General features: G+C 58.1%; 51 protein-coding genes and 15 pseudogenes (1 of these 66 running past the window's edge). 18 read left to right on the plus strand and 48 right to left on the minus strand.

Annotation, left to right across the window (positions count from 1 at the left end; translation table 11 throughout):
- A partial coding sequence (locus MUBE_RS16260) for a hypothetical protein (protein WP_207801651.1) occupies nucleotides 1-449 on the plus strand: 449 nt, incomplete at its 5' end.
- Nucleotides 450-503: 54 nt separating this feature from the next.
- Here the strand turns inward: MUBE_RS16260 and rpsQ are convergent.
- The 19 genes from rpsQ to mftA all read right to left on the minus strand — a co-directional run bounded on the left by rpsQ (nucleotide 504) and on the right by mftA (nucleotide 13,894).
- A complete protein-coding gene (gene rpsQ / locus MUBE_RS04375; RefSeq protein WP_424399032.1) occupies nucleotides 504-851 on the minus strand; it encodes a 30S ribosomal protein S17 in 348 nt (115 codons plus the stop codon).
- Nucleotides 848-1,090: a 50S ribosomal protein L29 gene (rpmC, locus tag MUBE_RS04380; protein ID WP_116539632.1), complete on the minus strand. Its 243-nt coding sequence runs from the start codon at nucleotides 1,088-1,090 to the stop codon at nucleotides 848-850. Before rpmC ends, rpsQ begins: the two co-directional genes overlap by 4 nt.
- A complete protein-coding gene (rplP, locus tag MUBE_RS04385) occupies nucleotides 1,090-1,506 on the minus strand; it encodes a 50S ribosomal protein L16 (RefSeq protein WP_116539633.1) in 417 nt (138 codons plus the stop codon). Before rplP ends, rpmC begins: the two co-directional genes overlap by 1 nt.
- Before the next feature lie 3 nt (nucleotides 1,507-1,509).
- Complete coding sequence (rpsC, locus tag MUBE_RS04390) at nucleotides 1,510-2,328, minus strand: 30S ribosomal protein S3 (protein ID WP_116539634.1); 819 nt, start codon at nucleotides 2,326-2,328, stop codon at nucleotides 1,510-1,512.
- Complete coding sequence (rplV, locus tag MUBE_RS04395) at nucleotides 2,328-2,855, minus strand: 50S ribosomal protein L22 (RefSeq protein ID WP_116539635.1); 528 nt, start codon at nucleotides 2,853-2,855, stop codon at nucleotides 2,328-2,330. Before rplV ends, rpsC begins: the two co-directional genes overlap by 1 nt.
- Nucleotides 2,852-3,133 carry a 30S ribosomal protein S19 gene (rpsS, locus tag MUBE_RS04400; RefSeq protein ID WP_116539636.1) on the minus strand — a complete coding sequence of 94 codons (282 nt, stop codon included), beginning with the start codon at nucleotides 3,131-3,133 and terminating at the stop codon, nucleotides 2,852-2,854. The genes rplV and rpsS overlap by 4 nt, the downstream gene beginning before the upstream one ends.
- Before the next feature lie 18 nt (nucleotides 3,134-3,151).
- Nucleotides 3,152-3,994: a 50S ribosomal protein L2 gene (rplB, locus tag MUBE_RS04405; RefSeq protein ID WP_116539637.1), complete on the minus strand. Its 843-nt coding sequence runs from the start codon at nucleotides 3,992-3,994 to the stop codon at nucleotides 3,152-3,154.
- 31 nt (nucleotides 3,995-4,025) lie between these two features.
- Complete coding sequence (rplW, locus tag MUBE_RS04410) at nucleotides 4,026-4,328, minus strand: 50S ribosomal protein L23 (RefSeq protein ID WP_116539638.1); 303 nt, start codon at nucleotides 4,326-4,328, stop codon at nucleotides 4,026-4,028.
- Complete coding sequence (gene rplD / locus MUBE_RS04415; RefSeq protein ID WP_116539639.1) at nucleotides 4,328-5,026, minus strand: 50S ribosomal protein L4; 699 nt, start codon at nucleotides 5,024-5,026, stop codon at nucleotides 4,328-4,330. Before rplD ends, rplW begins: the two co-directional genes overlap by 1 nt.
- Nucleotides 5,026-5,688, minus strand: coding sequence for a 50S ribosomal protein L3 (gene rplC / locus MUBE_RS04420; RefSeq protein WP_116539640.1), 663 nt, complete (start codon nucleotides 5,686-5,688; stop codon nucleotides 5,026-5,028). Before rplC ends, rplD begins: the two co-directional genes overlap by 1 nt.
- A 14-nt stretch (nucleotides 5,689-5,702) precedes the next feature.
- Entirely contained in the window at nucleotides 5,703-6,008 is a 306-nt protein-coding gene (rpsJ, locus tag MUBE_RS04425; RefSeq protein ID WP_116539641.1) for a 30S ribosomal protein S10, read from the minus strand.
- A 300-nt stretch (nucleotides 6,009-6,308) separates the two neighbouring features.
- Nucleotides 6,309-6,623, minus strand: coding sequence for a hypothetical protein (locus MUBE_RS15090; protein WP_133297052.1), 315 nt, complete (start codon nucleotides 6,621-6,623; stop codon nucleotides 6,309-6,311).
- 569 nt (nucleotides 6,624-7,192) lie between these two features.
- Nucleotides 7,193-8,605: a mycofactocin dehydrogenase MftG gene (mftG, locus tag MUBE_RS04435; RefSeq protein ID WP_116539643.1), complete on the minus strand. Its 1,413-nt coding sequence runs from the start codon at nucleotides 8,603-8,605 to the stop codon at nucleotides 7,193-7,195.
- A gap of 35 nt (nucleotides 8,606-8,640) precedes the next feature.
- On the minus strand, nucleotides 8,641-10,053 hold the full coding sequence (mftF, locus tag MUBE_RS04440) for a mycofactocin biosynthesis glycosyltransferase MftF (protein ID WP_116539644.1): 1,413 nt from the start codon (nucleotides 10,051-10,053) through the stop codon (nucleotides 8,641-8,643).
- Entirely contained in the window at nucleotides 10,050-10,823 is a 774-nt protein-coding gene (gene mftE, locus MUBE_RS04445) for a mycofactocin biosynthesis peptidyl-dipeptidase MftE (RefSeq protein ID WP_116539645.1), read from the minus strand. The genes mftF and mftE overlap by 4 nt, the downstream gene beginning before the upstream one ends.
- Nucleotides 10,824-11,078: 255 nt before the next feature.
- Nucleotides 11,079-12,266, minus strand: a complete 1,188-nt coding sequence (gene mftD, locus MUBE_RS04450; protein WP_116539646.1) for a pre-mycofactocin synthase MftD — start codon at nucleotides 12,264-12,266, stop codon at nucleotides 11,079-11,081.
- On the minus strand, nucleotides 12,259-13,476 hold the full coding sequence (gene mftC / locus MUBE_RS04455; protein ID WP_424399040.1) for a mycofactocin radical SAM maturase: 1,218 nt from the start codon (nucleotides 13,474-13,476) through the stop codon (nucleotides 12,259-12,261). Before mftC ends, mftD begins: the two co-directional genes overlap by 8 nt.
- 8 nt (nucleotides 13,477-13,484) lie before the next feature.
- Nucleotides 13,485-13,802: a mycofactocin biosynthesis chaperone MftB gene (gene mftB, locus MUBE_RS04460; RefSeq protein WP_116539648.1), complete on the minus strand. Its 318-nt coding sequence runs from the start codon at nucleotides 13,800-13,802 to the stop codon at nucleotides 13,485-13,487.
- A 2-nt stretch (nucleotides 13,803-13,804) separates the two neighbouring features.
- Complete coding sequence (mftA, locus tag MUBE_RS04465; protein WP_116539649.1) at nucleotides 13,805-13,894, minus strand: mycofactocin precursor MftA; 90 nt, start codon at nucleotides 13,892-13,894, stop codon at nucleotides 13,805-13,807.
- Between the two features lie 101 nt (nucleotides 13,895-13,995).
- On the opposite strand from mftA, the pseudogene MUBE_RS17145 reads away from it, so the two are divergent.
- The 3 genes and pseudogenes from MUBE_RS17145 to MUBE_RS15510 all read left to right on the plus strand — a co-directional run bounded on the left by MUBE_RS17145 (nucleotide 13,996) and on the right by MUBE_RS15510 (nucleotide 15,219).
- A pseudogene (locus tag MUBE_RS17145) lies at nucleotides 13,996-14,588 on the plus strand (acyl-CoA-like ligand-binding transcription factor).
- 113 nt (nucleotides 14,589-14,701) lie between these two features.
- A pseudogene (locus MUBE_RS19900) lies at nucleotides 14,702-15,070 on the plus strand (DUF2332 family protein).
- The gene (locus MUBE_RS15510; protein ID WP_165849699.1) at nucleotides 15,016-15,219 is read left to right on the plus strand and encodes a hypothetical protein; all 204 of its coding nucleotides are present in this window, start codon (nucleotides 15,016-15,018) and stop codon (nucleotides 15,217-15,219) included. The pseudogene MUBE_RS19900 and the gene MUBE_RS15510 overlap by 55 nt, the downstream one beginning before the upstream one ends.
- A gap of 128 nt (nucleotides 15,220-15,347) precedes the next feature.
- Here MUBE_RS15510 and MUBE_RS04485 read toward each other — a convergent pair.
- The 8 genes and pseudogenes from MUBE_RS04485 to MUBE_RS04530 form a co-directional block, all read right to left on the minus strand.
- Nucleotides 15,348-16,438, minus strand: a pseudogene (locus MUBE_RS04485) (NAD(P)/FAD-dependent oxidoreductase).
- A gap of 15 nt (nucleotides 16,439-16,453) precedes the next feature.
- Nucleotides 16,454-17,269 (minus strand): annotated as a pseudogene (locus MUBE_RS04490) (mycofactocin-coupled SDR family oxidoreductase).
- A 119-nt stretch (nucleotides 17,270-17,388) separates the two neighbouring features.
- Nucleotides 17,389-18,148 (minus strand): annotated as a pseudogene (locus MUBE_RS04495) (SHOCT domain-containing protein).
- A gap of 126 nt (nucleotides 18,149-18,274) precedes the next feature.
- Nucleotides 18,275-19,465, minus strand: a complete 1,191-nt coding sequence (gene tuf / locus MUBE_RS04500) for an elongation factor Tu (protein WP_116539652.1) — start codon at nucleotides 19,463-19,465, stop codon at nucleotides 18,275-18,277.
- A 114-nt stretch (nucleotides 19,466-19,579) separates the two neighbouring features.
- The gene (gene fusA, locus MUBE_RS04505) at nucleotides 19,580-21,688 is read right to left on the minus strand and encodes an elongation factor G (protein ID WP_116539653.1); all 2,109 of its coding nucleotides are present in this window, start codon (nucleotides 21,686-21,688) and stop codon (nucleotides 19,580-19,582) included.
- Between the two features lie 94 nt (nucleotides 21,689-21,782).
- A complete protein-coding gene (rpsG, locus tag MUBE_RS04510; RefSeq protein ID WP_116539654.1) occupies nucleotides 21,783-22,253 on the minus strand; it encodes a 30S ribosomal protein S7 in 471 nt (156 codons plus the stop codon).
- Nucleotides 22,253-22,627 carry a 30S ribosomal protein S12 gene (gene rpsL / locus MUBE_RS04515; RefSeq protein ID WP_116539655.1) on the minus strand — a complete coding sequence of 125 codons (375 nt, stop codon included), beginning with the start codon at nucleotides 22,625-22,627 and terminating at the stop codon, nucleotides 22,253-22,255. Before rpsL ends, rpsG begins: the two co-directional genes overlap by 1 nt.
- Nucleotides 22,628-24,669: 2,042 nt before the next feature.
- A pseudogene (locus MUBE_RS04530) lies at nucleotides 24,670-25,232 on the minus strand (TetR/AcrR family transcriptional regulator).
- Between the two features lie 131 nt (nucleotides 25,233-25,363).
- On the opposite strand from MUBE_RS04530, the gene MUBE_RS04535 reads away from it, so the two are divergent.
- Complete coding sequence (locus MUBE_RS04535) at nucleotides 25,364-25,741, plus strand: DUF3060 domain-containing protein (RefSeq protein ID WP_116539658.1); 378 nt, start codon at nucleotides 25,364-25,366, stop codon at nucleotides 25,739-25,741.
- Between the two features lie 94 nt (nucleotides 25,742-25,835).
- The gene (locus MUBE_RS04540; protein WP_243632865.1) at nucleotides 25,836-26,294 is read left to right on the plus strand and encodes a DUF3060 domain-containing protein; all 459 of its coding nucleotides are present in this window, start codon (nucleotides 25,836-25,838) and stop codon (nucleotides 26,292-26,294) included.
- A gap of 14 nt (nucleotides 26,295-26,308) precedes the next feature.
- On the opposite strand, the pseudogene MUBE_RS04545 reads toward MUBE_RS04540, so the two are convergent.
- From MUBE_RS04545 to MUBE_RS04580, 8 genes and pseudogenes are all read right to left on the minus strand, one after another.
- Nucleotides 26,309-27,085 (minus strand): annotated as a pseudogene (locus MUBE_RS04545) (crotonase/enoyl-CoA hydratase family protein).
- Nucleotides 27,082-27,622, minus strand: a pseudogene (locus MUBE_RS17150) (PaaX domain-containing protein, C- domain protein). The pseudogenes MUBE_RS04545 and MUBE_RS17150 overlap by 4 nt, the downstream one beginning before the upstream one ends.
- 24 nt (nucleotides 27,623-27,646) lie before the next feature.
- Nucleotides 27,647-28,599 (minus strand): annotated as a pseudogene (locus MUBE_RS04555) (crotonase/enoyl-CoA hydratase family protein).
- A gap of 85 nt (nucleotides 28,600-28,684) precedes the next feature.
- Nucleotides 28,685-30,048 (minus strand): annotated as a pseudogene (locus MUBE_RS19905) (acyl-CoA dehydrogenase family protein).
- 127 nt (nucleotides 30,049-30,175) lie between these two features.
- Nucleotides 30,176-30,934, minus strand: a complete 759-nt coding sequence (locus MUBE_RS04565; RefSeq protein ID WP_116539660.1) for a deoxyribonuclease IV — start codon at nucleotides 30,932-30,934, stop codon at nucleotides 30,176-30,178.
- Between the two features lie 314 nt (nucleotides 30,935-31,248).
- Complete coding sequence (locus tag MUBE_RS04570) at nucleotides 31,249-35,199, minus strand: DNA-directed RNA polymerase subunit beta' (RefSeq protein ID WP_116539661.1); 3,951 nt, start codon at nucleotides 35,197-35,199, stop codon at nucleotides 31,249-31,251.
- A gap of 48 nt (nucleotides 35,200-35,247) precedes the next feature.
- Nucleotides 35,248-38,769: a DNA-directed RNA polymerase subunit beta gene (gene rpoB, locus MUBE_RS04575; RefSeq protein ID WP_116539800.1), complete on the minus strand. Its 3,522-nt coding sequence runs from the start codon at nucleotides 38,767-38,769 to the stop codon at nucleotides 35,248-35,250.
- Between the two features lie 457 nt (nucleotides 38,770-39,226).
- Complete coding sequence (locus MUBE_RS04580) at nucleotides 39,227-40,237, minus strand: ABC transporter ATP-binding protein (protein ID WP_116539662.1); 1,011 nt, start codon at nucleotides 40,235-40,237, stop codon at nucleotides 39,227-39,229.
- 209 nt (nucleotides 40,238-40,446) lie between these two features.
- On the opposite strand from MUBE_RS04580, the gene MUBE_RS19300 reads away from it, so the two are divergent.
- Entirely contained in the window at nucleotides 40,447-40,578 is a 132-nt protein-coding gene (locus MUBE_RS19300) for a hypothetical protein (protein WP_341537692.1), read from the plus strand.
- A gap of 861 nt (nucleotides 40,579-41,439) precedes the next feature.
- On the opposite strand, the gene MUBE_RS19305 is transcribed toward MUBE_RS19300, so the two are convergent.
- Both MUBE_RS19305 and MUBE_RS19310 read right to left on the minus strand, forming a co-directional pair.
- Nucleotides 41,440-41,607, minus strand: coding sequence for a hypothetical protein (locus tag MUBE_RS19305; protein ID WP_341537693.1), 168 nt, complete (start codon nucleotides 41,605-41,607; stop codon nucleotides 41,440-41,442).
- Entirely contained in the window at nucleotides 41,594-41,728 is a 135-nt protein-coding gene (locus tag MUBE_RS19310) for a hypothetical protein (protein WP_341537694.1), read from the minus strand. Before MUBE_RS19310 ends, MUBE_RS19305 begins: the two co-directional genes overlap by 14 nt.
- A 304-nt stretch (nucleotides 41,729-42,032) precedes the next feature.
- On the opposite strand from MUBE_RS19310, the gene MUBE_RS17180 reads away from it, so the two are divergent.
- Nucleotides 42,033-42,287, plus strand: a complete 255-nt coding sequence (locus tag MUBE_RS17180; RefSeq protein WP_243632823.1) for a TetR family transcriptional regulator — start codon at nucleotides 42,033-42,035, stop codon at nucleotides 42,285-42,287.
- A 447-nt stretch (nucleotides 42,288-42,734) separates the two neighbouring features.
- On the opposite strand, the gene rplL is transcribed toward MUBE_RS17180, so the two are convergent.
- From rplL to MUBE_RS19925, 11 genes and pseudogenes are all read right to left on the minus strand, one after another.
- Entirely contained in the window at nucleotides 42,735-43,124 is a 390-nt protein-coding gene (rplL, locus tag MUBE_RS04595) for a 50S ribosomal protein L7/L12 (RefSeq protein WP_116539663.1), read from the minus strand.
- A gap of 33 nt (nucleotides 43,125-43,157) precedes the next feature.
- On the minus strand, nucleotides 43,158-43,691 hold the full coding sequence (rplJ, locus tag MUBE_RS04600) for a 50S ribosomal protein L10 (RefSeq protein ID WP_116539664.1): 534 nt from the start codon (nucleotides 43,689-43,691) through the stop codon (nucleotides 43,158-43,160).
- Nucleotides 43,692-43,966: 275 nt separating this feature from the next.
- A pseudogene (locus MUBE_RS04605) lies at nucleotides 43,967-44,854 on the minus strand (ROK family protein).
- A gap of 109 nt (nucleotides 44,855-44,963) precedes the next feature.
- Nucleotides 44,964-45,143 (minus strand): hypothetical protein, encoded by a 180-nt coding sequence (locus tag MUBE_RS15515; protein WP_165849695.1) that lies wholly within the window; start codon nucleotides 45,141-45,143, stop codon nucleotides 44,964-44,966.
- A gap of 546 nt (nucleotides 45,144-45,689) precedes the next feature.
- Nucleotides 45,690-46,160: a hypothetical protein gene (locus MUBE_RS17185; protein ID WP_243632824.1), complete on the minus strand. Its 471-nt coding sequence runs from the start codon at nucleotides 46,158-46,160 to the stop codon at nucleotides 45,690-45,692.
- A 419-nt stretch (nucleotides 46,161-46,579) separates the two neighbouring features.
- The gene (locus MUBE_RS17190) at nucleotides 46,580-46,729 is read right to left on the minus strand and encodes a hypothetical protein (protein ID WP_243632825.1); all 150 of its coding nucleotides are present in this window, start codon (nucleotides 46,727-46,729) and stop codon (nucleotides 46,580-46,582) included.
- Between the two features lie 52 nt (nucleotides 46,730-46,781).
- The gene (locus MUBE_RS17195) at nucleotides 46,782-47,081 is read right to left on the minus strand and encodes a hypothetical protein (RefSeq protein WP_116539665.1); all 300 of its coding nucleotides are present in this window, start codon (nucleotides 47,079-47,081) and stop codon (nucleotides 46,782-46,784) included.
- 333 nt (nucleotides 47,082-47,414) lie between these two features.
- Complete coding sequence (locus MUBE_RS19910; protein ID WP_116539666.1) at nucleotides 47,415-47,618, minus strand: hypothetical protein; 204 nt, start codon at nucleotides 47,616-47,618, stop codon at nucleotides 47,415-47,417.
- 15 nt (nucleotides 47,619-47,633) lie between these two features.
- Nucleotides 47,634-47,777 (minus strand): hypothetical protein, encoded by a 144-nt coding sequence (locus tag MUBE_RS19915; protein WP_424399033.1) that lies wholly within the window; start codon nucleotides 47,775-47,777, stop codon nucleotides 47,634-47,636.
- A 38-nt stretch (nucleotides 47,778-47,815) separates the two neighbouring features.
- Complete coding sequence (locus MUBE_RS19920) at nucleotides 47,816-48,121, minus strand: hypothetical protein (RefSeq protein WP_424399034.1); 306 nt, start codon at nucleotides 48,119-48,121, stop codon at nucleotides 47,816-47,818.
- Nucleotides 48,122-48,667: 546 nt separating this feature from the next.
- Nucleotides 48,668-48,937 (minus strand): hypothetical protein, encoded by a 270-nt coding sequence (locus MUBE_RS19925; protein ID WP_116539668.1) that lies wholly within the window; start codon nucleotides 48,935-48,937, stop codon nucleotides 48,668-48,670.
- A 53-nt stretch (nucleotides 48,938-48,990) separates the two neighbouring features.
- On the opposite strand from MUBE_RS19925, the pseudogene MUBE_RS19930 reads away from it, so the two are divergent.
- The 10 genes and pseudogenes from MUBE_RS19930 to MUBE_RS19940 all read left to right on the plus strand — a co-directional run.
- Nucleotides 48,991-49,486: pseudogene (locus MUBE_RS19930) on the plus strand (DinB family protein); the annotation flags it as partial.
- Nucleotides 49,475-49,969: pseudogene (locus MUBE_RS19935) on the plus strand (mycothiol transferase); the annotation flags it as partial. The pseudogenes MUBE_RS19930 and MUBE_RS19935, both read left to right, overlap by 12 nt.
- A 162-nt stretch (nucleotides 49,970-50,131) precedes the next feature.
- The gene (locus tag MUBE_RS04640; protein WP_116539669.1) at nucleotides 50,132-51,478 is read left to right on the plus strand and encodes an ABC1 kinase family protein; all 1,347 of its coding nucleotides are present in this window, start codon (nucleotides 50,132-50,134) and stop codon (nucleotides 51,476-51,478) included.
- On the plus strand, nucleotides 51,478-52,383 hold the full coding sequence (locus MUBE_RS04645; RefSeq protein WP_116539670.1) for an alpha/beta fold hydrolase: 906 nt from the start codon (nucleotides 51,478-51,480) through the stop codon (nucleotides 52,381-52,383). The genes MUBE_RS04640 and MUBE_RS04645 overlap by 1 nt, the downstream gene beginning before the upstream one ends.
- 56 nt (nucleotides 52,384-52,439) lie before the next feature.
- Nucleotides 52,440-53,300 carry a mycolic acid methyltransferase MmaA1 gene (gene mmaA1 / locus MUBE_RS04650; RefSeq protein WP_116539671.1) on the plus strand — a complete coding sequence of 287 codons (861 nt, stop codon included), beginning with the start codon at nucleotides 52,440-52,442 and terminating at the stop codon, nucleotides 53,298-53,300.
- A 155-nt stretch (nucleotides 53,301-53,455) separates the two neighbouring features.
- A pseudogene (locus MUBE_RS04655) lies at nucleotides 53,456-54,322 on the plus strand (cyclopropane mycolic acid synthase family methyltransferase).
- Nucleotides 54,323-54,473: 151 nt separating this feature from the next.
- Nucleotides 54,474-55,367, plus strand: coding sequence for a methoxy mycolic acid synthase MmaA3 (gene mmaA3, locus MUBE_RS04660; protein ID WP_116539672.1), 894 nt, complete (start codon nucleotides 54,474-54,476; stop codon nucleotides 55,365-55,367).
- A gap of 33 nt (nucleotides 55,368-55,400) precedes the next feature.
- Nucleotides 55,401-56,297: a hydroxymycolate synthase MmaA4 gene (gene mmaA4, locus MUBE_RS04665; RefSeq protein ID WP_116539673.1), complete on the plus strand. Its 897-nt coding sequence runs from the start codon at nucleotides 55,401-55,403 to the stop codon at nucleotides 56,295-56,297.
- Between the two features lie 338 nt (nucleotides 56,298-56,635).
- A complete protein-coding gene (locus MUBE_RS17215) occupies nucleotides 56,636-56,842 on the plus strand; it encodes a hypothetical protein (RefSeq protein ID WP_243632826.1) in 207 nt (68 codons plus the stop codon).
- Between the two features lie 373 nt (nucleotides 56,843-57,215).
- Nucleotides 57,216-57,671 (plus strand): annotated as a pseudogene (locus MUBE_RS19940) (DUF6596 domain-containing protein) (it continues 578 nt past the right edge of the window).

Here is a 57,671-nt window from a genome sequence, read left to right on the forward strand (position 1 = left end):
TCACCTTAACCAACGCCACAACACACTTCAGCGCCGAGCCCAACAACATCTCCCGACTCGAACACACCCTCAAACGTCAGCACCAACAACTGGGGAGTCTGCGGCATCCTACCGCGTTGAAGTTGTCAACTGGTTCAGCGTTTGTGCGCGATCATATCCGTCCGGCCACGATTCGGCTTCCTCAGCGAACGCCCAGACGACGTACTCTGCTTGGAACCCGCGGACGCTCGAACTCGGCCAACAACCAATGTCGGTCGCTCTTTGGACTTCCACAACCGAATGAAGATCTCTTACATCAGCAGCTCGTCGGCGATATCAACCGCGAAGTACAACGCCATGTCGGCTCAATCTTGTCGATAACAGCTGGCGCAGATCGTCTTCGACTCGGCGAACCATCCGTGACCCGGCAAAGTGTGGGCCGAAACATGCTGTCCGACAAGTGGGCGTAACGATCACAGGATACGTTAAGCTGAATCCGCTGCTGGTGCTGGCCGGGCAGGACGTTACTTGGCCTTTTCCAGGATCGCGACGAGCCGCCACCGTTTGGTCGCTGACAGTGGCCGCGTTTCCATCAGCGAAACACGGTCACCGATGCCAGCGACGCTGTTCTCGTCATGCGCCTTGACTTTCTTGGCGGTGCGAATGATCTTGCCATATAACGGGTGGCGTATGCGGTCTTCCAGCTCAACTACTATGGTCTTTTGCATCTTGTCGCTCACCACATAACCAATGCGCATCTTGCGCCGCCCCCGCACTTTCGGATTACTCGGAGTGTGCTTGGATCCCTTGCTCTTGGGGCCGCTATCCTTCGCAGCTGCACCCTTCGCGTCGATCTTGGCTTCTGCCATCACAACTCCTCGCCATCGGCACCACCAGGCCCAGATGCTAGACCCAATTCTCGTTCACGCAGCACGGTGTAGACGCGCGCAATTTCATGACGCACCGTACGTAGCCGCCGGTTGTTGTTGAGCTGGCCAGTTGCCATCTGGAAGCGCAAATTGAACAGCTCTTCCTTGGATTCACCCAGCCGCTCAATCAACTCCTCGTCAGTGAGCTCACGCAGTTCGCCAGGCGAAAATCCCACTGCCATCAGAACTGCTCCTCTCGAGTTACAATGCGTGCTTTGATCGGCAACTTATGGATTGCGCGAGTGAGCGCGGCTCGGGCGGTCTGCTCGTTCGGGTAGCTGAGCTCAAACAACACCCGACCCGGCTTGACGTTTACCACCCACCACTCCGGCGAGCCCTTACCCGAACCCATTCGGGTCTCGGCAGGCTTCTTGGTCAGCGGGCGATCTGGGAAGATATTGACCCATACCTTGCCACCACGCTTGATGTGTCGGTTAATAGCAATACGAGCGGACTCGATCTGGCGGTTGGTGACGTAGGCATGCTCGAGAGCCTGAATGCCATAGTCACCGAAGTTCACCGTTGTGCCGCCACTAGCGATACCACGCTGGCGCGGATGATGCTGCTTACGCTGCCTGACTTTACGGGGAATCAACATGATTCAGCTCTGCGATTCCAGGGACGAAACAGAGTCGGTGGCGACGGACTCGTCGCCACCTGCCACCCGTCCAGCATCCGTGCCAGTTGCGGTGGTGCCCGCCGCGCCACTGCGGCGCGCACGCGTACTCGACGGCCGCTCGCGGCGGGCACGCTCAACGCCAACCGGGGTAACAGCTGCCAATTCACGTCTACCACCAACGATATCACCCTTGTAGATCCACACCTTCACGCCAATCCGGCCAAAGGTGGTCTTGGCCTCATACAGCCCGTAGTCAATATCAGCACGCAGGGTGTGCAACGGCACGCGGCCCTCGCGGTAAAATTCAGAACGGCTCATCTCAGCACCCCCGAGCCTGCCCGAGCACTGTACCCGGATGCCCTTGACGTTGGGCTGACGCATCGCAGACTGGATAGCCTTACGCATAGCTCGGCGGAACGCCACCCGGTTACTCAACTGCTCAGCAACCCCTTGAGCCACCAATTGCGCTTGAGACTCAGGGTTTTTGACTTCGAGGATGTTGAGTTGGACCTGCTTGCAGGTCAGCTTCTCCAGATCTGCTCGGATCCGGTCAGCCTCGGTACCGCGGCGACCAATGACGATGCCTGGACGAGCGGTGTGGATGTCCACTCGGACCCGGTCACGGGTGCGCTCAATCTCCACGTCAGCAATCCCCGCACGCTCGAGGCCGGTGGATATCAGCCGCCGGATCGCGACATCTTCTTTAACGTACTCGGCGTACTGCTTATCGACGTACCACCGCGACTTCCAGTCGGTGGTAATACCTAGTCGGAAACCATGCGGATTGATCTTCTGGCCCACTAGTCTGAGCCTCCCTTCGCTTCAGAAGTCTCAGAAGCTTTGGGAAATGCCCTCTTAGCCAGCGCTTTGGTGACTCCAGAATTTGCCACAGCTCTCTTCGTTGAGGCATTATCGACAGCTTTGCTGGCTTCGGCTCGACGGGCCCTCATCGACTTCACCAACCGCTGATCCTTGGTGGGCCGGCTTTCCACCACTACCGTAATGTGGCTGGTCCGCCTGCGGATCCGGAACGCACGCCCCTGGGCGCGCGGACGAATCCGCTTAGCGGTAGGACCCTCGTCGGCGTAGACGGTGGCCACCACCAAGGTCGGTGGGTCCAGTCCGTTGTTGTTCTGAGCGTTGGCCGCGGCACTCGCGATCACCTTGGCAACCGGTTCGCTGGCGGCCTGCGGCGCCCAGCGTAGAATGTCGAGCGCGTCTGACACCGACCTGCCGCGCACCAGGTCGATCACCCGGCGTGCTTTTCTCGGTGATACCCGCACAAACCGTGCTTTGGCGACTGCCGACGGAAATTCAGTTGTGGTCATCGCCGTTTGGCCTTCCGGTCATCCTTGATGTGTCCCTTAAAGGTGCGGGTCGGCGCGAATTCACCCAGTTTGTGACCCACCATCGCCTCAGTGACGAAAACCGGGACATGCTTACGTCCGTCATGTACCGCAAAAGTATGGCCAATGAAGTCCGGAATAATCGTCGACCGCCTCGACCAGGTCTTGATGACATGCTTGGTATTATTTGCGTTCTGCACGTCGACCTTTTTGAGCAGGTGGTCGTCGACGAACGGACCCTTCTTCAGGCTGCGTGGCATCTGTTACTCCTCGACTTCCTAGCGACCATGCTTCTTGCCGGTGCGCCGGCGTCGGACAATGAGTTTGTTACTAGCCTTGTTCGGCTTGCGGGTACGACCCTCAGGCTTGCCCCACGGGCTGACCGGGTGACGACCACCCGAAGTCTTACCCTCACCGCCACCGTGCGGGTGGTCTACCGGGTTCATGACAACACCCCGAACCGACGGACGCTTCCCCTTCCAGCGCATACGACCAGCTTTGCCCCAGTTTATGTTTGCCTGCTCGGCATTGCCTACCTCGCCGACAGTCGCACGACAGCGCACATCGACCCGACGGATTTCACCGCTAGGCATTCGCAACGACGCGTAGCTAGCTTCCTTGCCAAGCAACTGGATGCTCGACCCAGCCGATCGCGCGAGCTTGGCGCCGCCGCCCGGCCGGAGCTCCACGGCGTGAATCACAGTACCGGCCGGGATATTGCGCAACGGCAGGTTGTTGCCCGGCTTGATATCGGCGTTGGCGCCCGATTCCACCACGTCACCCTGCGACAATCCTTGCGGAGCAATAATATAGCGTTTCTCGCCATCTAAAAAGTGCAACAACGCGATGTTCGCGGTGCGGTTCGGGTCGTATTCAATGTGCGCAACTTTGGCGTTGACACCGTCTTTGTCGTTGCGGCGGAAGTCGATCACCCGGTAGGCGCGCTTATGCCCTCCTCCCTTATGGCGAGAGGTGATCCGGCCGCGAGCGTTGCGCCCACCATGACCGTGCAGTGGCCACACCAACGACTTCTCCGGCTTTGTACGAGTGATCGCGGCGAAGTCGGACACACTAGCGCCACGACGACCGGGTGTCGTCGGCTTGTACTTGCGAATTGCCATGTCTAAATCAGGTCCTTGTTCTCGCGCGCGGCTAGGCCGGTGCTCCGAACAGATCGATCGGCTTGCTGCCCGACACCAGGGTGACAATGGCCCGCTTGGTGTTCTTGCGCTTACCGAATCCTGTCCTGGTACGCTTGCGCTTGCCCTGCCGATTGGCGGTGTTAACCGATGCGACCTTGACGGAGAAGATCTTCTCAATAGCGATTTTAATCTGTGTTTTGTTCGAATCGGGGTGAACTACGAACGTGTATACGTTGTCATCCAGCAACCCGTAAGACTTCTCAGAGATGACCGGGGCCAGGATAATGTCGCGAGGGTCAGCGATGATTGCCATCAGGCCGAAACCTCCTCGGGCGTCAAAGTGCCGGCGGCCTGCTGAGCGGCAATGTAGCTGTTGAGCGCCTCAACACTGAACACCACATCATCGGCGCGCAGCACATCATAGGTATTGAGCTGATCAGGCGACAGCAGATGCACACCGGGCAGATTGCGCACACTTTTCACGCCGGTCTCGTCGCTGCGGCAGACGACAACTAATACCTGCTTACGATCTGTTAGCGTGCCCAAGAATTCCTTAGCGCGCTTGGTGGAAGGGGTCTGGCCCGTCACCAATTCAGTGACCACATGGATACGCCCGTTGCGCACCCGGTCGGACAACGCCCCGCGCAATGCCGCGGCGATCATCTTCTTAGGTGTACGTTGGCTGTAATCGCGCGGCTTAGGACCGTGCACGATACCGCCACCGGTAAACTGCGGTGCCCGCGTCGAGCCCTGGCGAGCGCGACCGGTCCCCTTCTGCCGATAGGGCTTGCGGCCACCGCCACTGACCTCGCCGCGCGTTTTGGTCGAGTGCGTACCCTGCCGAGCCGCCGCCCGCTGAGCGGTGACCACCTGGTGCATTAACACGATATTCGCGGGGGTATCAAATAGCTCGGCCGGTAGCTCAACAATGCCATCGACCTTGCCGTCCGGTGTCTTGACGTCGATCTTCCGAACGTTGAAACCCTTCGCATCCTCATCCTTGGCTGCCATCACTTACCACCTCTAACACCTCGTTTGATCGCGCTGCGGACCATGACGAGCCCACCCGTGCGGCCGGGGACGGCACCCTTAATCAGCAACACGCCGTTCTCGATATCGACTTTATGCACCACCAGGTTCTGGACCGTCACCCGGTCGTTACCCATGCGGCCAGCCATCCGGGTACCCTTGAATACTCGGGCAGGAGTGGCGCAACCACCGATGGAACCCGGGCGGCGGTGCACTGCCTGAGCACCGTGGCTAGCACTCTGTCCGCGGAAGCCATGCCGCTTCATGGTGCCTGCGAAGCCCTTGCCCTTGGAGGTCCCGGTCACGTCGACGTACTTGGCTTCGGCGAAAATCTCCGCCGTCAGTTCTTGGCCGACCTCATACTCAGCCGCCACGTCCGGGTGGTCCAGACGCAGCTCGGCTAAGTAACGATGCGGGTTCACCCCCGCGGAGTCGTATTGGCCCATCACCGGCTTGTTGACCTTCTGCGGGCTGATTTCGCCGTAAGCCAACTGTACAGCGCTGTACCCATCGCGCTCCAACGTGCGGATGCGTGTCACCACGTTCGGTCCGGCCTTAACCACAGTCACCGGTATAACCCTGTTGTTTTCGTCGAATACCTGCGTCATGCCCAGCTTGGTACCGAGAATGCCCTTTCGCGCCATCGCTCTGCAATCTCCTACTGGATGTTGACGTCGACACTAGCCGGAAGATCGATACGCATGAGGGCGTCAACTGTCTTCGGCGTTGGATCGAGGATGTCGATCAACCGCTTGTGGGTGCGCATTTCAAAGTGCTCTCGCGAGTCCTTGTACTTGTGCGGTGAGCGGATTACACAGTACACGTTCTTCTCGGTCGGCAGCGGCACCGGACCTACGACGCTAGCACCGGTGCGTATGACGGTCTCGACGATTTTACGAGCCGAGACGTCAATCGCCTCATGGTCGTAGGCCTTGAGCCTGATACGGATCTTCTGTCCCGCCACGCTTTTCCTACCTCACTCCACTTGAAGCCCGTATCCGGACCTGGTTCCCCAGCGCGCCGATCTACCCGACCAACGTGGGCCGATCTAGTGTCGCGCCGGATACTGCGCCGCTGTTTACCTGTCGTGGTTCACCGACCCCCGCGCTCGGGCAATGTCACCCGCACGCAGCCTTGCCGCGCTCAATTTCAAGGCCGAAATTAAATCGCACGTCAAGGATGGGACCGGACGCGCCCTGTGTGGACGCTAGTCGTATGCCCAGCCAGGCGTAAACTTGGCGCAGGGCAACCTGAGCAGTATGCCTTACTTCGCGGTGTCGGCCAAATTTCGGGCCATTCCGCAGCGGTGCTGGCCACGCCGCAGAGGAACAGATAAGGAAACCCCCGCCACCCCGAAAGCTCCGTCAGCCGATACAAACCAGTCGCGCTCGGTTAGCTCAAACAGAATATCGAGGTAAAGGTAAGGTACGTAGTCGGTACGGTGGCCTGCGGTCACCACCCAGCATCCACCAATTCGGCGGGGTCGCGCCGGAACAGCAAATCCAGAATCAGGATGTCCAGCCTGGTGAGGCACTCGTTGACTGGGACTGGGTGGGTTAACTGCACCACGAGAGACCATATTGCATACGGTACAAAGTGATCGTAGCGCTCTTTGAATAGTCAAAAACGAAGGCGCTGTATGCCAGGTTGCTAAGTTGCACATTGATCACGTTTTTCAGACGAACTGATCGAACGTTAGGCTGCCGACTATCGTCCACAGCTGCTCAGATGTAACCAAGACATTCGGGGTAAACAGCTGTCACATATGTCGGGCCGGGGTTTGAGGTCCCAACGCCGCCCATGCTCAACACCAATTGCGAGGATACTGGGTCAGCCGGCGTAATTAATACGGCCATACTGCTGATGCCACCGCTGGCGATCAATGGCCGGACTTACGCGTTCCCCACCGCAGTCAATGCCTAGGTGACCTTGGCAACGGCCGCAAACACCTCGTCTTCGGGCCGTTGCTAACAAACTGGTTGTCGGGACAACAGCAGCCGCTGGGCCACGTTGAACGCCGACGCTATCGCGTTTGATCGACCCGGACCTACCCAGGACAATGGGCAATGGCATTATGCAATGAGATAAAATTAATCATTTTTATCATCAGAATTTTGACGCTTGTGCATTTTCAGCTCTGGGCTGAGTTCATTGCACAAACTCCGCAGCACGATGTGCCAGCATCACGATGGTGGCGTACGGCCCACGGCTAGTTATCGTGGGCAAAATCGAGCCGTCAATCACCCAGAGGTTCTCGATGCCGCGGACCCGACACCGATAATCGACGACGGCCTGCAAGTTGCGCTCGGTGCCCATCGGGACACTGCCACAAAGGTGTTGCGATGTCGACCACACGGCTGGACCGATATATGTTGCTGCACCGAATAATTCGCGGGCTAACTCACAGCCTTGACGCAGAGTAGCGACATCAGCCGGCTCGCTATCGTAGCGGTGTTCGATGCGAACCGGCACCTGTGGATCAGCCGAGACAAGGATGATGCGCCCGCGCGCCCGCGGCTGCATGAGTGCCACCCCGATATGCGGCCAGTCACGATGGCCGATACTACCGTCGCCGGTCATTTCGACAAAACCAACTGTGTAAGGACGTATCTCGATGCCATCAGCAGTGCTTAACACCACCTCTAATATTGGTCGACCCACAGCTACCGCCCAATTAGTGGGCATCACCCATTCAGGGTGGTCACTGCATTCCATTCCCACCGGCAGCGCCGCCACCACCCTCACACCGGCAGACCGCAGCATGGCCTCATCGCCGATACCCGAAAGCATCAACAGATGAGCCGATTGAATCGCTCCGGCGCACAATATAATTCGATCAGCAGCCAGAGAAATCGTTCCAGCTGGACCGACCGCGTCGACAGCTACCGCGGTTGCGGCGGAGAAACGCAGCCGCAATGCCCGTGTTTGGGCCAGCAACGTCAGGTTGGGTCGTCTCAGCGCAGGTATTAGATAGCTGGCACCGGAGCTGGTACGCACACCGTCAATGATATTGAGCGGAACCGCTCCCACGCCTGAAGGCATGTGAGGCCCAACATCATTGAGGTCAGCTATCCAAGGGAACCCTGCACGCTGGGTAACTGCTAGAAAAGTCTCAGTAATGCCTGTTATTTCACGAGTTCGCCGAACCGGAATGGGTCCGGTGTTACCGTGGGCAGGGCCATCGAAATCCAAGTCTGTCTCGATAGCTCGGAAGTGATCGAGAACGTCCGACCATCCCCAACCGGGTATCGCGGCACGATCGAAATCGTATGGCAATCCGCGACAGAAGTAGCCGCCGTTGACCGCGCCGGAACCACCGACCACGGCTCCGCGCACGATGGGCAATTGACGAGCCGGCTTATCGGTGAGCTTCGTCAAATAGCGCTGAACTAACGGGCTGTCAATGCCGATCGGCAATTGCAAACCGTTGGCGGTCTGAGCCAGCAATCCGGGATCGGTGAGCCCAGGACCTGCCTCGAGCACAGTCACCACACAGCCGGGATCAGCGGAAAGACGTTCAGCAACAACCGATCCAGCACTACCAGCACCGACGATTAGCATATCGCTGTGCGAGAAGTCCTTGGCCAACGCGACGGCTAGGTCCGAATTTTTGGCTTGAGCGCACCAATGTTGCGTTCGCGTACCACACCCCACCACAGTCCAATGCCATAAGCAAGATCATCGACCCGCTTGAGTACCAGATAGGTCAGTAGTCCGATCGGCTCGGCATCGTCGCCGATGGCATCCCAACGGCGCAGCCAGTCTACTACTCCGTCAACGACGGCTGCGATCAGCACGACCTGTCTACAGTGACGCGACGCGGTGGCTGCCAACAATGCCACCGGCCAGTAATGCCGACAAATAGCAGATGCTAGTTGCAGCGCCGCCGACCACAGACCGCGAGTGGCGATGGCGACAATATCGCGCAGTGATGTCTCGGCACTACGCATAGCTCTGGCAATGCGGCGACCCGCCAGTATGGCGACCACCAGCGACGCTAGCTGCGTGATGCTCCTCCCAACCGCTATAAGAATCCAAGCCGTCAGTGCCCAACCGGAGATCACCAACGGAGCGGTCTTGTCCGGGTGACGCACCGATAGCGGCGCCGCCGAACCACCATAGAATGCCTTGCGCACAATCCAATCTCGCAATTCGGTGCGATGATCGTGAGCGACCAGTGCAATGGGCTCGTAGCGCAGCCGGGCGCCCGCTTCAATCAGGCGCCAACACAGGTCGACATCTTCGCCGGACTGCAACGTCTCATCGAACCCACCGACCTCGCAAATGGCGGAGCGGCGACAGATGATAGCCGCACTGGGTACATAGGACACTGGGCTGTGGGGCAATACTGGCGCTTCCCGCTGACCGAGATCCAGTGACGAGTGCACCGCCTCATAACGAGCTACCGCATTAACACCTTGCGAGTGACCGATAATGCGTGGTGCGACCAGAGCGACGGTGGGATCGCAAAAGTGACCGAGCAAAGCTTCCAGCCAACCGCGCCTCGGCAACACATCAGAATCCATAAATGCGACGAAGTCGGTAACGCAGACAGCCAGCCCGATGTTGCGCGCCGCCGCCGGCCCTTTACTGCGCGGATTGCGCAACACTTCGACGTCGCAGTACGCACCCACGAAGTCCTCCGACCTAAGTGGGCACAACGAACCGTCGTCGACCACAACGACGCGTAATCCGCGTAGTGAGCTCACCAAACGCTGCACTCCAGCGGCATTGTCACGCACCGGAATCACCACGGTCACGTCACGGTGCGACGGGCCACCCGCGGGCCGGGGATGCGCCATCGTAGCGTCCAGTAGGGTGCGTGCCAGCTGGGCGCTAACTTCGTCCTGTACCTTCAACCGGCCATCAGACAACATCTCTTGGGCCGCCGGAGCCAACCGCAGCAGACGAGTTGGTGACCCCCCGAGTAGGGCCGAGCCATCTCCAAGTACACGCACACGGCGATCGACCTGAACGGCGAACCCGTCCGGCAATCGGGCCTGGGTCATGTCAGCATCCCGTCGGACCTAGGAAGCCAGCAGGCAATTCGACGCACACACCTGTCGACCATCTCGGCAAAGATGCGCCTGCCTTCATCTGCGGTCGCGGTGGTGGGGTCGCCCAACACCCCAACCATGCTGACCGCCGCAACTCCCCCGCTGCGCATAGATGGGAGTAATTCAGCCAACGGCGCACCATTACCAGCAAACCACCGGTCAGTCTGCACGTCAGCTGGTGAGATATGCAGCAACACCGATGTTTCGGTGTGCCCAGCATGGGCATCGCCGCCGGCGACGGTACACGGACACCATGCGACGTCACAGCCTTCGGCACGCAGTTCGCTCACTGCACGGTCCAACGCGTCGACATTGCCGCCGTGGCCGTTAATGAAGACCAAGCGCTGCGCCCAGCAGGAAGCTGACCTCCCATATTCCACCAGCAGCGCAGTCAGGACCTCGGTACCAATGGAAATCGTTCCGGAGAAACTTTGGTGCTCACCGCTGGCACCGTAGGCAAGCGCCGGTGCCACCAGCCAGTCTTGATCGACGCGTGTCATCAGACAAGCCTGAGCCCTTCGAGCGACAGCGGTCGCGATCCTGGTGTCGGTATCGAGCGGCAGATGTGGACCGTGTTGTTCGGTAGACCCCAGCGGGATCATTATTGACGGCGAGATGCCAGCTAACTGACTCGACGTCACACTCGCTAGTTCCCCCAGTACAGGCACTTGCCGATGGTAAGACGAATTCTCCTGGCATGTACCGATTGTTGAACCCTCCATAATTTTTTCCAGCTTGACGCGTATTGAGGTCGATATTCGGCTCGTCCGCCACAATTGCAACGTCCATATCGGGATTGTGACGAACGTCGCTCTCCCCGCCACTGACTCTAAGGCAACCGGGTACCTGCCAATCATCCGGGGCTACAGACATCACCCATTTACGGATAAATGGCGGCATTGCCCCAGTGCCAGGCTTGGCCTGCCATCCTGGCCAGGAAAGGCATCCAATTGAATCCAAATTCACCACAAAACGGACTAGACAGCATCGGGAGGCATGCCCATAGCCCGGTCAAATCCGGCTGGAACCAGGATGTCGTCGGGGCGAAGGTCACCAACACTGGCGTGCCCGAGACCCATCAACGCCGAGTCGATACCCGTGCGCATAATATCCAGGACGTTTTCGACGCCGGCTTGCCCGGCCACGGCGAGCCCCCACAGGTACGCGCGGCCGATCATCACCGCACGTGCGCCCAGTGCTACCGCCTTGACCACATCGCTACCGCGCCGGACGCCACCGTCTAGCAACACCTCAACTTGGTCACCAACGGCTGCCGCTACCGCAGGCAAGGCGCGGATCGCGGCAGGCGTTCCGTCCAGGTTATTGCCCCCGTGGTTCGACACCGATATCGCCGAAACACCGGCATCGACAGCCCGTTTGGCATCATCGACCCGCATCACACCCTTGAGCATAAACGGTCCACCCCACAGTTCCCGTAGCCAGGCGATATCTTCCCACGTCGGCGGCGGCGTGCTCATCCACTCCCCATAGGCAGCAAAGAACCCAGGGCCGGACTCGCCGCGTCGGGCCTGGTTCGGTACCCGGAGATCCGGCGGCCGCAGCGTCTTACTGAACTGCCATAACCAGCGCGGGCGGACAATCACCTCTGGCGCCAACCGCAGGATGGTCCGCAAGTTCATCTGCTCTCGGATCTTCGGGCTTCCCCAGTCCCGACCATGCGAAAACGTCCAGTCGGTGGTGACGATCAAGCCGACCGCGCCGGCCTGCCGCGCCCGTTCGACACGCTCTGCGATCGCGTTGCGACTACCGAGCCAATACACCTGGAAGAAGATTTTGGGGTTAGCGGAAATGACCTCCTCGATCGGCTTACTGGCGAACGAGGACAATCCCATCGCGGTTCCCCGGGCCGCTGCCGCCCGCGCGACAGCAACCTCACCGTCTGGATCGACTGCCTGGACACCGGTCGGCGAAATGATAACCGGCAGCGAAATTTCTTGTTCCATAATGACGGTCGATAATTCGCGCTTTTGAATGACTCCAATAACATGAGGTGCAAATCCGAGTTCACTGAACGCTTCAACGTTGTCGGTGACCGTGATTCCTTTTTCACTGGCCGAAATCAGGGAAAAATAAACAGATTTTGGCAAACGTCGCTTAGCACGTTGCTGGGCGATAGCAACGGTTTCAAACCATTCTTCAGCCATGGCTACACAGCGGGCTTTCGCTACACAGGCGCACTGGGAGTTGAGCCGGCGGTTTCATCGTCAGGGTCAATGGCTGTGGTTCGCGGACCTGCCTCCCGTGGGAGTGGTCACACCGAGGCCGCGGCGTGTCACGATCACGGGTTAGTGCCGAAGCACTGTGCCCTTGAACACATTCAGGATCTGGGCCATCAATCGGCAAGCCGGTGAAGAACTTGGACGCCATACACCCTCCCCGACAGCTGTCGTAATGCCCACAGCTACCGCAGGCACCTGCGGAGCGCGGCTCGCACAACTCACGAAACAGTGGAGCATTCTTCCATACGTTGGCGAAGCCAGTACCAAAGCCAGAGTCGGTAAACACGTTTCCCGCCAAAAAGCGGTCATGGACGGCAAATGGGCAAGCGTAAACGTCACCCACCGGGTCAATCAGGCACACCACCCGGCCCGCTCCGCACATATTCAGGCTCAGGCCACCCAAGGTACCCGGCTGGCCGAGTGGCGACAGATGAAAGAAGGAATCACCAGTAAGCACTCGCTCACCGTTTGCAACCAGCCAGTCATAAAGCTGTATCTGCTGGGCAGCTGTGGGGTGCAAGTCTTCCCAGACATCGACGCCCCGACCCGAGGGTCGCAGCCGAGTGATACGCAAAGTGGCGCCATACCGGCTTGCCAATGTGGCGAATGCGTCGAGCTGGTCAACGTTGTGTCGTGTGACCACCACCGAGATCTTGGCATCAGAGAATCCTTCTGCAGCAAGGTTTTCCAACGCACGCATCGCCATGGCAAATGACCCGGCACCGCGGATAGCGTCGTTGACCTCGGCAGTGGCACCGTCCAGCGAGATCTGGACATCCACATAGTCACTGGCCGCCAACCGCGCAGCGACCTCTGCCGTAATCCGGACCCCGTTGGTAGAGAATTTCACTCCGATATGGTGCGCGGTAGCGCAATCCACCAGCTCCCAAAAGTCCGGACGTATGGTGGGTTCCCCACCACCGATATTGACGTAGAACACCTGCATGCGTTCCAGCTCGTCGATGATGTCCTTGCACTGCTGGGTGGATAACTCCCGGGGATCGCGTCTACCCGAAGACGACAGGCAGTGCACACAAGCTAGATTGCACGCATACGTCAGTTCCCAAGTCAAGCAGATGGGCGCATCCAACCCCTGTTCGAACTGTTCGATTAAGAGAGGCGACCGGAACTTCATTGGCGCTGTCATTTGCCCTCCTCGGAGTCCTCTTGAGCCATCAGCATGTTGGACTTGGCCAGCACGTAAAGCGCATGAAGATAGGGGCCCTGCTCGGATTCGTCGATCCCAGCAGCGCGGCAAGCGGACCGGACATCAGGATGGTCAGCGAGCGACTGCACCACCACAAGGATAGTACGATTTTTCAGGAACGACAGTTTGCGAGTGCCGAAGTGATACAGTAACGCGCCAAAGGGCTCGGGTCGAATCGCCACCTGTGGGTGTAACCGCCAACCACGGTCAGGGTCAAAGCCGCCAGGCCCACGAGCCTGCGTGGGCACAAGCACGCTCAGTAAACCCCGCACATACCATCAATAGACACCTCTTCAACAAGAACCTCTGTGACAAGCTCGATATCCGCATTGGTCTCGTGGTCCATGTGAATTGCCTCTCGTCAAGGGAACTCGACAACAACAGATCAATATGGTCCTTATCGCTGTTAGAATATGGCATCGAACGCCGAAAAGGAAGAGCGATCTGATGCTACCGCAGTCTTGGGTGGGCCGACGGCGCTCAGCAACACCACACCACATCTCTAGCACGGCTCTCAAGTCATTTGCCACCCAGAGTTTTGGCAACGTGAGCGTCGACGATGTCGTGGAAGCAACGAGAATCGCTTGCCGCACCTTCTTCCGCTACTATGCATTTGAAAATTTCATGCTCTGAGGCTATTTCAACACTATACCTCGCACAGCTACAGAACCTGCTCGACAACATCGGTCCGACAGGTTCCATCGGACGAAGCACTATGCTCAGCGTTGTTGTCCTCCAATACCTTTGACGAGTCCGAGACCGTCCAGCACCGCCAGTGCATATGGGTCGTAGAACCGAAGTCCTATTCGAGGACGATGTACGCTGGCTGGCATGAGGTGATCACCGGGGTCGCAACCTGCCGGCTGAGTGTCCGTCAGGACAACCGACCTACTGCCCCAGACAGTCGCCTGGACGATGCGTAGGTCGCGGCACTACCGGACTACCAGCATTGACTGACTGGCGAGCCGATGCCGTTGGCCGAAGTACTCGCGAGCGTGTTCGATGTAGTTGGCATCGGACTAGCAAGACTCAATTCGTGAGCGAGCACTTGCTACACACACGGCGGTCGCAGGGTCGATGAGGTCGACCGAGCCGCCTGGTACTGACCGGTGGATTGCTGCACCTGGCTGGTCAAGAGGGACACCGATTCGCATTGCTGGTAAGGCTTTTCGAGATCGGAGCCACCGTCGAACTGAACCTGCGGGCAGACCACTATCGTTATCGCTATGGCAGCAACCAGTGGGGTCCGATTGACACGCTGGCGACCATGCGACAACGCATAGCATGGCGAACTGTCGCCGGCAGGTTAAGGTGCGTACTTTAGATATGAAGTGGTTATGGCACTGCGACTTTCGATATCACTAGCCCCGGCGGAGAAATGACGGTGTTGAGCTACTTCTGTCCCGACCAGAGCGCGCGGCTGCAACGGCTGCGCGGCGCCATCGTGGCCGGCAGGAGGTTCCCGACGTGGCTGACACGCCAAACAGCAGCCCGAAGCGATCGCCAGCCTGCCCCACGTTGACCATGCTGTGGAATTCGATCACCTGGCAGTGTTTGTCCGACGATGAACGGGTCGCGATTCGCTACGGCACCGACACCATAGTCAGACAAGCCGATAACCGCTCACCGCTGGTGCACTTTACCCTCGAGCCGGCATGGCAACGGTGCTGATGATAAATCAAATTCCTCATGCACAACCACAGCTAGCCGGGTAACGAATATCAGATCCTGGGTGAATGCCATTCGCACAGCCCACCGATGCACTGACAATAGCGCCCTGAAAACACACAGTAGCTTTGTTATTCCAGCATTTCTGAGATGGATGTGACCGCAGTAATTTTGGAGTGAACCTTCATGACCTTGCTCGGCATCCCGCCACCAACCACGCCAACCTGTACCCTGTCGCGTTCGTAATAGGCCAGGAATTTGCGGCCGTCGTCCTCGACGCTATGGATAATATCGGTGGCATGCAGCCCCCAGACATTTGGATCTTGACGTCATGTTTAGTCGCTCCAGAAATACCGGACGACCACGCCTGCTGGCGCGTCGCACCCCAGCATCGCAAGCGCCACAACCCGGGTCTAGCCTGCAACATTGCTCTAAATGTTTTACACGCGCTGGCACGTCCAACCTCGTCGCAACTAACACCATTATCGACCTCAATGTTGCTGTCGTCTAGCCATTCGATCGCCGGTCGTGACCCGATCCTGACAACCACCAGATTAGTCGGTACTTCTGTGCCGTCGATGAACAACACCGTGTCACCATACTGGTCACCACGCACCTCGGCGCCACTCCGAGACCAGTTCTCACGTCTACGTTCTCGACGTAATGTAGCCATACTGCCAGCTCGCCGTCGAGCACTGATGCCAACAGTGTCGGCTGCAGCCCAACCAACAGCACATCCACCCCAAGGCCGCGCAGACCGGCCATCACCTCACGGCCGTAAAGCCGGCACCGACAACCACGGCGCGCCAAGCTGTGGACGCGTACTCGCGCAGTGCCAGACTCGCATCAAAGGACCGCATCACCCGAATATCTTCGATATTCAGGGGGACACTCGAATGCGCCGCAAGACTAAGCCTGTCGCGATAACGAGCTCATTATAGCTGAGTGCCGTCCCATCTGTTCAATGTCACCGTCTGCTGATGGGTGTCGAGGCTGGTCGCAGCCGAACCCAGCCTCAGAGTGATATCTTTCTCGTTGTACCACTCACGTGGTTTGAGGATGGCATCGCCGACCTCCTTGTGTAGCGCCTCCTTGAAGAGCGGCGGCCGGTCATACCGGATATGTATCTCGTCGTTTACTCTAGATTAGAGGATCGGTGGAGTCGGCCATGCGCTGTTGCTCGGCGGTTCGTGTGGCAATAACCCTCGCCGATAACCACAATGCCCTATGTCTCCGGTCAGTATCTCAAGGTTCCCTTGTCAATGGGAATCTGCGTGCCAGACAGCGTTTCCAAACCGTCACCAGCTAGCCAAACGACAACATCGGATATCTCTCATCGGGAATCATAAAACCCTTGGACTACAACGGCATTAGCGGAAAGCTATGGATACAACTGGGATGCCCAGCGAATATCTCCACCGTCGCCTTCGGCTCGATCATCGGGGTGTCGACCGAGTAGGGATGGAGTTGACCCGGATTCCGAATCCACCAAGCTCAATCGCTAACGTGTTGGTAAGCGCCACCAGTCCGTGTTTACTCGCCACATAGTGGCCGTTACCCGGGGTAACCTTCAAGCCGGCCGATGAGCTGACGATCACAATGGAACCTCCGTTACCGACCTCAACCATCGCGGGCACCGTGGCACGCAAGGTTCCAGTTAAGTTGATCCCGATGACAATTTCCCATGTGTTCATCGGTGCGTTGCTCAAACCGGCTCCGGCTTAGCACACCGGCGTTGGCCACCCGGATGTCGAGCCGGCCGAACTGTTCGACGCCGTTGGTCACCAGTTGCCGCAGTGCCGCATCGTCGCGGATGTCGACCTTGCGGACCAGCACCTTGCGGCCCTCAATGTCTACCGCGCGGGCAGTCTCGTTGAGATCTTCACGGCTGGCAGATAAGTGAAGCTGCTGGATATCGTGGCGCAGATATCAAGCGCGATGATGTCGGCATCTTCACGGGCGAGAGCCGCACCGCATGCGAACGTCCCTGGGCACGAGCGGCGCCACTGACAAATGCTACCCGTCCCTGTAATGATCCAGCCTGCGTTGCCAGGTCACCCACTTTGCCGTCCCTTTCGCTGCCCCTTCGCCGCCTGACAGGCTAACAACGAAACTGAAACGTATTCTAGTTTACCCTGGTTGGTCAGATTTATAGAGACGGTCTGAACCCGTCTATTGTTGCATTCCTTGATCGGTGAACGAACCGCTGGCGCCAAGTGTCTTAAGTTCCTGCAGGCGCTGCGCGATCGACAGTTGCGACAGCGAAGTTGCCAGTGCCTGCTGTTCGGCCGCTTGGTGCACCACCGCTTGAATCTGCTGACGCAAATCCCGGATTTAACCGGATATCAACCGTACGGTTGAGCGGAACATTGTTTCGCCAAGATCTCCACCAGTGGGCCGGCTTTCCCACCTCACGTCGTAGGTTGATTGTCTTCGCCCACGATGAACTGTGCGATCACCAGTCCACTGACCAAAAAGCTTCGCTCCTAGTCGATTCGGTATTCTTGAGTAGTCGGGTTAACCAGGACGACGAGCTTGCGTGCAGTGAGGTCGCCCAGTTGGGTAAAGCTGGGATCGCTTGGCCTTGATTATCAAACGGCAAAAACCCGGATCCTGAGATATGCAGGTTCACCTTTACCGCGAGTTGCTCGTTGATCCGAGTTCCTGTATCAGTGAACCCAGTGATCTAGTCCAGCGCAAACATCCCGTACTACTCAAGCTCAGCTGTTTTATCGGCCGACTTAGCCCTGTAGTTGGTAAACGCTAGCGCGATCAGCACGTCAGCGACGATGACAAACAGGCCAACATAAAAACGTCCACTGCAGCAGGCTGGCTAATCCCAGGGCGAAGTAGATGACCAGAAAGATTTGGCCCGACCAAGATGCCGCAGAACAAAACCAATAACTGTGTCTTCAGGATAACGTGCCAACACGTACCGGTTCCTCACCCTCACGAAGAAGTTAATGGCAAATTAACGCTAGCACGACTGTCTTAAGCGGCATAAAAGCAAAGCCTGAACTGCTGATTTCAGCAGTTCAGGCTTTGCGCTAGCAAAAACTTACTTGATGATCTTGACGACCCGACCAGCGCCAACGGTACGGCCACCCTCGCGGATCGCAAAACGCAGACCCTCGTCCATGGCGACAGGCTGGATCAGTTTCACCGAGATGTTGGTGCTGTCACCAGGCATCACCATCTCGGTACCTTCCGGCAACGTCACCACACCAGTCACGTCAGTAGTGCGGAAGTAGAACTGCGGACGATAGTTGTTAAAGAACGGCGTGTGCCGGCCGCCCTCGTCCTTGGACAGGATGTAGACTTGGGCCTCGAACTCAGTGTGCGGCGTGGTGGTACCGGGCTTAATGACGACCTGGCCACGCTCGACATCCTCGCGCTTAATACCACGCAGCAGTAGACCAACGTTGTCACCGGCTTGACCTTGGTCGAGTAACTTGCGGAACATCTCCACGCCGGTAACGGTGGTCTTGGTAGTCGTCGAGCGGATCCCGACGATCTCAACTTCCTCGTTCACACCGACTACACCACGCTCCACACGACCGGTGACCACGGTGCCACGACCGGTGATAGTGAAGACGTCCTCGACAGGCATCAAGAACGGTTTGTCGGTCTCGCGGACTGGATCCGGGATCGACTCGTCGACAGCATCCATCAACTGCGCGACGGACTCAACCCACTTGGCGTCACCCTCGAGCGCCTTCAATGCCGAAACCCGCACAACCGGGGCGTCCTCGTCGAACTCCTGAGCAACCAGCAACTCGCGGACCTCCATCTCAACAAGTTCGAGCAGTTCCTCATCATCCACGGCGTCGGACTTGTTCAGTGCGACCAGGATATAGGGAACACCCACCTGACGGGCGAGCAGTACGTGCTCACGGGTCTGCGGCATCGGGCCGTCGGTGGCGGCCACCACTAGAATCGCGCCGTCCATCTGGGCCGCGCCGGTGATCATGTTCTTGATGTAGTCAGCGTGCCCCGGGGCATCAACGTGAGCGTAGTGACGCTTTTCGGTCTGGTACTCCACGTGGGAGATATTGATGGTGATACCGCGCTGACGCTCCTCGGGCGCGTTGTCGATCTGCTCGAAGGCGCGTGACTCATTCAAGTCGGGGAACTTATCATGCAGAACCTTAGTAATAGCCGCGGTCAGGGTGGTCTTGCCGTGGTCAACATGACCGATGGTCCCGATGTTGACGTGCGGCTTCGTCCGCTCGAACTTCGCCTTCGCCACTTCTGTGTCCTCCTGGACTTGTTGGTGCTTGTAAAAAGCAATGTTGGTAATTTCAGTTATGCCGTGGTAGTGACCGCGTCAGCATACTCACAGGCTTTTACCGATGCTCGGCTCCTACTCGCCCGTCACCTTCGCGATGATCTCCTTTGACACGTTCGCCGGCACTTCGGAGTACGAGTCAAACACCATGGAGTAATTCGCCCGGCCTTGTGTCTTGGACCGCAGATCTCCGACATAGCCAAACATCTCCGAGAGTGGCACGTGTGCCCTCACGACGCGTGCGCCGGCGCGCTCCTCCATAGCTTGAATCTGGCCACGGCGAGAGTTCAGGTCACCGATCACGTCGCCCATATAGTCTTCGGGTGTGGTGACCTCAACGGCCATGATCGGTTCCAGTATCACCGGCTGTGCTTGCGCGGCAGCCTTTTTCAACACCTGCGAACCAGCAATCTTGAATGCCATTTCCGACGAGTCGACGTCGTGGTACGCACCGTCGAGCAGGGTGACCTTCAGGTTCACCAGCGGGTAGCCAGCCAGCACACCATACTGCATGGCGTCTTGTGCACCGGTGTCCACCGACGGGATGTACTCGCGCGGGATGCGGCCACCGGTAACCTTGTTCTCGAACTCGTAGGTCGCACCGTCCTCGCCGCCAGTAAACGGTTCGAGTTTGATGATGACCTTGGCAAACTGGCCCGAGCCACCGGTCTGTTTCTTGTGAGTGTATTCGACGGTCTCCACGACCCGCCTGATGGTTTCCTTGTAGGCCACCTGCGGCTTGCCGACGTTGGCCTCGACCTTAAACTCACGGCGCATCCGGTCGACCAGGATGTCCAGATGCAACTCGCCCATCCCACCGATCACGGTCTGGCCAGTTTCGGAGTCCAGGTGCACCTTGAAGGTCGGGTCCTCTTCCGCGAGCTTCTGGATCGACAGCGACAGCTTCTCTTGATCACTCTTGGTTTTCGGCTCAATGGCCACTTCGATCACCGGGTCGGGGAAAGTCATAGACTCGAGCACGATCTGGTTGTTCGGATCGGCCAGCGTGTCGCCGGTGGTGGTGTCTTTGAGGCCGATCACAGCATAGATATGACCGGCTGAAGCGGTCTCCACCGGATTTTCCTTGTTGGAGTGCATCTGGAACAGCTTGCCCAGACGCTCCTTCTTACCCTTGGTCGCGTTGATTACTTGGCTGCCGGAATCAACCTTACCCGAATACACCCGGACGTAGGTGAGCTTGCCAAAGAATGCATGCGTCGCCACTTTGAACGCCAGTGCGGAGAATGGTTCGTCAGTCGACGGCTTGCGGACGATCTCCTCGTCCTCTTTGCCCGATGCGTGACCTATAGCCGGTGGCACGTCCAGCGGCGAGGGCAGATAGTCGATGACGGCGTCAAGCATTGGCTGGACGCCTTTGTTCCTGAACGCACTACCACACAACACCGGGTATACTTCCGAACTAATAGCCAGCTTACGAATCGCACCCTTGATCTCTCCGACCGTGAGCTCTTCGCCACCGAGGTATTTTTCCAGCAGTGCCTCGTCGGTTTCCGCGACAGCTTCGAGCAGCTTGGTGCGGTACTCGTTGGCCTTTTCCTGCAAATCAGCCGGTATGTCCACGATGTCGTACTTCTCACCGAGCTTCGTCTCGGCGCTCCACACCTTAGCCTTCATTTCAACCAGGTCGACGACACCTTGAAAGTCCCCCTCGGAGCCGATCGGCAGCTGGATCGGAATGACGTTAGCGCCCAGTCGCTCCTGCATTGTGCAAACCGAAAAGTAAAAGTCAGCACCGATCTTGTCCATCTTGTTGACGAAGCAGATGCGCGGGACGTCGTATTTGTCGGCCTGTCGCCAGACCTGCTCGGATTGTGGCTCAACGCCTTCCTTGCCGTCAAAAACCGCGACGGCGCCATCAAGAACACGGAGCGAACGCTCAACTTCTACAGTGAAATCAACGTGGCCAGGCGTGTCAATAATGTTGATCTGGTTGTCATTCCAGAAACATGTGGTGGCCGCGGAGGTGATGGTAATCCCGCGTTCTTGCTCCTGCTCCATCCAGTCCATGGCAGCTGCACCATCATGCACCTCACCAATCTTATAGTTGATACCGGTATAATAAAGAATACGCTCTGTTGTCGTCGTCTTGCCGGCGTCGATGTGCGCCATGATACCGATGTTGCGGACCCTGGTGAGGTCGGTCAGCACGTCCTTCTGTGCCACAGAAGTCTTCCCACTCTTTCGGTTGCTTGGTTTTAGATGCCAGTCTGCATCGCCAGCTCCTCGCTGACGTCACCGCCTCCGGCGGCACTATCCTTTACCAACGATAGTGCGCAAACGCACGGTTTGCCTCGGCCATCTTGTGGGTATCCTCGCGCCGCTTCACGGAAGCTCCGAGGCCATTGCTGGCATCCAGGATCTCGTTTGCCAGCCGCTCGATCATGGTCTTCTCCCGACGTTGCCGCGAAAAGCCGACGAGCCAACGCAGGGCCAGCGTAGTCGATCGGTCCGGCCGAACCTCAACAGGCACCTGATAGGTCGCACCGCCGACACGACGGCTACGCACTTCAAGAGCGGGCTTAACGTTGTCGAGAGCACGTTTGAGCGTGATAACGGGATCGGTGCCGGTCTTGCCACGGGCGTGCTCGAGCGCACCATAAACAATGCGTTCGGCCAACGATTTCTTCCCCTTCAGCAGAATTTTGTTCACCAGCTGAGTGACCAGTTGCGATCCATAGACCGGGTCGTTGACCAACGGACGCCTGGGTGCAGGCCCCTTGCGTGGCATCAGCTCTTCTCCTTTTTGGCGCCATAGCGGCTACGAGCCTGTTTGCGGTTCTTGACCCCCTGGGTGTCAAGCGAACCGCGAATGATCTTGTAACGCACACCAGGCAGATCTTTCACCCGGCCGCCACGCACCAGCACCATGGAGTGCTCCTGCAGGTTGTGGCCCTCACCGGGGATATACGCCGTGACCTCAACCTGACTTGTCAACTTCACGCGGGCAACCTTGCGAAGCGCCGAGTTTGGCTTCTTCGGAGTAGTGGTGTACACGCGGATGCAAACACCACGACGCTGCGGGCTACCCTTCAGAGCCGCGGTCTTGACCTTGCCGATCTTGTCCCGGCGGCCCTTGCGGACCAGCTGCTGAATGGTTGGCATCTACCGGCTTTCTGTGTTGCGTTTGTTGGCAAGTCTGACTTAGTCCCGCTAGGCCCTACCGCAGTAGCCTGCGATCGGGTGCGTCACATATGGCCCGCCCCGGACCTAATCTGTTGCATCCTGGACATAACAAACTGGCTCTGGTATCACGCCCCCTAAACATTTTAGGCGCTGCAAGCCGCCAGGCATGAGGAATCATAATACCTGCCTCTCCTTGGGCAGGTCAAAGCGACCCTACGACTCAACCCGGAGTGCCCGGCGAGGCCGACGGCGTGCATCCAGGCTCGGGTGCCGCCCAGGCTGCTTGCCGTTGCAAAAGCTCCCGCGATAGTAAACAAGACAGACAAAACCTTACAACGGCGAAGCCGTATCCAAAACTATGCAACTGCAACATGAACGCTTGATGCTTGCAGCGATTTTAACCAAACAAATATACCACTAACAGCATCTCATACGACCGCAAACGTCACAAGAATAAACTCAATAGCCGCACTGACCTGCATGCTGATACTCGCGTTCGAGGCCAGGATGGCGGCGCTGCCACTAAACCACTTGACCGCTGGCGTCATGCCAAGCATGCCGACCACGAAACGCTACTTGGAACGATCAGGCCATCCAACAAATCCCGGGAGTGACCCAGTAGTCGCGAAAGTGCGGTCGACTGGCCCTGGTGCAATAGCCCGACAGTTAAAGCGCTGATCGCTATTAGGATGCCGAACCGGCATTCAAGCAAATTACACATGGACCGTTGCCGCGAAAGCAACAGCAGCGCAACGACAACACGCACCGGGTCGACCACCACGAGAAGTGCTGACAGCAAATACCATAACCATTAGCCAGACCACTTTACGCTACCGGTAAGCCTACTAGACACAAAACACATAACTTAACACGTAAACTCACTATCCCAATTATTGAAACAGCCTCATAGTTTGGGAAGTTATCAGCATTGTAATCGATTGGTTCCCACAAATATGGGATAATCTGAGGTAATTATGCGTACAAACACATAAAGATACTGGTGAGAGGGTTCTTTGACGAAGTCACCAGGCCACGGCCGACAGCATCAAGCCGGCATCACCGTACCTTGCACCGACCCATAGACAAGGCCAGTGTAGGGCACATGCGCATCAACGTTGGTAAACAACAACAGGAACCCGGCAACACCTCAGTCTTTGAACGAAGCAATACATCCAATAGGCTAAAGTGCCCGGCTTTCCAGGTTACGACGAGCGATCAAAGCCCACCTAGGGACAAGATCGCGGGCAAAACGCTACAGCAACGTAGACATGCAGCGATTGATCGTATCCATCCACTACCGCGAACTTTCCTCCGGCCCACGTCTAACCTCGGCACTAGATGTCCCTGTGCGCAACCATTTGCAGCGGAACGTCGACCAACATCGCCTCCTATACAGCAACACTAGTGCGGGGTTGGACGTCAGCGTACAGGAAATACCCTCCAGACCGCAGCACGCACACCATCTCAACAAAAAGCACAAAGACTAAGGTAAGTAAGTCGATAATTAAGTCGAGGATTCGATAATGCCGACTGCATCGATAGATTTGTCGGCGCGAGGCATATCTTGGGCGTCTCCTCGCACGAAATCTAAGCCGGGCAAATGGTGACTTTTTTACAGAGGGTGACACCGGTTGAGTTAAAGTCCATTCCGATAGAGGATGTCGAGTAGAAGGCGCATTAAGTATGCAGCTCCGCCGTCGTGATCGCAACCGAACTCCAGGACCTGTTGGCCATTGGTATCTGCCTGAGTAGCCGTGCGATGGTAGAGCTGGATAGAGCTCCTATTGGGCTCGTAGGAGGCAGCCAATTGCAAAGACATTGGCGAATCCTCCTCGCAACCGAAGTTGAGGAAGATATCGTCCACACCAAGTCAGTAGATGATGAGCGGATAAACTCGCTTCTAATGTAGCTTCTGATGGACCTACTTCCAGTTAGAGCACGCTTTGCAGCATACGGTCCTTACGTGGCATGCCGGAAGCATGGTATAGTAGCAAACTGTTTCTGCCGTCTAGCTCAGCCTATTACCGCTGCAAGATACTACATAGCTCCAAAGCCAGCCGCAACACCATGTCGGAGAACACCGCGTCCGTATCAACGTCATCCATGACGCTGATCATTTCCAACAGCACGAACCCGTGCAGTGCTGGCCAGAGTCTTAACGCTGCATAGTAAAGCTTCCTCACCGTCGAGGCCGTAGTAAAGACAACACCGCGATCAACCGGTGCGGCCATACCCCTCGTCGCAGCGGTGTATTCGGGCTCTTCTCCGCCAAGCGGCATCTGGGGTGAACGCCGAATACCAACCGGGGTGGTGGTGAGCACAGCTACGACATGCGCAAAGCCATGACCAGCACTGCATCATCACGGGCACAACCCTCGTCAACCCTGCTCAGCATTGTGATGATGTCGTCGATGACTCGAATCCACACGGTGCGATACAAATCCTCCACGCTATTAACATGAGTATACCGCGACGGCCCCTTGGTGCCCAGTTAGATCGCCAATGCATTGATGGTCAGCAAGTCCCAGCCCTCCCGGTCCAGGAAGGTCAGTGCGTCATCGATTTCGGTGCACTTCGGATTCAACTAAAAACTCTAGTTGACTAGTTCATCAATAGAGCCGCGACCGGCGCAAAGTGGCGGCACCCGGCCAACGAGCGGGCAAATGCACGTAAGCTCAGTTCAGCAGACACCCTCCACAGCGAAGGGGGCCCACCGTGAAGTGGACAACTGTCGCCAGGTCGCTAGCTACCTGCGTCATGGCGATCGCCACCATTCCTGCTGCTCGACCACCATGCGCACACGCCAAAAACGGCGACACCCATGTCACCGGTGAGGGCATCAAGCAGACTTTGGACTGCAATGAGTCTACCTTGATGGTCAATGGCACGGCTAATTTCGTCACCGCGAAAGGAACCTGCTGGGCGGTTACGTTGATGGGCTCGTCCAACACCGTGATCGCCGAGACCGTGCTCAACGACATCACCGTCTACGGCTGGGACCAGACGGTGTTTTTCCACAACGGCGAACCGTTCATCAAGGACCGCGGTCGCGAACTGGGCATGGTCAACCGACTGCAGCGGGTACCCAGCTGATTCATCACCATGTCGACACCGACCAACACCAACGCCTAGCCCACGGAATCGAGGAACAATGCACGCCCGTATCAATAGCTTATCCGGGCTGGCCATGCTGGCCTTGGCGCTGGCGATCGTACCGACAACTTTCGGACTGACCAGCTGCAACTCCACAGCAAACCCGCCACTAACTGGCCTTTCGACGAAAACCACGAGCAACGCAATAACCACAACGAGCGTCGGAGCCGCACCGACGACAGGGACGACTGGTGGACCCACCACCGCTTCAGTGGAGATCGGCAACACCATTAACTACGGATCTCTTGGAACCACGATCACGTTCGACTGCGGGGATGGCAAATCATTGAACGTGGCCGGCTCAAGCAACACGCTGACCGTCAACGGCACCTGCGCAACGGTGACCATCGGCGGCGCAAATAACAAGATCATCTTCGACAAGATCGATCAACACCTAAGCGTGCTGGGGCTCGACAACACCATCACATATAAAAACGGTGACCCGAAGGTAGACAACATCGGCGCGGGCAACACCATCCACAAGGGCGAATGACCCGCTCGCTCACCTCAGGACCCGTCCTGAACGCCATACCGGCCGTGGCCGGCGCCCGTGGTGAACCGTCTGGCACCTTCAGCGGCCTCCGCCGCGACGCGCGAGATGCTGGTAAACTCGAAGTCAAACGCTGTAGATTCTGGAATCCCCCATTGATGCAGCGCCGACAAACGATCCGATCGCATACATTGCTGTGGAGCATGGCCAGTTGAGCCGCCAGTTCCTCAGGCTGCTTGCCTAGCTTGACCCTTGAGTATGACACGATTGGCCAAGTCGATCGCTAACGCTTCGTTGGCTGCCACCGCGCGGCCGTTGAGAAGCATGTCCATCGCCCAGCTCTGCCCGATTAACCGGGGCAGCCGCACAGTACCGCCATCAATGAGCGGCACTCCCCACCGCCGGCAAAACACCCCGAACACAGCGTCTTCCTCGGCTACCCGCAAATCACACCACACGGCTAACTCCAGACCCCCAGCAACGGCGTAGCCGCTCACTGCAGCAATCACCGGTTTGGACAACAGCAGCCTCGAGGGTCCCATCGACCCGAGCCCTTTCGGATGCACGGCATTAGCTTCAGAAGTACCGAAGTCCTTCAAATCGACTCCTGCGCAAAAGGTTCCGCCATCTTCCCATAACACGGCGACCGATGTGGTGTCGTAGCTGTCAAATTCCTCGAACGCAGCACAGAGGGCGGCCGCCGTCGGGCCGTTTACGGCGTTGCGCGCCGCCGGCCGGTTGAGGAGCACTGTGGTCACCGGGCCTTTGCGCTCGACACGTACCGGATTAGTCATGCCGCCTCCGTGAACTGAGTTGTTTCGCTTCGCCCTGCCAGCTCAGTGGCGAAGTCGTCAATAGGCGTCACGCAGCTGAACGCCTGACCAATCAGTGGGCAGCAGTATCGAGTCAGTAAGCAAGTGGCTTACCATGCGCAAGCATTAAGTATCCGCACCCGGACCGCAACCTCGGGATCCAAGTCCAGGCCGAGGTTGTACAGTCGCATCTATACCCCTTTACTGAATTCGCTGAGACGCTTGTTGTACATGGCATTTTGCAACACTGACCGGCTGTGAGCATCGGTGCCCACGCTGGTTACAGTCAACACCCATGCCACGGCCCCGCATCCCTGGGAGCATCGCGTCGTCCTGGCAGCGGTGGGTTATCAGCAAACGACCAGAGAGCCGATAGCCGTCAGTCGACCAAATTAAGTCGCCTGCAATAACCATACGGGTCAGGACGACCCAAAGCACAAGCTCGTCGATACCGAAATCAACGTTAAGCCTGATCAATCAGCTAGGAGTAGTCCACGCAGTATGAGCACTGCACAACACACTGAGCGCCGCTGATCAGCGCAATCATATCCAGCATAAATACACCTGCGAAACCTGGTGACCGTAGTCACCAAACGGCTCGTCGCGATTTCGCATCGTATCTCAAAATCATACTCGATTGCGTCGGCAACGAAGGCGCGCTCCCTAAGCGTGTGTTACGCGACTCCGTCGAAAACGGTACTGACGATCCTGCTGGTAACCACACCTTGTTTCAGCAGAGCGGAATTGAACGTGAGTTTGACCATGCTCAACTGGTTGATCGGCATCACGACGATACGAACCACCAGCCGTTCGGTGCGCTCGTCGAAATCCTACGGATCCGACGCTTCGACCGCCAGATCCCACTCCGTGGCTTGCACACCAGTGATGCAATCACCATTGAACAGAAGACGTTTGGCGCGCTGGTAACCTAGACGATGAACCCACAGGCCGACAGCGGAAACTCCCATATCCACGTCGGTGGGTAGCCAATTTTGGTATCGGCAGCGGTTATAACCTGGTCAGCGTGCACCTCGATGTCGGTACTGCCGGCCACGCAGTAACCGTGGGTCTTAACAATCGTCGGCTTGTCGGCATATAGCAAGCTAGAGAACCCTTACACGAACCAACTCCATCATTTGGTAGTCGATCGTCAGGTCCCACAGTTGGTTCGCGAAGTGGTTGATAGCCTAGATCTTGCTATCCAGCACGGCACTTTTGTAAGCACTATCGCTGTCCGCCGACGACTGTCCCTTGGCGTAGGCGGACAAGTCGAAGCCGGCGCACAAGTCCTCGCCACGGCCGGATATCAGAATGACATGCACGTTCGGGTCCACGTCGGCACCGTCCACCAAAGCGAACGATTTCAGCGGCGTATCGGCAACCATCGCGTCGCCACTCTCCGGCCGATTGAAGGTTATCAGCCCAACCCGGTCGGCAGCCTCGTAAGTCATGGTTTTCAGGTCGTCGAAGTCTATTGGCCTGGTTGCGTGGATCATTGGCGCCGCTCTCCTCCACAAGCGGAAGGTGCCCTCACTTCATTGCTTCTCTCTGCATTGTCATCGGCGCAAGTTATCGTGATCATCAACCTTTTGCCAAGACATGTTTGAGGATAGATGTTAAATCCGGCCAAATCGGCAGTGCGCCGAACGCCCCGCTCCACTGACCGTCAAGCTGGGTAGCCAAAAACGCCTCGGCAACGACAGGATGCCCGTACCACACCAGCAGTGACCCCTGCAACGCCAGGCAGATGCCCTCAGCAACCTCGCGAGCGCGGTACTATAGAGTTTCAACGTCAGCCAGTTGTGGCGACAACCTCTTAACCTGGACGTCCAGCCGAGGATCCTGACTTACGGATCCAGCCAATTCACCGTGTAGCACCTCGACCCGAATGTGTCGAGGTGCTACCCTACGGGAGGTATTTAGTGCGCCGACGTTGCCTGAACCCTCCTAAATGCCAACCAGCATCGCCTCGCAATACAGTCGCTGTATCCCGAAATCTTCCACGTATCCGTTGCCGTCCAAACATTCCAGCGTTTCGCTAGAACGCAGGGTGAGGCAGCTTACACATCTAATAGCCATACCGAGGCGACGCAATAGCACATCTGCCTCGTTTTCGTGCACCGCCTTGTCGGTAAATACCGACCATCCGTATCGCTGCCATTGTAGCAGCTTCAACCTCGACGGCCAGGTCGTCAGCACGGCGCGTATCAATGACTGATCAACCAGTTTAAGCACCGAATGCCTTTAGATGCTGGGCGTGATGGATAGCGTGGATCAGGCCAGTGCACACATTGTTAGTGCTGGCCAGCGCTGCAGGCTAACCGGGTGAGGTTAACAATCTGGATCCTGGTCTGGCCCCCGCGTCCCTCTTGACCGACCAACCAGGCAGTGGCACCGTCGTATTCAACTGCACTCGAGGCGTTGGCATAGCTACCGAGCTTGTCCTTGAATTCGCTTCAAAAACACCCAACTGGGTGCCATCGGGGAGCATCCACAGCAACATAAAACACGACAATCCGACTGGTGCCCTGCGCAAGCGCCAGGAAAATGTCGCACATTGGCATCGAGGTGAACCCACTTGTATCCCCTAAAGCTGTACATGCTATCGCCGTTTGCAGTCGCCCAGGTAAGGCCGGCGCGGCGTGTATACCGTGGGAAATCGCCGTACGCATCAGCTCGCGGTAGGCCAGGTCGTATTCCACCTCATCGGCATGGCACGTAGCCCTATCGGTGGTGGGTATGCAGGACAGGCCAGTTGTGGTCGGCAAACTCGCCCCAATACTGGGCTTCCCGTTTGGCAGAATCCACCCTAACCTACATTTACCTTCTCAAGGCCCTATTGACCACCCTCGCCGATTAGGGTCTCGATTAGCGCTGAGGCAATCGTCAGTCCACAGTCTGTCGGCAGAAAAACCTGGTTGATGACTACAATCTGTGTCTGACATGCAACTAACATTACATTTCTTCGACAATTGCACAAGACATATACCACTCGTACCGGAATGCTTGGCGGAGAGAGCCAATAGTGCGCGCCAACGTGTACGATGAAACGCTGCCGCCACGCAACAAGCTTTAGCCACTGGTCTTTTCTCGCAAGAACGCGATGTCGTCTTTACGGCCTTCCTCGGCGGTTTCGCAGATCACCGGCACACCCGCTGCTTTGACGACTGCTACAAGCAATCTGACATCGATCTGGCCACTACCCAAGTTGGCGTGACGATCGCGACCCGAGCCCGCTTCATCCTTGGAATCATTACAGTGCACCAGGTCAATCCGGCCGGTGATGGCCTTGATGCGATCCACGGCATGGATCAGCCCCTCGCCAGCCGCCCATGCGTGACAGGTGTCCAGACAGAAACCAATCCCCGTATAGCCGATGGCATCCCAGAGTCGGGCAATAGTATCAAATCGGCGAGCCATCGCGTGGTCACCGCCGGCTGTGTTTTCAATATACACTGGAACGTCAGTTTGCAGTTGGTCGAGTGCTTTACGCCAGCGTTGGAAACCATCCTTGAAGTCATTGTCGTCGGCGGCGTGCCCACCGTGCACGATCACAGCAGCAGCACCAATATCGGCGGCCGCATCGCAAGTCTGCTGCAGGATTTTCCGCGATGGGATCCGCACGCGGTTATTCGCTGACGCGACGTTGATCAAGTAGGGAGCGTGCACATACACCGGCAGAGCCGCAGCTTTCAACACAGCAGCATCGCTACGCGGCTTGGGCGCCTTCCAGCTCTGCGGATTACCGAGGAAAATCTGCACTACGTCAGCACCTTCGGCCTCCGCTGCGGCAAGCGGATCGGTTGGGCTGACATGCGAACCGATAAACACGCCACCCAGCTTAGCGAGGGATACCAACGTCCAGCGATGCCGTCAAGATGTGACCACAGCTGTCTCATCTGCTACGGGAACAATCTCAGCGCTCACACCGCAGAGAAGCAAGCCGCCCCTGCCTGCTTCTGGGACGTCGTGCACGTTCACCCGTCTGCAACAAGCAGGCAACCAATAGCCAATTTGCGAATTCAATATTACCGGCACTATTAGATTCGCAAATCGACTGGCGGTTTCCGACTGGTGCTGAGGTGACAGATACGGGGACACAACGCAAGAGCTCCGGGCCAAACCTGAGGCTCTTGCGTTACCGACTAACGGTAATCGCTGTAGCCATAGTCATCCAGCGGAACGGCAGCACCAGTGGCCTGGCCGAAATCTGGGCTGTAGTACTGATCCTCGTAGGATGGGATCGTATACGCCGCGGCACAAGCCTCCTCGGTGGGCTGCACCGCGATATTGCGGTACCGATTGATACCGGTGCCAGCCGGGATTAACTTACCGATGATCACATTCTCCTTCAGACCGTCGAGCTTGTCGCTGCGGCAGTTGATCGCCGCATCGGTCAGCACCCGCGTGGTCTCCTGGAACGATGCCGCACTCAACCACGAGTCAGTTGCCAACGACGCCTTCGTGATACCCATCAGTACCGGACGGCCAGCGGCAGGCTCGCCACCCTCAGCCACTACCCGGCGGTTCTCTGACTCGAACTCCGCACGGTCGATCAGCGAACCGGGCAGGGATTCCGTCGAACCCGAATCAATGATGGTAACCCGGCGCAGCATCTGGCGAACAATCACCTCGATGTGCTTGTCGTGGATCGACACACCCTGGGCACGATAGACCTCCTGAACCTCACGGACCAGGTGGATCTGCACTTCACGCGGGCCCTGCACGCGCAGCACCTCGTGCGGGTCGGCGGAGCCTTCCATCAGCTGCTGACCAACCTCGACGTGGTCACCGTCAGAGAGCACCCGCTCGGAACCATCTTCGTGCTTGAACACCCGCAGTCGTTGCCGCTTGGACAGCTTGTCGTAGACAACTTTTTCACCACCATCGTCGGGAACGATAATGATCTTGTAGAAGCGTTCGCCGTCCTCGAGGTGGACGCGCCCAGTGACGTCAGCGATCGGCGCCTTGCCCCGCGGCACGCGTGCCTCGAACAGCTCCTGAACCCGGGGCAGACCGCCGGTGATGTCCTCACCGACACCACCCTGGTGGAAAGTCCGCATGGTCAACTGCGTGCCGGGTTCACCGATGGACTGAGCCGCAACGATGCCGACGGCCTCACCGATGTCGACCAGCTTGCCGGTGGCCATAGACCGCCCGTAGCACATCGCACACACACCGGTACCGGTAGTGCAGGTCAGCACAGAGCGCACTTTGACTTGCGTTATACCCGCCGCCAACAGGGCATCGATTTCAGGGTCACCCAGGTCCTCACCGCGCGCAACAATAACGTTGCCGGCTTCGTCAACCGCGTCAATGCCCAGAGTCCTTGCGTACGCCGAGGTTTCGATATATGGGTCGCGAATCAGGCCGCCGTCGGACGTATGCTCGGCCAGTTCGACGATGATACCTCGCTCGGTCTGGCAATCGTGTTCGCGGACGATGACGTCCTGGCTCACGTCCACCAGACGACGGGTCAGATACCCCGAGTCAGCAGTACGCAACGCAGTGTCCGCCAAGCCCTTTCGAGCACCGTGTGTATTGATGAAGTACTCCAAAACGGTCAGGCCTTCGCGGAACGACGACTTGACCGGACGCGGAATGAACTCACCCTTCGGGTTGGTCACCAAACCCTTCATGCCAGCCAACGTCCGGGTCTGGGTGAAGTTACCCGTGGCACCGGAATCGACAATTGTGATGATCGGATTGTCGACCGGGTAGTGGTCCCGTAGCGCCTGACCGACTTCGTCGGTGGCTTCCTTCCAGATTTCCACCAGCGCCTCGTTGCGCTCGTCATGGTTCAAAGCGCCACGCTGAAACTGCTTTTCGACCTTGTCCGCACGGTCCTCGTAGCGGTCAAGAATCTCCTTCTTGCGCGGTGGCACCAACACGTCCGCCATGGACACCGTGACACCGCTGCGGGTCGCCCAGTAGAAACCGGCGTCCTTAAGCTTGTCGACGGTCTGCGCAACCACGATCATCGGGTAACGCTCGGCTAGGTCATTAATGATGGCAGCCTGCACCTTCTTGTGCATCTGCTTGTTCACAAACGGATACCCAAGCGGCAGTAACTCATTGAACATCACACGACCCAACGTGGTGTCAGCCATCCAGGCATCGCCCGGCTGCCAACCGTTGGTGCCGAACCGCTCAGCCTCGATATCAGCCGGCGGACGCAGCTGGGTTAACCGCACTTTGACCTTGGCTCGTACCGAAAGTACCCCGCGGTCTACCGCCATGATCGCTTCGGCCGGTGAAGAGTACACACCCGACTCTGGGCGATCCCTGATGGCCGGCTGGTAGGCGCCGGTGTCTCCGTCGACCGCGGTGGTTAAATAGTACAGTCCGGTAACCATATCCAGTCGCGGCATAGCCAACGGGCGACCAGAAGCAGGCGAGAGGACGTTGTTACTCGACAGCATCAGAATACGGGCCTCGGCTTGTGCCTCAGCGCTCAGCGGCAGATGTACCGCCATTTGGTCACCATCGAAGTCGGCGTTAAACGCCTCACAAACTAGCGGGTGCAACTGAATAGCCTTGCCCTCTACAAGCATTGGTTCGAAAGCCTGGATACCCAACCGGTGCAGAGTAGGTGCACGGTTCAACAACACCGGATGCTCAGCGATGACCTCCTCGAGCACATCCCACACCTGGGGCCGCTGCCGCTCCACCATGCGCTTAGCGCTCTTGATGTTTTGCGCGTGGTTGAGGTCAACCAGCCGCTTCATCACGAACGGCTTAAACAACTCCAGTGCCATCAGTTTGGGCAGCCCACACTGGTGCAGCTTGAGCTGCGGGCCGACCACGATGACGCTGCGGCCCGAATAGTCGACACGCTTACCGAGCAGGTTCTGCCGGAACCGGCCCTGCTTGCCCTTGAGCAGATCAGACAGCGACTTGAGTGGACGGTTACCCGGCCCGGTAACAGGTCTTCCCCGGCGGCCATTGTCGAACAGCGCGTCCACGGACTCCTGCAGCATCCGCTTCTCGTTATTGACGATGATCTCAGGCGCACCCAGATCGATGAGCCTTTTCAGCCGGTTGTTGCGGTTAATCACCCGGCGGTACAGGTCGTTCAGATCGGACGTGGCAAACCGGCCACCGTCGAGCTGCACCATCGGACGCAACTCCGGCGGGATGACCGGAACAGAGTCGAGCACCATGCCCATGGGCGAGTTGCCTGACTGCTGGAAGGCAGCGACCACCTTCAGTCGCTTTAAAGCGCGAAGCTTCTTTTGCCCCTTGCCATTTCGAATCACTTCGCGCAACGACTCGGCCTCAGCCTCAATGTCGAAGTTCTGCATCAGTTTCTGAATTGACTCCGCGCCCATGGCGCCAGTGAAGTACTCGCCATAGCGGTCGACCAGCTCACGGTAGAGGTTCTCGTCAACGATCAGCTGCTTGGGAGCTAGCTTGATGAAGGTGTTCCAGATATCTTCCAGCCTGTCCAGCTCACGCTGCGCGCGCTCGCGGAGCTGGCGCATCTCGCGCTCACCGCTATCCCGGACCTTGCGTCTGGCGTCCGCCTTGGCGCCTTCGGCCTCCAGCTCAGCCAGGTCAGCCTCTAGCTTCTGAGCACGAGCTTCCAGGTCAGCGTCGCGCTGGCCCTCAACGGCCTTACGCTCCACCAGCATTTCAGCCTCAAGCGTCGACAGCTCGTTGTGCCGCATCTCCTCGTCAACCGTGGTGATCACGTACGCGGCGAAGTAGATGATCTTCTCAAGGTCCTTCGGGGCCAAATCGAGCAAATAGCCCAGGCGCGAAGGCACACCCTTGAAGTACCAGATATGCGTGACCGGTGCGGCCAGCTCGATGTGACCCATCCGCTCACGACGCACCTTGGCGCGAGTTACCTCGACACCACAGCGTTCGCAGATGATGCCTTTGAAACGCACGCGCTTGTATTTGCCACAGTAACACTCCCAATCGCGAGTTGGTCCGAAGATCTTCTCGCAAAACAGGCCGTCCTTCTCCGGCTTGAGCGTGCGGTAGTTGATGGTCTCTGGCTTCTTCACCTCGCCGTAGGACCACTGACGGATGTCTTCCGCGGTAGCCAGGCCGATACGGAGTTCATCGAAGAAGTTGACGTCTAGCACGTAACTCCCTTTCCCCTTGCGGGTGTAGTGACAACAATGCCAAGTCCGCTAAGCCAGATCTTCTACGGACGCAGATTCGTTGCGGGACAGGTTAATCCCGAGGTTTGCTGCTGCACGCTCGAGGTCCTCATCCTCACCTTCGCGCAGCTCGATCGCCGCACCGTCAGACGACAGCACCTCCACGTTGAGGCACAGCGACTGCAGCTCCTTGAGCAGCACCTTGAACGACTCTGGGATCCCCGGCTCTGGGATGTTCTCGCCCTTGACGATCGCCTCGTACACTTTGACCCGACCGACGGTATCGTCGGACTTGATGGTCAACAGCTCCTGCAACGTGTAAGCTGCGCCGTAGGCCTGCATGGCCCAGCACTCCATCTCACCGAATCGCTGACCACCGAATTGCGCCTTACCCCCCAAAGGTTGCTGGGTGATCATTGAGTATGGGCCGGTGGAGCGGGCGTGGATCTTGTCATCTACTAAGTGGTGCAGCTTCATGATGTACATGTAGCCAACCGTCACTGGATACGGGAAAGGCTCACCACTGCGTCCATCAAAGAGCACCGCCTTGCCGTCGCCGCCCACCATAACGTCGCCGTCGCGGTTGGGCAACGTCGAGGAAAGCAGACCCTGCAACTCCTCTTCCTTGGCACCGTCAAACACCGGGGTCGACACGATCTGGTTGGGCTCGGCGTGCAGCAATTCCTCAGGCAAGTTGGCCGCCCAATCTGGCATACCGCTGGTCACGTCGATCTTCCAACCAGACTTGGCCACCCACCCAAGGTGGGTTTCCAGGATCTGACCGATGTTCATCCGTCGCGGCACCCCATGAGTGTTGAGGATGATGTCCACCGAAGTGCCGTCCGGCAGGAACGGCATGTCCTCGGCGGGCAGGATCTTGCCGATCACACCCTTATTGCCGTGCCGCCCAGCCAGCTTGTCACCATCGGAGATCTTGCGCTTCTGAGCGACGTAGACCCGGACCAACTCATTGACGCCGGCGGGCAATTCGTCATCATCCTCGCGGGAGAACACCCGAATGCCGATCACCTTGCCGGATTCACCGTGCGGCACCTTCAGCGATGTATCACGGACCTCGCGGGCCTTTTCGCCGAAAATCGCCCGTAGCAACCGCTCTTCCGGTGTCAATTCGGTCTCCCCCTTCGGGGTGACCTTGCCGACCAAGATGTCGCCGTCACGAACTTCAGCACCGATCCGGACGATGCCCCGCTCATCCAAGTCGGCGAGCACCTCATCGGAAACATTCGGGATGTCCCGGGTGATCTCCTCAGCGCCGAGCTTGGTATCGCGGGCGTCGATCTCATGCTCTTCGATGTGAATCGAGGTGAGCACGTCCTCTTCAACCAAGCGGTTGGAAAGGATAATCGCGTCCTCGTAGTTGTGACCCTCCCATGGCATGATCGCCACCAACAGGTTCTTGCCCAACGCCATTTCACCGTTCTCGGTGCACGGACCGTCAGCAATGACCTGACCGGCCTCAACCCGGTCCCCCGCATCCACAATCGGGGACTGGTTTGCGCAGGTGCCATGGTTGGACCGCGCGAACTTACGCATCCGGTAGGTCCGCCGGGTGCCATCGTCGACCATCACGGTGATGTAGTCAGCGGAGACCTCCTCGATAACCCCGGACTTCTCGGCGACGACTACGTCGCCAGCATCGATCGCGGCGCGCAACTCCATGCCGGTGCCCACCAGCGGTGCCTCGCTGCGCACCAACGGAACCGCCTGGCGCTGCATGTTGGCACCCATCAGGGCACGGTTGGCGTCGTCGTGCTCGAGGAACGGGATCATCGCGGTGGCCACCGACACCATCTGGCGTGGTGAGACGTCCATATAGTCCACCTCGGACGAGGGAACGTACTCGACCTCGCCCCCCTTGCGGCGGACCAGGACGCGCGGCTCGAAGAATCGGCCATCCTTGCCGATCGGCGAGTTGGCCTGTGCCACGACGTGGCGGTCTTCCTCGTCGGCAGTCAGGTATTCGATCTCGTCGCTGACCACACCGTCAACCACCTTGCGGTACGGCGTCTCGATAAATCCAAACGGGTTGACCCGTGCGTACACCGACAGCGAACCGATCAGGCCGATGTTAGGCCCCTCCGGGGTCTCGATCGGGCACATCCGGCCGTAGTGCGACGGGTGCACGTCACGAACCTCTAACCCGGCCCGCTCACGCGACAGGCCACCGGGACCCAGCGCCGACAGGCGACGCTTATGGGTCAGACCCGACAACGGGTTGTTCTGGTCCATAAACTGAGAGAGCTGGCTGGTACCGAAAAACTCCTTGATCGCAGCGACCACCGGCCGAATGTTGATCAGGGTCTGGGGCGTGATCGCCTCGACGTCCTGGGTCGTCATCCGCTCCCGGACGACGCGCTCCATCCTGGACATGCCGACGCGGATCTGGTTCTGGATCAACTCACCGACCGTACGCAGCCGGCGGTTGCCAAAGTGGTCGATGTCGTCCGTTTCCACCGGCACCTCGACGCCACCGAGAACGGTCATCGTCGACTGACCCTCATGCAGGCGGACCAGGTATTCTATGGTGGCGACAACGTCCTGCTCGGTCAGTGTGGTTAAGGACAACTCGGTCGACTTGCCGATCAACCCGAGCTTCTTGTTGACCTTGTAACGACCAACCCTGGCCAGATCGTAGCGCTTCTCCTTGAAGAACAGGTTCTCCAACAGCGTCTGAGCAGACTCCTTGGTCGGTGGCTCGCCCGGGCGTAACTTACGGTAGATGTCCAGCAGCGCTTCATCGGTGCTGACGGTGTTGTCCTTCTCTAGCGTCGACATCATGATCTCGGAAAAACCGAAACGTTCGGTGATCTGCTCGCCGGTCCAACCCAACGCCTTGAGCAGCACCGTGACGGGTTGCCGGCGCTTGCGGTCGATGCGCACACCCACGGTGTCGCGTTTGTCGACATCGAATTCTAGCCAAGCACCGCGACTGGGAATCACCTTGACGCTGTGCAGCGTCTTCTCGGTCGACTTGTCGATGGTCTCGTCGAAGTACACGCCAGGCGAGCGCACCAGCTGGCTAACGACGACACGCTCGGTCCCGTTGATGATGAAGGTGCCCTTCTCGGTCATCATCGGGAAGTCGCCCATAAACACCGTCTGGCTCTTGATCTCACCGGTGTTGTTGTTGATGAACTCGGCCGTGACAAACAATGGGGCCGCGTACGTCATGTCCTTGTCTTTGCACTCATCGACGGGCGCCTTGACTTCGTCGAACCGGGGATCGGAGAAAGACAGCAACATTGAGCCAGAGAAGTCCTCAATTGGCGACAGCTCATAGAGCACCTCTTCGAGACCACCCACCGGCTTGAGATCGCCGCGGCTGGCGGCCGCTGCACGCCAACGCGGCGATCCGATCAACCACTCGAACGAATCAGTCTGCACGTCCAGCAACCCCGGAACCTCAAGCGGTTCGCGGAGCTTGGCAAATGAAACTCGGTTGGGTGCTCCGGGCACGGAGTTATTGGACGAATTTTGGGGGCGACTCTGGTTAGGACTAACTTCTGTCTTGCTCTGGCCGAAATCTGGCAAGATGCATCCTTCCAGCACCTCATGCGGTTCGACGTGAACCCCAGAAAGCTGGCGTCCGCCGGTTTGCCGCGATAATTGTGTTAGTTTGGCCGACGAACGCTCCAAACCCAGAGCTCACGCACACAACCTAAATAGCTAAGCCACGAAGAGGGCTCGAGCTAAGACCACGGTGTCAAGTAGCGGGTGAGATGGGCAGGAAGTAGCCAGCGCAAAGTCTAACAATAGCGTAGGACGGCGCATTCCTCAACTACCCAATAACAACCAAGCCCACCGGGCATCGGCGCTGGCTGGCATATCGACTTTCCCGTGGACAGATGCTGCCCAACAGATTGACCCGTTTAGGCTCCGCCGTCAAGGGGGCAGCGCAAGCGAGTTGCGCCAAGTGGCAATGGATGGACAAAGCACATCTTACAACCCCGACAGGCAAGCGCCCATCAGAGACGGCGAGCCATCGCCGTTAACCGTCGAATTCATGTGCCTGGTACTTGTGTGTGCCCTCGAGATCATCAAGGATCGCCGCCTGGGCGCCCTTGGGCAGGGTGTGCAACATCGCGCGCACCCGGGCTTGGCGACGCGCGATCGCTTTGCGCTCCGGCATACCCGGCGTCGCGGTGATCTGTGGTGGCACACCCTCGATTTCCTCGGTGCCACCCGCGTGGTGACCCGCCTCAAGCAAGGCCGCCTCTTCGGCCATGGTGGCCTCGTCCTTCTCCTCGGACATCCCGATCGGCCCGATACGGCGGCCGTTAAGGAATTGCCGCACAACCGGCTCATCGCTGGTGAGCAGCACCTCACGGGGGCCGAACATTACCAGATGCTTGCGGAACAACATGCCCATGTTGTCGGGCACCGTTCGAGCGATGTTGATGTTGTGCGTCACGATCAGGATGGTCGCATCAATCTGGGCGTTAATGTCCATGATCAACTGGCTCAGGTAGGCGGTACGGACCGGGTCCAAACCCGAGTCGGGCTCGTCGCACAGAATGATCTGCGGGTCGAGAACCAAGGCGCGCGCTAGACCGGCCCGCTTGCGCATACCGCCGGAGATCTCGCCGGGGAACTTCTTCTCGTCCCCACCGAGACCAACCATCTGCAGCTTCTCCATGACGATGTCACGGATCTCGCTTTCCTTTTTCTTGGTGTGCTCACGCAACGGAAACGCGGTGTTGTCGAAGAGGTTCATTGAGCCGAACAACGCGCCGTCCTGGAATAGCACACCGAACAGTGTGCGGATCTCGTAGAGTTCCTTGGCCGAGCATTCGATGATGTCAGTGCCATCGATGAAGATCGAGCCGCGTTCCGGCCGCAGTAGCCCAATGAGAGACTTCAAGAACACGGATTTGCCGGTACCCGACGGCCCGAGCAACACACTGATCTCTCCGGCGGGGATTTCAAGCGTGACGTCTTCCCAAATCCTCGAGGATCTAAAGGACTTGGTTAGCCCCTTCACCTCGATCGCAACGCCCATGGGAATCCTTCCGTCGCTGGTAAATGGCTGCCACCTGCCCTTTTGTGTGGTACAAGTCACTGTAGCGCACGCCTGAGGCGGCATATCACGGTTGCACAGCGCCACGAAAAAGCGATGCAGCCAAATTTACCCCGGCAACGCCGGGAAGACCGTAGCAGCGCCGAGTCAGACACTCGGCACCCGGTTTCCCTGAAAGCCATGGGTACCCGTTGGAACAGACGTACCGTAGCGACCGATTCGAGAATCTTGGCATCGAGCAACAACTGGCCCTCGTAGCGACCGCGATGATATCTCAAGCCCATCAGGACACCGTCGTCTTCGGCGACAACACCCAGGTTTAGCGCGAAGAACATCTCGCCGATGAGTTAGATCTAGGGCCAAGCACCGCGACTTCGCTGGATCCATTTCAATATAATCGTGCTTGTAGAGAGACGTCGCCATCTCGTCCTCCACGACAAGCCCGCCGTCGACGCCGACGGTGTAGCCGAAACGGTGCCGCTCGCCGGTTAGGATCTCGTTGATCTGGAGAAACACCTGCGACCGGTCGTGGCGGCATTCGGCGCCGAATGCGCCGGTCGTCAGGTTGTTCGTCTAGCGGTCCAGGGTGGGTAAGCTCTCACCGGACCCGCGCTGGTTGTAGTCGAACATCCATCCATGTAGTGCACCACGTCAAGCACCAAGCACCTTGGCCCCCGCCCAGATTGCGTAGTAAGCGTTAAGCGGACGTGAGACGTAGCAAAGTTCGATGTCGAACTATCGGAATTTAGAGGTCGGCTTTGCCTGCGGCAGTATCACCGGCCTCGCGAGACATGACGCCGAAGCGCGCCGGATAGTCCGGGTTATACGCGTACGACAGACCAACTATGCGACGCGTAATAACGATTGGCTAACACCACGACCGGACTGAGGATCCGGAACTCATCCGATCACCGACTGCAGCACCAGCCCGGGCGGACAGTTGCAGCCAGCTTGGCACAGCCGCGTGCAGCACTGACGCTGGGTCGAACATAACCAACAGATCGTAGAACATCATGTACTTGTCGGCCAGCAAAAAAATCATGCATCGTCGGTGACTCCAGACACCTCGATGTCAACGGTCGGGCGCGCGTCCCTGGATGCCGATTACCGAGTACTGCACGATCCTCCGCGCGGTAAGCGATAATAGGATTAGGATACCGCATAGAAATGCGCCGATACGCGGATCACGGTGCGAATGTTGCGGATGCACGGTGTAGCCATCCTGTCAGGGTGTCGTCGAAATCGCATGTTCCGATGGTGTCCAGGTCAGCGGTGAGTTCGTAGTTGGCGACCCCACCGTCGACGAGCTCCAGGGTCTTTCCGCCGGGAGTCAGCACGTTAACTGGTGGCACCGAGGCCCAGCTTACCGCCTGCCCACGGGTCGAGCCGGCCGGGCAGCTGCTCGTCGAGGTCGGCACAGATGCCGGGCTGCGGACCCAGCGGTTGCGGTACCAGCAAACTTTCCCGTCGCACAGCGCAACCTCGTGCCCATGCCGTCGCCAATGAACCATTACTACCACGCCGCATCGACCTCAAGATTGATCGCGATCACTTCGGCGGAAACCGGCGCCAAGAAGCCTTCAAAGTACAGGTTCTGGGATTCGGCGATTTACCCGAAAATCATAACTGAACTCTATATTCTATCTAAATATCGTTATTTCGACAGTTATCCTGAATGACGTACGTATTATGATGATGTACACTTCGGATGAGATTAAGATGGCCAGGATTTCCTCGGATTAGGACTCCAAAGCTGCGGAAGCAGTGTTCGTGATGAGTGCTGCACACCACCGTCGAGCTGCTCGACGGCCATGGGCCCGATGCGCTGCAGACCCAGAAGGTGGTCGGCGCGGCTGGCACCTCGACGACGGCAGTGCACACCCATTTCAGTGGTTATGCGCACGTCTCGCCGAGGAGGGCTTGCGGCAGTTCAACGCCACCCTTTTTGGTGCCGCAGACCAACCGACCCAGTTACCGATCTGTTCGCCATCGGCTCTGCGTACCACCACTATGCCAGCGAGCGACCGCATAACGTACCTCCTGATGTTCGAAAACACCCGTTGCACACGGCATCAACGCGCACGCGAATAACGGTCTTGGCACAGCAAGGTAACCGAGATCGAGCAGCACCTAGCCCACCTTCACCCATGTGGTGCGAACGGTATACCAGTCAATGCAGGCGGGACGAATCACCTTAGGTTTCGACAAATGACGACAAGTTAGTCCTCGTTACAGCAGACCAATTCTAGGCAGTTGTAACACCGGCCCACTATGCTGGAGTTGGCTGAGTATTATCGTAACGACCACGCTTCCGTGCTTCCGTCGAGCCGGTGCTTGAATTGATGACCTTGAATCTGCTTGTTGCTTTGGGAGATTCATCTAAGCGTATGTAGCACTCACAACACTCGGCGGCCGATATGGGCTGAGCACACGCGAACTCCAGGCCTAGCGCAGGTTCCCAGGGTTTTCGTGAATCGATCTACTTGACGCTTACGGTGGCACCAGCGGCCTCAAGCTTAACTTTGGCATCGTTGGCGGCCTCTTTGACGACCTTCTCCAACAGCGGCTTAGGCGCGCCGTCGACCAGGTCCTTGGCCTCCTTGAGGCCAAGGCCAGAGACGATCTCGCGGACAACCTTGATGACGCCGATTTTCTTGTCGCCAGCGCTTTCGAGAATGACGTCAAACTCGGACTGTTCTTCGGTGACCTCGCTGGCCACAGCCACAGGTGCACCAGCAGCGGCAACAGCAACCGGAGCGGCCGCGGTTACCTCGAAGGTCTCCTCGAACTTTTTAACGAAGTCCGAGAGCTCCATCAGGGTCATTTCCTTGAATGCATCTAGCAGTTCGTCGCTAGAGAGCTTTGGCATGGCGAGAGTCCTTCCTTGATTTCTGGTGCTTGATTATTCGGCTAGGGCCGGTTCGGAGGCTTTTTTTTCCTGCAGTGCAGCGGCGAGCCTTGCCAGCTGCGAGGCAGGCGTATTAAACAGTGCGGCCGCCTTGGCGAGGTTACCCTTCATCGCGCCGGCCTGTTTGGCGAGCAACACCTCACGAGACTCAAGGTCGGCGATGCGATCGATTTCGGCGACAGTCAACGGGTGACCGTCCATGTAGCCACCCTTGATCACCAGCGCCTTGTGTTCCTTGGCGAACGTCTTGATAGCCTTGGCGGCGTTGACCGGCTCACCAGTGACGAACGCGATCGCCGTCGGTCCCGTGAATAGCTCGTCGAGGCCCTCGATACCGGCCTTTGAGACCGCTTGCTTAATGAGCGTGTTCTTGGCCACTGCGTAGTTGGCTGCACCCGTCAGAGACAGACGCAGCTCAGCCAAGTTGGCCACCGTCAAGCCGCGGTATTCGGTAATCAACGCTGCCGTTGCAGCCTTGAATTGTTCGGCAATGTCTGCAACGGCGGTAGCTTTGTCAGCCTTGGCCACGCATGCCTCCTCGAGGTGAAAGTCGAGTTACGACTTAGCTTCTGCGATCACCTGGGAATGACGAACGCCCCGGCGCAGAAAGCGGTCGGGGCGTTGAAACACGCTGGCACACGCCAACGCATAATACCTCGTCCTCCTGCGCGGGCCGCCCGGTACACTTCCGGACCTTCAACCGATTCTTCGGTAACCGACGGTCTTCGGTGGATCGGCAACCACGATAGCGCGACGCCCTAGCATCAGCCAAAACATTCGCGCGGTAGTCTGACCACGCATGATTAGCGCTGTAGTACCACGAGCCTGGCGACACCTGACCAGACCAGCCTCTCGCTACCGAGCTCGGCCGGCACCACCTGAAGCCCAGCTATAAAATCTAGACGGGCGTAGTCGTCCAACGCCGCGCATAGTGGGTCCAAGAGCAACCGACCGGATTGAGCGACGCCGCATATAACGAATCCTAAAGCACATACCACCAAAACCGAGACGATCGTCCTCGCGAGTTCGGTAGCGCCTCGATGGAAAGCCCGCACCGCCACTGCATCGCCGGCCGCTGCCGCATCGGCCAGCTCTCTGGCGTCAGCGCCGGGGACCGCAGACCAGCCGTTGACGCGAACCCACCAAACCATCGACGGGCCTACAGCTACGGTCTTGACGCAGTCTCGAGCATTGCACGTACACCGCTAACCATTTGGTTCGACGACGACATAAACCGGTATCATCACTACAAGCAGCAAAAGGACATCGTCCAGTACAAAGCCGCCACTGACGCCTAATACACATCACCACACCCGAACATGAAGCGCGCATCTCGTCCGGTTCCACGCCAATACTCACCTAACGTATACACACCGTCGCCACCGAGTTGTACTGGCACACTCGGCATCGCGACAGCGACCGCTGTCGCACAGCGGGAAGCCGCGCCAACAGCCAGTATTGATCGGGCTGACGTGCCCGCTGTGCAGGTTGACGAGGCCGGCCGAGGCGGATACCACCGCAGAAACCACATCGTAGGCGGCGCATAACGTACCGGCGATCACGTTCCAGACCTGTTCCGCTCCGCCATCAACCAGGATACGACGAATGACGGTGTGCACCAACACGCCACCAAGATCAGCCAAGCCAGCGGCGACCTTCATGCCGCCAATGTCGAGACAGAGCGCGAGCATGGATCGCCCAATGCCAATGGGTACGGTCGGATTGCCGCGGGTCGCCGGGATGCTCATAGCCGGAGGCCAGCGGAATCAGCTGACCCGGCGTGCACGTCGTCGTGCAGCACTAAGCACCCCGCTCAGTCACGGTCAGTTGCGCAAGCCAGCGCCATAGTCGTCGTCCGTTGCTGGTGCCGGTCATCACATGCCCGCTCAAGTCACGGTCACCTATACCGCCGGAGAGTAGGTCAGCCAACCGGCGTAGCCAAACCGGACCAGAGCCCACCTCCGATCGGGGTCCAGTCAAGCCGGCGGGGTCACGTCAAAGCCGAGCTCAACCGTGCTGTCGACAGGCAAGACAGTACCGACCGCGTACGGGTCGTTCCACTCCCAGGTACTCAGGGAGTGACAAAAGACGTTTCCAATGCCAATTCGGCCCGGGCACAGGTGCCGAGCGTAATAACCAGCTGGGTCGACTCGCCGGCCACGGGAGCGACGTCGGCTGGCCCGTCAGCCAGGCACGCGACACCATCGTCGCTTCATGCACTAAGCTCCACCACGCATACGTCCTCGACGACCTGGCACCAGGCAGCCGGGACTCAATCCCCTGTGACACGCATCTAGGCCCGTATCGAGTAGAAGCCCTGGTTGCACACCAGCCGGAAACGTCAGCGCAACGTCGGCCTCCTGGCGCTGACGACTGCCCAACATGAACGGCAGCTGAGGAGATGGGGCCGCTCACCCCTCCGGACATACCCCTGCCACTGTACCGTCCAACGCGAAATCGCTGGCTGCGGTGATTCACGGCACCATTTCGCTGCCTGGCTCGGTCGGCAACGACTAAGGCTAGCAGTTAAGCGACGGCCAGAAGCCCGCCCAGTAGTGCGGACCTGCGATTGCGCAACCAATAACGCTCGTAAAGCGGCTGAGCAGTCTCGGCCTGCGCAGCCAGAGCAGTGCGCAAGCCAGAACCGGCAAGCACTTTGGGCATTTCGAGCCGAGCAAGCACGGTGGCGACCTGGCAGCCGTGCAGGTCGATCAAACGGGTGCGGTAGATTAGTTGTTGCAGCGATTTTTCCAGCAAATCGGCCAGCTTGAGCGCGCGTACCTTCCCGAGCTCCGAACCGATAGCGACGCGGGTTCTGGCCCCGGTGATTTCCACCAGCCGCAACGCAACCGTTCCGGGGTAGATCGGCTGGGCACTGCCGCCGGCCAGTGGGTTGCCCGCCGCTTTTAGCGCACCCAGCTGCACCAACTGGAACGGGTTGACGTGTAGCAACGAGCCGACCAGTGCCAGCCAGTCCCGTCGCTGTGGCGTCGACACTGCGAGCAGCGGGTAGGAGAACTGCTCGCTGCGAGCCGGGATCTCGACACGCCACCAGTCGCCGACGCCTCAGGCCAGCGCGGAGTTGAAAACGTGGGTCCACCCTTGGCGTTGGATATTCGACCCGTCGGGAGTAAGAGCGGTTCGTCGGTGACCAACCGGTGTAGGAACGCATTAACGAGGTGTGCAGGGTCCCCTGGGGATCGACTGCGAAGCTCGGAACCCAGCGGTTCAATAGCGCTACGGTACGGACTTCGAAAGAGTCCATTTTCGGTGGAGCCTGGTCGGCCTGCGTAACCAAGATCTCGACGTCGGCCACCAAGACGATCTCGGTACTCAGGCCTTTGGCCTTCGTCGTCGGAGCTGGCAATAACCAGCACCGGCAGTGTCCGGACGCCACACAGGTCGGTGTTAGATTCTCACACCTGCGCCACCGGCGTAGCGGCAAACACCCACACGCGGGCTCGGCCCGTCTCGGCCAGCTGCCGATCGAGTTCAGTGTTATATGCCGGGTTGGCCTCAGCGAGCACGGCCTCGATGCAAGGGTTGCGAGTTGGCTCGCCCTGCACAATCCATACGTCGGACAGATGCGAGTCGACGTCGAGGCCACCTTAGCATAATTCACTTGCGCTGCTGCAGCTGACCGTGATATTCCGGCGGACCAGCGCGACCATCAGCTCGCGGGTCAGGGGGCCGAACATCGTCTCGGTCAGCGCCACCACCTCGGCCATCGATACCGCCCACACGGCCATGCTTCCGATCCAGACGCGTATTGTCCAAAAATAGGCTGAACCAGCTGTAGGCCGGGTTGCCCAACATCCACAGATACTGAGCGATATCCACTGAACAGAGCCCCATAAAGCGGGTGTATTGATGCGAATCCGCGCCCAACGACCGCATCCCCATTTTGCCGATAGACATCGCACACGCTCAGCGCCGTCGCACTAGGCGGTAGACCTTAGCAAACTCGTCGATAGTGGTGCAGGAGTCCACACGGGTTACATCACGCTACTGAAACATCATTTAAATCATAGTAAAAATTGGATATAATACTACATCGTGTCGATCAGGCCGTGCATGACCAGCCGCTGATCCAACTGCTGGTCATGGTAAAGCTTGCACGCGTATGGGTAATTCCGATGAGTACACCATCGGCCCCGCGGGCAACAGGTACCCTGGTTTTTTGCTCTGCGTCGGGTGAGGCGGGCATTCTGCGTAGACCGGCAAGCTCGTTGCCAATCCGCTCGCCTGCGATCACCTGACGGTCGTCATGAACCAGCGAATAAACCGCACCGCCACGTCGAGCGGCAGATCGAAACGGACGATGACCATGTCGGTGCGCTGCTGAATCAACGGGTTCCACGCGTCGCGCCAGCAAGGCGGCACAGGTAGAAGTAGATTTCGCTCGGACTCCGACCCGGTGATAGCATTGTGGTACACGCCGTAGGCCAGTTGCACCCATGCCTTGGTTAACTACGCCTGCGGATAGTTAACGCCAACCATCAACGCAGCGAACACCGCGAAACGTTCTGCGTGTGGTGCGGCACTCTCGGCGGGCCGGTTGGCTTGTTCGGTGTCGATGTAGAACACATCCTTTCCGGTGTAGATTAGGTTCATGCTCCGGGCTTACAGTGACGGCGCACAACTCCGTTCGGTCAGTTCTGCGCGCACCACCGCGAAGAACTCTCACGGCAGCCCGCACACAAACCGTGGCCGGGTGTAGCGCGCACTCCTGTCGTGTTAAATTGCGGTGTCCCATTTTGTTCGGCGGCGTGTATGTCGGTACCAACTGGCATTAGCACATTGCAGGTCAACGCAATCTTCCTAAGCTGATCGAACAGCACATAGGCGGTGTCTTTGGCCTCGGTCGATGAGTTCGAAGCAGCCATCCACCAGTCCGCCAAATAGTGCGCTGGCATGGTATGTGGGTAAGCAAACCTCAACCCGACGACGTACTCCATTCGAGCTCGCTGCGGAACTGCATACGATCGACCCCCTGCCACATAAGAGCTGCCGTGAGCCAGGCTCCATTAGTGGTGGGGCCTTCAGAACCTAGGAACTCGACGTCAGGCCGGTGTCGGCGACCATCACAGGGAATTGCGGGTCATGGCCAAACACGTCTCACTGCCATGCGGTAGCCGGATAAGCGCCCAACCCGTTGCACCGAAAACCTATGCCATGTAACAATTTTCGAGTTGTCTCCTTTGGCCCGGTAAGGTTGGTGTTGGGTTCGTTCTAAGTGCCGCCTAGCACTTCGACACGACGTTCGGCGAAAAATCGGCGCAGGTCAGCACGGTCCTGCAGACGAGTGTCCTAATACGGCTTGAGGTAATCCACTTCAGCCAGCACAAACTTCTATTCCGGTTCGCGGCGAGCCATCTCCAGATGCGCGTGAACCAGCGCGAAGCCGTTCGCCTGTCGGGCCCGAGCGGGCGGACCTTCGGTCCACCGGCTGATATAACCACCCTGCGTATTCCACCACATCGGATCTTAATGAAAATTGCTGATCATGAACATAGTCCACCCAGGTTCAGCCACGATAGACTCGAAGGGCACATTGTCGTCGCCGGCGTGCACCCGATAGCCTGTCGCTGGCCGACCATCGGATGATCAACCCTGACCGGAACCGCGACGATTTCGTTGCCGTCCTGTTCCCCTAAGGCCATCACCTCACCGCGCAGACAGTCACCGTCAATGCGGATTGACGTGGGCTCGATGCACGCAGCGGCGATGATACACGCTAACTGCGCTGACACCCCCGGTGAACCAACAAACATCTCGGTCGACTCGGCCTAAACCGCTTGCATACCAGCGCCTTACGATCAGAACTATGGCGGACTTCAGCACACAACTGGCCGATCAGCTCGACTGGCATTGGCGCGAAATCTGCGCCCTCGCCTGAACGGCCTGATCGACGACGAATATTTATGGCAAACAGTGCTAAACTGATGAACTGTACATTTAGACAGCTCGGTGGGCTTTGCATTTCCAGGGCCCACCCCGGCGCCGTTCACGGCCATCACCTGATGCCTGATCCAGGTCATCGTCGAGGTATTTGCGATGCGCAACCACCACCTACTTCGACGGACCCACCTACCAACTATCAGATTTGGCAGTACACCACACAAACTACAGCCACCGCACTGACCCAACTCGACGATACGTACGCAGCGTAGCCTCAACAGCGTGCGGTCGCTGTCCGCCGAAAACCTGAACCGCCTGATTGCGTCCCCGCCGAAGGACTCTACGCAGAGCACCCGCTGAGCAAGTTGCTATTACACATCAATCGCGAAACGATCCACCATGGTGCCGAAATCGCTTGCCTGTGCGAATTCCTGGCATTCCACCAAAGTGCGTTCTCCGCTGTTTCTTATGACTTCACTGATAAACAGCACCTTCAGTTAGCGCACTGTCGATCGGGAATCGAGTATAAGCATGCCACCGATATGCAACGCAGCTGGATAGTGTCAATTGCCGCCGCTCAGGCTGCACCACCGAAAGACACGTGGCCATTCCGCGAGATCGCCAAAAATTCGCCGACCAGCACGTGATGAGCTCCTATAAGACACTTGATGTACTGCTATGAACATTCGAGGCTCAAAACGCGGAAATCACCGCAGCTGGCCGAAACCGCTGACCTCGACACCATAGTGCCGATTCCGCCGGATATTCCCTGGTTTCCCAGGAACCTCAACGCATGGCCGGCGCACTGGGTGATCCTGCACATGATCAATCAGCTGGCCCGGTACGCCGGCCATGCCGACATCATCCAGACAAGAATCGACGGCGCCACCATGTACAAATTGGTCACCGTCACCGGGCTGGAGTGCTTGGAGACCAAGGGGTAAAGCACTATATTATTTTTTTGAGTAACTGTGGAGGTACTGGCCTGCAGCACGCTACGACCGCTAAGTTGATGTGGAGTCACACTGAATTAGGACCTAACACCACCGGTTTGGCACACTGCTCAGATGAGTTCCACCAAAAATCGCGAGGTGGTCAAGTTAGATCGGGTGCCGTTGCAGGTCGAGGCAGCCCGAGTAGCCGCCACCGGTTGGCAAATCACTCGTACCGCCGCTCGCGTCACCACCAAGCTTGCCAGCAAGGGTCCATGGCGGCAAAAGATGATCAAGGAAATCCCGCAGACCTTTGCCAACCTTGGTCCAACGTACGTCAAGTTCGGACAGATCATCGCGTCCAGTCCCGGCGCGTTTGGTGAGTCGCTGTCGCGCGAATTCCGCGGCCTGCTTGACCGGGTGCCACCGGCCGACACCAACGAGGTGTACAAGCTGTTCGTCGAGGAACTCGGCGAACAGCCATCCAAGCTGTTCGCCAGCTTCTGCGAAAAACCATTCGCATCGGCGTCCATCGCCCAGGTACACTACGCCACCCTGCACAGCGGCGAGCAGGTCGTCGTCAAGATCCAGCGGCCCGGCATACGCCGACGGGTCGCTGCCGACCTGCAGATCCTGAAACGTTTCGCGCAAGCAGTCGAACTAGCCAAGCTGGGCCGTCAGCTTTCAGCGCAAGATGTCGTCGCCGACTTTTCCGACAATCTTGCCGAAGAACTAAACTTCCGTCTCGAAGCGCAATCGATGGAGACGTGGGTCACCCACCTGCACACCTCACCGCTAGGCAAGAACATCCGAGTTCCTGACGTGCACTGGGACTTCACTACCGAGCGGGTGTTGACGATGGAACGGGTGCACGGCATCCGGATCGACAACACAGCCGCCATCCGCAAGTCCGGCTTTGACGGCGTCGAGCTGGTCAAGGCACTGTTATTCTCTGTGTTCGAGGGCGGTCTGCGACACGGCCTGTTCCACGGTGATTTGCACGCAGGCAACCTGCACGTCGACGACCAAGGCCGCATCGTGTTCTTCGACTTCGGGATCATGGGCCGCATCGATCCGCGCACCCGTTGGTTGCTACGCGAACTGGTATATGCCCTGCTAGTGAAAAAAGACCACGCCGCGGCAGGCAAAATCGTTGTGCTTATGGGCGCCGTTGGCACGGTGAAACCCGAGGCTCAGGCCGCCAAAGACCTGGAAGGCTTCGCCACTCCGCTGACCATGAAGACCCTCGGCGACATGTCCTACGCTGACATCGGCCGGCAGCTGTCGGCGCTGGCCGACGTCTATAACGTCAAGCTGCCCCGCGAACTGGTGCTGATCGGCAAGCAATTCCTCTACGTCGAACGGTATATGAAACTGCTGGCGCCACAATGGCAGGTAATGTCGGATCCGGAGCTGACGGGGTACTTCACGAATTTTATGGTCGAAGTTAGCCGCGAGCATCAAACCGACGTGGAAATCTAATGAAAATCCGCAGCGGTCACGCCATATCAGGTGAGGTAAAACTGTACTACGAGGACATGGGCGACGTCAATGACCCGCCGGTATTGCTGATCATGGGTCTGGGCGCTCAATTGGTACTGTGGCGAACCGCCTTCTGTGAGAAGCTCGTCGCTCAGGGCCTACGAGTCATTCGGTACGACAACCGCGACGTCGGACTTTCCAGCAAGACCGAGCATCCCTGCCCCAGCCAGCCGCTGACCGCACGACTGCTTCGCTTCTGGTTCGGCCGGCGCAACGAGTGCGCGTACACGCTTGAGGACATGGCCGACGACGCCGTCGCCCTGCTAGATCACCTCGACATCGAGCAGGCCCACATCGTTGGAGCATCGATGGGCGGCATGATCGCCCAAATCTTCGCGGCACGTTTCCCCGCGCGAACCAAGGCCCTAGCCATCTTGTTCTCCAGCAACAATCGCGCATTTCTGCCGCCGCCTGCCCCGCGTGCCTTGCTAGCACTCCTCACCGGCCCACCGCCCGGCTCACCGCGCGACGTGGTCGTTGACAACGTCGTGCGAGTCACCAAAATTATCGGTAGTCCACGCTACCGCATGCCTGAGGAACAGGTCCGTGCCGACGCCACCCAAGTCTACGACCGCAGCTTCTACCCGTTAGGTGTCAGTCGGCAATTAAGCGCAATCCTGGGCAGCGGCAGCCTGCTGCACTACAACCAGCGCATCGTCGCACCGACTGTGGTGATTCATGGCCGAGCCGACAAACTGGTACGGCCCTCCAGCGGTCGTGCGGTCGCCCGCGCCATCACCGGCGCCCGACTGGTGTTATTCGACGGAATGGGCCATGATCTACCGCAACAGCTGTGGGATCGGGTGGTTGGTGTGTTAATGAGCAACTTCGCCGAGGCTAGCTAACCAAAAGGCCATACCAATTCGCTGAGTTGTACGGTTAGCACAGGAGGTTGTCTCATATGGCTAAGCTGAGGCCTTACTACGAAGAGTCACAATCGACATACGACATTTCGGACGACTTTTTCGCTCTCTTCCTCGATCCCACCTGGGTTTACACCTGCGCGTATTTCGAGCGCGACGACATGACCCTCGAAGAGGCTCAATTAGCAAAGCTAGACCTGGCCCTGGACAAGCTGAAACTTGCGCCCGGGATGACGCTGCTCGACGTGGGTTGCGGCTGGGGCGGGGCACTGGTCCGCGCTGTCGAGAAGTACGATGTCAACGTCATTGGCCTCACCCTCAGCCGCAACCACTGCGCACGCAGCAAAACCCGGCTCGCCGAGATCCCGACGAAGCGGCATGCTGAGGTTAGAGTACAGGGCTGGGAAGAGTTCGGAGAAAAGGTCGACCGGATTGTTAGCTTCGAGGCGTTCGATGCTTTTAAGAAGGAGCGCTATTTCGCCTTCTTCGAACGCTCATATGACATCCTCCCCGATGACGGCCGGATGTTGTTGCAGAGCTTATTCACGTACGACCGGCTATGGTTGCACGAACAAGGTATACCACTAACCATGAGCGACCTGCGGTTCCTCAAATTCCTGCGCGAGTCAATCTTCCCGGGCGGGGAACTCCCTTCCGAACCCAACATTACAGACAATGCCAAGGCCGCGGGGTTCTCCGTCGAGCAAACCCAGCTAATGCAGGCACATTACTCAAGGACCCTGGATCTATGGGCAGCTAACCTGGCGGCAGCCCGGGATCACGCCCTTACTATACAGCCTAAAGAGATCTATGACAACTTCATGCACTACTTAACTGGGTGCGCGGACCGCTTCCGCCGAGGGCTCATCAACGTGGCCCAATTCACGCTGAAAAAGTAGCGGCGCTGCCTTTTTATCGAGGCAAACCCGATCGCAGTTTAGTGATGTAGCCATGCATCGGATAGCATGCCTCGAGCAAGCCGGGGGGAATTTTTTCGGTGCATTTCTTCCGAGCACCGATGGGCCAATGCGGGTCCAGGAAGGCACACGAGGTCATGGCCAAGGAATTGATGCCACAGTTCGCCAATGTGCAGGCGCACTACGATCTATTTGACGGTTTCTTCCATCTGTTTCTGGAACCCACCCAGGCCTATAGCTACGTGTACTTTGAGCACGAAGACATGGCGCTGGAAGAGGTGCAGTTCGCCAAGATCGACTTGACGCTCGACGATCTGGGCTTGCAACCCGGCATGAGGTTGCTCAACGCCGGCTGCGGCCGGGGCTCGGTGATGAAGCGGGCCATCGAGCGCTACGGCGTCAACGTGATCGGCCTGACATTGACGAAGAACCAGGCCGCCCATGTCCAGAAATCGTTCGACCAGATGGACAGCCCGCTCAACAAGCGGGCGTTGCTCGATGGTTGGGAACAGTTTCGTGAGCCCGTCGACCGCATCGTGTCAGTCGGCGCGTTCGAGCACTTCGGCCACAATCGTTACGATGACTTCTTTGAGACGGCCTGCAACATCCTGCCTGACGACAGCGTGATGTCGTTACACACGATCGCCGGACCGACCAAACAGCAGATGACCGACAACGGTCGGCCGCTTTCACTCAATGTGATTCGTTTCTTTTGGTGTATTTTCACCGAAATTTTCCCGGGTGGCAGGATACCGGCCATTGAAGATGGTAGAAGAGACCGGACTAGAAGCTGGCTTCAAGCTTACCCGGCGCCAGTCGCGACAAGCGTACTACACCCGGACCCTCGGCTAGCAGGCCAAAGCGCTCGAGAGAAACCGAAAGTGAGGCCATCGCGATTCAATCCGAAGATGTCTACGACACAATATATGAAATACTTCACGGACTACGCCACGCTGTTCCGTGCCGGCTACACCGATGTCAACCAGTTCACCCCGCAGAAGTAGTGATTGCATCAACCAGACTGCGATCTGTATGGATCTCGATCGAGATAACCACGGTTTAAGCGACTTGAAATGCAAAGGATACTCCCAGTCCTATGTAGAGAAGTCGGGAATAGCCGCCTCGTCAAGGTGCCTTGTCCATCCAGGAGAACACATGTCTTACAACCCAGCAAGCGTCACACGGGCTCAGTCTAATATCGACGACGTTCAAGCGCACTACGACCTTTCGAATGAATTCTTCGCACTGTTCCAGGATCCGACTCGCACCTACAGTTGCGCATATTTTCCGCGCGAAGACATGACCCTGTACGAAGCACAGGTCGCCAAGCTCGATCTAACGCTCGACAAGCTGGGGCTCCAGTCAGGCATGACCCTGCTCGACATCGGCTGCGGCTGGGGCTCGGTGATGAAGCGAGCCATCGAGCGCTACGATGTAAACGTCGTCGGATTGACCTTGTCGAAGAACCAGCATGCTTACTGTCAGCAAGTGCTTGACAAAATCGATTCGACCCGCTCACGACGAGCCCTGCTGTGCGACTGGGCCGACTTTGACGAGCCGGTGGACCGCATCGTCATCATAGAAGCGTTAGAGCACTTCGGGTTTGACCGCTATGACGATTTCTTCAAGTTCGCTTATAGCACACTTCCCACTGACGGAGTAATGCTGCTGCACTCGATCACCGGGCTGCATCCAAAACAGGTCATCAAACGCGGTATCCCGATGACGATGGAGATAGCTAAGTTCATCAGGTTCATAATCAACGACATTTTCCCGGGCGGCAGGCTACCGATGATCGAAACCATCGAGGAGCACTCAACGAAGGTCGGCTTCAAGATAGCCCGCACCCAGTCGCTGCAGTCGGACTTCGCCAAGACCCTTGACCTGTGGGCGGAGGCCCTCCAAGCACACAAGGACGAGGCCATCGCGATCCAGTCCGAAGAGATGTACGAGCGGTACATGAAGTACTTGACCGGCTGCGCCAAGGCATTCCGGATAGGCTACATCGACTGCAACCAGTTCACACTGGAAAAGCAAGCAGCGCCCTAGACAGTAAGCATCATCCAGGAGAACACGACGACAATGGCTGAGCAACCAATTGGCCCGACAAAAACGCGAACGCGCTCGGAAGACATCCAGGCACACTACGACGTCTCCGACGATTTCTTCGCCCTGTTCCAGGACCCCACCCGCACCTACAGCTGTGCCTATTTTGAGCCACCAAGCCTGACACTCGAAGAAGCCCAGTACGCCAAGATCGACCTCAACCTGGACAAGCTGGATCTCAACCCGGGCATGACCCTGTTGGACATCGGCTGTGGTTGGGGCACCACCATGAGGCGCGCTGTCGAGAAGTACGACGTCAACATTATTGGCCTGACTTTGTCCGAGAATCAGCATGCTCGCTGCGAGCATGTGCTGACGACTCTCGACAGTAATCGTTCACGTCAAGTGCGGCTGCAAGGCTGGGAGGATTTCACCGAACCGGTCGACCGGATCGTGTCGATCGAAGCGTTCGAACACTTCGGACACGAAAACTACGACGATTTCTTCAAGCGGTGTTTCAACATCATGCCCTCCGACGGTCGTATGACAGTCCAAAGCAGCGTCAGCTTCCACCCCCTCGACATGGCTGCCCGAGGTAAGAAACTGAGCTTCGAAACAGCTCGCTTTGTCAAGTTTATCATCACCGAGATATTTCCAGGCGGACGGCTGCCATCGACCAAAATGATGGTCGAACATGGCCAGCAGGCGGGATTCACCGTCCCCGAACCGCTGTCACTGCAGCAGCACTACATCAAAACGCTGCGTATCTGGGGCGACACCCTAGAATCCAACAGGGAAAAAGCCATCGAAGTCACCTCCGAAGAGGTCTACAATCGGTACATGAAGTACCTGCGCGGCTGTGAGCACTACTTCGCCGACGAGCTGCTGGACTGCAGCCTGGTGACCTATCTCAAACCAGGTGCTACGGCTTAAATCCTCCGGCGAATGTCGGCTTACCGACTGCGCCCCGTTTGTCGATTAGGTAGAATGGGTAGATAGTGAAGCACAAGACTTCGCTAACTATCGAAGGTGACGGACAGGCAGTGTTAGCCCTAGTAATTAAGCCAGGAACGAGACCTCACGCCCGACAAACGGGCCCACGTGCTGGCCGCGTTCCAAACGCTTCCGTGCCCAGGCCGCTGTAGCAACTTGGCCAGGTACGCCCTGAAACCGACGGCGCCTGGCTGCAGACACCTACGGCCGGCCCTGATGTGCTGACTGTCACCGACGGTCCCTTCGCCAAGTCAGCCGAAGCGCCCTGCCGCTACTACGTGTTCGAGAACGAAAATCTCGACGAGGCGTTCACATTGGTGCGCGACATTCCGGTCGCCTCGTACGGCGCCGTGGAGGCGTGGCCGCGAACGGAGAGGAGGATCCCGACGCAACCGCTGCATGGCACCAACTGGATCGCATTGCTGCTGGAAGCCGCCGGACCGGCCGGTACAGCCCAACTCGCCGCACTGGGAGTGCTATGGTGATTGTGCCACCAAAAGTTCGAAACCGCCATCGGCGGTGACCACATCAAGGCCTGGACTGGCCTGCATACGCCGTCCACAGCGACCACTGTACTAGTACGTGACGGCGAGCTCCTTATCAACTACGGTCCTTACGTGGAGAGTGCCGAAGTCGCTAACGGCTTCCATGCGCTTAGCGCAAGTTAACACGACGAGGTGGTCAAGGTGGCGTAAATTATCCCCGCCTCTAGCCGTGCAGCGCGGCAACTAACCGGGTATCTCGAGTTGGTAGAACCGGCGAATGACCAACCTGAAAGGCATCTTTCGTCGAGATTAGAGACTCGCCGTCACCACGCTCGCGCGGTGGTCCGGAGATCTAACCATCACGGAAGACGCCGTGCAGGAAAGCTTGCGCCAAGTCGTTTCGCAGCTGACCCCCCAATGACGTTCCCGATCACCCCGGTGGGTGGCTTGTGACTGTCGCACACAACCACGCCCGAGAATCAGATACGCCGCGAATCGACATGTCCTGGAAAGGGGTAGTGATGGCTATTAGAGCCCTATAGATGACATTCAGGAATGTACCGATTGCTGCAACCAACATCCGATTCGCGACGACAAACTGTCGGATAATGTTCACCCGTGTGCACCGGGCGTTGGACCACTAGTTTCAACTCGTGCTCACACTGCGGTTGGTGTACGGGTTGACCGTCGCCGAGCTCACACACGCGCTGCTGCAGACTGATACCGCGGTCAAGCAGCGAATCTACGCGCACCAAGAACAAGATCCGGCACCCCAACATCCCGCCGCGGATGCCACCCGTCGAACTGCTGCCTCAGTTGCACGTCACAC

Source organism: Mycobacterium uberis (genome assembly GCF_003408705.1).
Classification (GTDB): Bacteria; Actinomycetota; Actinomycetes; order Mycobacteriales; family Mycobacteriaceae; genus Mycobacterium; species Mycobacterium uberis.

Bases quoted from the DNA above. Each gene is read 5' to 3' on its own strand.
- rpmC (WP_116539632.1), bottom strand. From the start codon at position 1,090: ATGGCAGTGGGATTTTCGCCTGGCGAACTGCGTGAGCTCACTGACGAG.
- rplP (WP_116539633.1), bottom strand. From the start codon at position 1,506: ATGTTGATTCCCCGTAAAGTCAGGCAGCGTAAGCAGCATCATCCGCGC.
- rplV (WP_116539635.1), bottom strand. From the start codon at position 2,855: ATGACCACAACTGAATTTCCGTCGGCAGTCGCCAAAGCACGGTTTGTG.
- rpsS (WP_116539636.1), bottom strand. From the start codon at position 3,133: ATGCCACGCAGCCTGAAGAAGGGTCCGTTCGTCGACGACCACCTGCTC.
- rplB (WP_116539637.1), bottom strand. From the start codon at position 3,994: ATGGCAATTCGCAAGTACAAGCCGACGACACCCGGTCGTCGTGGCGCT.
- rplW (WP_116539638.1), bottom strand. From the start codon at position 4,328: ATGGCAATCATCGCTGACCCTCGCGACATTATCCTGGCCCCGGTCATC.
- rplD (WP_116539639.1), bottom strand. From the start codon at position 5,026: ATGGCAGCCAAGGATGAGGATGCGAAGGGTTTCAACGTTCGGAAGATC.
- rplC (WP_116539640.1), bottom strand. From the start codon at position 5,688: ATGGCGCGAAAGGGCATTCTCGGTACCAAGCTGGGCATGACGCAGGTA.
- MUBE_RS15090 (WP_133297052.1), bottom strand. From the start codon at position 6,623: ATGGTCTCTCGTGGTGCAGTTAACCCACCCAGTCCCAGTCAACGAGTG.
- mftG (WP_116539643.1), bottom strand. From the start codon at position 8,605: ATGCTAATCGTCGGTGCTGGTAGTGCTGGATCGGTTGTTGCTGAACGT.
- mftF (WP_116539644.1), bottom strand. From the start codon at position 10,053: ATGACCCAGGCCCGATTGCCGGACGGGTTCGCCGTTCAGGTCGATCGC.
- mftE (WP_116539645.1), bottom strand. From the start codon at position 10,823: ATGGAGGGTTCAACAATCGGTACATGCCAGGAGAATTCGTCTTACCAT.
- mftD (WP_116539646.1), bottom strand. From the start codon at position 12,266: ATGGCTGAAGAATGGTTTGAAACCGTTGCTATCGCCCAGCAACGTGCT.
- mftC (WP_424399040.1), bottom strand. From the start codon at position 13,476: ATGAAGTTCCGGTCGCCTCTCTTAATCGAACAGTTCGAACAGGGGTTG.
- mftA (WP_116539649.1), bottom strand. From the start codon at position 13,894: ATGGACCACGAGACCAATGCGGATATCGAGCTTGTCACAGAGGTTCTT.
- rpsG (WP_116539654.1), bottom strand. From the start codon at position 22,253: ATGCCACGCAAGGGGCCTGCACCCAGGCGTCCGTTGGTCAACGACCCG.
- rpsL (WP_116539655.1), bottom strand. From the start codon at position 22,627: ATGCCAACCATTCAGCAGCTGGTCCGCAAGGGCCGCCGGGACAAGATC.
- MUBE_RS04540 (WP_243632865.1), top strand. From the start codon at position 25,836: ATGCTGGCCTTGGCGCTGGCGATCGTACCGACAACTTTCGGACTGACC.
- MUBE_RS04580 (WP_116539662.1), bottom strand. From the start codon at position 40,237: ATGGGCGTTGCGATCGAGGTGAAGGGGCTAACCAAGTCCTTTAGATCC.
- rplL (WP_116539663.1), bottom strand. From the start codon at position 43,124: ATGCCAAAGCTCTCTAGCGACGAACTGCTAGATGCATTCAAGGAAATG.
- MUBE_RS17195 (WP_116539665.1), bottom strand. From the start codon at position 47,081: ATGTCTATCGGCAAAATGGGGATGCGGTCGTTGGGCGCGGATTCGCAT.
- MUBE_RS19915 (WP_424399033.1), bottom strand. From the start codon at position 47,777: ATGAACCTAATCTACACCGGAAAGGATGTGTTCTACATCGACACCGAA.
- MUBE_RS19920 (WP_424399034.1), bottom strand. From the start codon at position 48,121: ATGGAGTACGTCGTCGGGTTGAGGTTTGCTTACCCACATACCATGCCA.
- MUBE_RS19925 (WP_116539668.1), bottom strand. From the start codon at position 48,937: ATGTTTGTTGGTTCACCGGGGGTGTCAGCGCAGTTAGCGTGTATCATC.
- MUBE_RS04640 (WP_116539669.1), top strand. From the start codon at position 50,132: ATGAGTTCCACCAAAAATCGCGAGGTGGTCAAGTTAGATCGGGTGCCG.
- MUBE_RS04645 (WP_116539670.1), top strand. From the start codon at position 51,478: ATGAAAATCCGCAGCGGTCACGCCATATCAGGTGAGGTAAAACTGTAC.
- mmaA1 (WP_116539671.1), top strand. From the start codon at position 52,440: ATGGCTAAGCTGAGGCCTTACTACGAAGAGTCACAATCGACATACGAC.
- mmaA3 (WP_116539672.1), top strand. From the start codon at position 54,474: ATGTCTTACAACCCAGCAAGCGTCACACGGGCTCAGTCTAATATCGAC.
- mmaA4 (WP_116539673.1), top strand. From the start codon at position 55,401: ATGGCTGAGCAACCAATTGGCCCGACAAAAACGCGAACGCGCTCGGAA.